Origin of the sequence: Acinetobacter genomosp. 15BJ, from assembly GCF_000400715.1 — a bacterium.
In the GTDB taxonomy this organism is placed as follows: Bacteria; Pseudomonadota; Gammaproteobacteria; order Pseudomonadales; family Moraxellaceae; genus Acinetobacter.
On record NZ_KE007349.1, the window covers coordinates 1 to 57671 of the forward strand.

Below are 57671 nucleotides of genomic sequence, written 5' to 3' on the forward strand. Positions count from 1 at the left end.
GAGTTTGATCATGGCTCAGATTGAACGCTGGCGGCAGGCTTAACACATGCAAGTCGAGCGGAGTTATGGTGCTTGCACTATGACTTAGCGGCGGACGGGTGAGTAATGCTTAGGAATCTGCCATTTAGTGGGGGGCAACATTCCGAAAGGAATGCTAATACCGCATACGTCCTACGGGAGAAAGCAGGGGATCTTCGGACCTTGCGCTAAATGATGAGCCTAAGTCGGATTAGCTAGTTGGTGGGGTAAAGGCCTACCAAGGCGACGATCTGTAGCGGGTCTGAGAGGATGATCCGCCACACTGGGACTGAGACACGGCCCAGACTCCTACGGGAGGCAGCAGTGGGGAATATTGGACAATGGGCGGAAGCCTGATCCAGCCATGCCGCGTGTGTGAAGAAGGCCTTTTGGTTGTAAAGCACTTTAAGCGAGGAGGAGGCTCTCTTAGTTAATACCTAAGATGAGTGGACGTTACTCGCAGAATAAGCACCGGCTAACTCTGTGCCAGCAGCCGCGGTAATACAGAGGGTGCGAGCGTTAATCGGATTTACTGGGCGTAAAGCGTGCGTAGGCGGCTGATTAAGTCGGATGTGAAATCCCTGAGCTTAACTTAGGAATTGCATTCGATACTGGTCAGCTAGAGTATGGGAGAGGATGGTAGAATTCCAGGTGTAGCGGTGAAATGCGTAGAGATCTGGAGGAATACCGATGGCGAAGGCAGCCATCTGGCCTAATACTGACGCTGAGGTACGAAAGCATGGGGAGCAAACAGGATTAGATACCCTGGTAGTCCATGCCGTAAACGATGTCTACTAGCCGTTGGGGCCTTTGAGGCTTTAGTGGCGCAGCTAACGCGATAAGTAGACCGCCTGGGGAGTACGGTCGCAAGACTAAAACTCAAATGAATTGACGGGGGCCCGCACAAGCGGTGGAGCATGTGGTTTAATTCGATGCAACGCGAAGAACCTTACCTGGTCTTGACATAGTAAGAACTTTCCAGAGATGGATTGGTGCCTTCGGGAACTTACATACAGGTGCTGCATGGCTGTCGTCAGCTCGTGTCGTGAGATGTTGGGTTAAGTCCCGCAACGAGCGCAACCCTTTTCCTTATTTGCCAGCGGGTTAAGCCGGGAACTTTAAGGATACTGCCAGTGACAAACTGGAGGAAGGCGGGGACGACGTCAAGTCATCATGGCCCTTACGACCAGGGCTACACACGTGCTACAATGGTCGGTACAAAGGGTTGCTACCTAGCGATAGGATGCTAATCTCAAAAAGCCGATCGTAGTCCGGATTGGAGTCTGCAACTCGACTCCATGAAGTCGGAATCGCTAGTAATCGCGGATCAGAATGCCGCGGTGAATACGTTCCCGGGCCTTGTACACACCGCCCGTCACACCATGGGAGTTTGTTGCACCAGAAGTAGGTAGTCTAACCGTAAGGAGGACGCTTACCACGGTGTGGCCGATGACTGGGGTGAAGTCGTAACAAGGTAGCCGTAGGGGAACCTGCGGCTGGATCACCTCCTTAACGAAAGATTGGTGACCGGTAAGAATCCACAACAAGTTGTTCTTCGAAGATGTATCTGAGGGTCTGTAGCTCAGTTGGTTAGAGCACACGCTTGATAAGCGTGGGGTCACAAGTTCAAGTCTTGTCAGACCCACCAAATCTGATTGCAGTAGCTTAGATTGAAAGATATGTCGTTCATTAAGTGATAAGCTGGGGACTTAGCTTAGTTGGTAGAGCGCCTGCTTTGCACGCAGGAGGTCAGGAGTTCGACTCTCCTAGTCTCCACCATACATTACGAAGTAATGTAGAAAACGAAAGTTAAATTCCAAAGATAGCTTATAGAAATTAATAAATAAGAAGATCGAATGATCTTGGTTTATTAACTTCTGTGATTTATCACAGTTTACTACTCACCGACGAGGTGGTAGTTAATCATTAACAGATTAGAAAATTGAGTCTGAAATAAATTGTTCAAACTCGATTAATTTGACACTAACGGTAATACGTAAGTATTTCAGTTAGATGAAGAATTAATCTGAGAACTAGCAAAAACACTGAATCAAGCGTTTTGGTATATGAATTAGATTGAAGCTGTATAGTGATTAAATTCACAGACAACAGATAGTAGCAATTAAGTTTGCAACGATAACACTCACTTGTATGTGTTAACGACTGTTTGGGGTTGTATAGTCAAGTAATTAAGTGCATGTGGTGGATGCCTTGGCAGTCAGAGGCGATGAAAGACGTAATAGCCTGCGATAAGCTCCGGGGAGGCGGCAAATATCCTTTGATCCGGAGATTTCTGAATGGGGGAACCCACCCGCTATAAGGCGGGTATCATAAGCTGAATACATAGGCTTATGAAGCGAACGAGGGGAAGTGAAACATCTCAGTACCCTTAGGAAAAGAAATCAATTGAGATTCCCTTAGTAGCGGCGAGCGAACGGGGAGCAGCCCATTAAGTTGTGTGTGTTCTAGTGGAACGCTCTGGGAAGTGCGAACGTAGAGGGTGATATTCCCGTACACGAAAGGGCACACACAATGATGACGAGTAGGGCGAGGCACGTGAAACCTTGTCTGAATATGGGGGGACCATCCTCCAAGGCTAAATACTCCTGACTGACCGATAGTGAACCAGTACCGTGAGGGAAAGGCGAAAAGAACCCCTGTGAGGGGAGTGAAATAGATCCTGAAACCGCATGCATACAAGCAGTGGGAGCCGACTTGTTCGGTGACTGCGTACCTTTTGTATAATGGGTCAGCGACTTATATTCAGTAGCAAGGTTAACCGAATAGGGGAGCCGTAGAGAAATCGAGTCTTAATAGGGCGTTTAGTTGCTGGGTATAGACCCGAAACCAGGCGATCTATCCATGAGCAGGTTGAAGGTTGGGTAACACTAACTGGAGGACCGAACCCACTGTCGTTGAAAAGCCAGGGGATGACTTGTGGATAGGGGTGAAAGGCTAATCAAGCCTGGTGATAGCTGGTTCTCCCCGAAAGCTATTTAGGTAGCGCCTCGGACGAATACCATTGGGGGTAGAGCACTGTTTCGGCTAGGGGGTCATCCCGACTTACCAAACCGATGCAAACTCCGAATACCAATGAGTACTATCCGGGAGACAGACTGCGGGTGCTAACGTCCGTAGTCAAGAGGAAAACAATCCAGACCGCCAGCTAAGGCCCCAAAATCATAGTTAAGTGGGAAACGATGTGGGAAGGCATAGACAGCTAGGAGGTTGGCTTAGAAGCAGCCACCCTTTAAAGAAAGCGTAATAGCTCACTAGTCGAGTCGGCCTGCGCGGAAGATGTAACGGGGCTAAAACTATGTGCCGAAGCTGCGGATTTGACTTTAAGTCAAGTGGTAGGGGAGCGTTCTGTAAGCCGATGAAGGTGTATTGAGAAGTATGCTGGAGGTATCAGAAGTGCGAATGCTGACGTGAGTAACGACAAAACGGGTGAAAAACCCGTTCGCTGAAAGACCAAGGGTTCCAGTCCAACGTTAATCGGGGCTGGGTGAGTCGACCCCTAAGGCGAGGCCGAGAGGCGTAGTCGATGGGAAATTGGTTAATATTCCAATACTTCTGTGTAATGCGATGAGAGGACGGAGAAGGTTAAGTCAGCCTGGCGTTGGTTGTCTAGGTGGAAGGTTGTAGGCATGTATCTTAGGCAAATCCGGGGTACTCTATGCTGAGAACTGATAGCAAGCTGTACTTGTACAGTGAAGTGGCTGATACCATGCTTCCAGGAAAAGTCTCTAAGCTTCAGTTACACAGGAATCGTACCCGAAACCGACACAGGTGGTCAGGTCGAGTAGACCAAAGCGCTTGAGAGAACTCTGCTGAAGGAACTAGGCAAAATGGTACCGTAACTTCGGGAGAAGGTACGCTGCTGACGGTGATGGGACTTGCTCCCTGAGCTATTGGCAGCAACAGAAACCAGGCCGCTGCAACTGTTTATTAAAAACATAGCACTCTGCAAACACGAAAGTGGACGTATAGGGTGTGATGCCTGCCCGGTGCTGGAAGGTTAATTGATGGGGTTAGCGTAAGCGAAGCTCTTGATCGAAGCCCCAGTAAACGGCGGCCGTAACTATAACGGTCCTAAGGTAGCGAAATTCCTTGTCGGGTAAGTTCCGACCTGCACGAATGGCATAATGATGGCGGCGCTGTCTCCAGCAGAGGCTCAGTGAAATCGAAATCGCTGTGAAGATGCAGTGTACCCGCGGCTAGACGGAAAGACCCCGTGAACCTTTACTGCAGCTTGACATTGAACTTTGACCTTACTTGTGTAGGATAGGTGGGAGGCTTTGAAGTTAGAACGCTAGTTCTAATGGAGCCGTCCTTGAAATACCACCCTGGTAATGTTGAGGTTCTAACTCTGCCCCGTAATCCGGGGCGAGGACCATGTCTGGTGGGTAGTTTGACTGGGGCGGTCTCCTCCTAAAGAGTAACGGAGGAGTACGAAGGTGCGCTCAGCGTGGTCGGAAATCACGCGTAGAGTATAAAGGCAAAAGCGCGCTTAACTGCGAGACCCACAAGTCGAGCAGGTACGAAAGTAGGTCTTAGTGATCCGGTGGTTCTGTATGGAAGGGCCATCGCTCAACGGATAAAAGGTACTCTGGGGATAACAGGCTGATACCGCCCAAGAGTTCATATCGACGGCGGTGTTTGGCACCTCGATGTCGGCTCATCTCATCCTGGGGCTGAAGCAGGTCCCAAGGGTATGGCTGTTCGCCATTTAAAGAGGTACGCGAGCTGGGTTTAGAACGTCGTGAGACAGTTCGGTCCCTATCTACCGTGGGCGCTGGAAATTTGAGAGGATCTGCTCCTAGTACGAGAGGACCAGAGTGGACGAACCTCTGGTGTACCGGTTGTGACGCCAGTCGCATCGCCGGGTAGCTATGTTCGGAAGGGATAACCGCTGAAAGCATCTAAGCGGGAAGCCTACCTCAAGATAAGATTTCCCTAGGAATTTATTCCTCTAAAGAGCCGTTCGAGACTAGGACGTTGATAGGTTGGGTGTGGAAGCACGGTGACGTGTGAAGCTGACCAATACTAATTGCTCGTGAGGCTTGACTATACAACACCCAAGCAGTTGTATATAAAGCTCAATTCGATTCAAAACCAAACAGTCAGAAGTGAAAACAACTGATTGAACTTGATTTAGTGAATAAACTAGTTACAATACAGACCAATTATCTAATCCGTTAATAACTCTTTGGACCGTAAGTAAGGCATACGACAATACATCGTGATTAAGACCCGAAAGCACCACAACAGTTTGCTGGCGACAATAGCAAGAGTGAACCACCTGATCCCTTCCCGAACTCAGAAGTGAAACCTCTTAGCGCTGATGGTAGTGTGGCACTTGCCATGTGAGAGTAAGTCATCGCCAGCTTTTAAATACTAAACACCCCCAACCTAACGGTTGGGGGTGTTTTTTATTGGACGGAAGAAAATTGGTAGAAGAAAATGAAATAGATTCTGCTTTTAGCATTATTCTAAGTTTTTATTTAATCCTGTTTTAATTTAGATCGATTCTAAAATTTATTCCATTCATTATTTATTTGTTAAAAGTTATAGAAAATATCTCGATTTAATAAAATAGTTTGATTAAGTTCACTTTAATCCTCCTTACTTGAAGATAAACTTTATTTACACAAAATCTATATTATGGTTACATTAGACATATTTTTATAATGAAAAATCTAATTCCATTTTGGGATTTGATCGGGGTTAAAAGGAATGAGTATGAATAAAAAACAACTTACTTTAAAGTTGTCTGCAATTGCTGTCTCTGTGTTATTAGCTAGTTGTGGTGGCGGAGGCGGTGGCTATTACGGTTCAAATGATAATAGTTCCTCTGGCGGCAATGGACAGACTCCTGTAACAGCAGTAAATATTACAAATATTACTTTATATGATACGAATAATACCGTAACAAACTCGATTACTGCGGCTGGTGCAACTGCTAAAGTAAAAGTGACGGATGCATCAGGGAAGGGGATCAGTGGAGCAATCGTTACTTTCACTGGTGAAGGTGTCTCTTTTGGTACAACAAATGGTGCAGTACTGACGAATGCTGATGGGGAAGCAAGTATTTCGATAAAGCCGCAAGATTTGAATGCAACAGGTGCATATCAGCTTTCTGCGACAACAAGCTTTAATGGTACAACAGCTGCGACGAAGCCATATAATTTTGTTTTACAAGCCGCAAATATTGTTTTAGTTGGGATGGCTGCTGCCGCAACTCAATTAGAATCGGGCGCATCTACGAATATTACCTTGAAGACACAAGACTCAAGTACGAAGGCTAATCAGAATAATGTTACTGTAAGCTTTAGTACAACATGTGGAACATTTGAACCAGCAAGTGTTGTTTCGTCAAATCAAGGGGATGTAACAACCTCTTATAAAGCAATTGGAGCTGATGGGAAACTATGTGAAGGTCAGCAGACTATTCGAGCATCAGGTTCAAATATTCCAGAATCAAAAGTTGATGTGAATATTGCTGCAATTGAAGCTAATTCTTTAAAATATACAACATCAAGTCCAGTGAGTTTAGGTATTAGAAGTAGTGGTACTGCTGCATCAGGCCAAATTGAATTTACTTTATATGCGAATGGAACTCCTGCTGCAAATAAAAATGTAAATATAGAGCTAGTTCGAGCTCCAGAAGATTTAAGCTTTATCTCTTTAGGTAATCAAAATCCGAAAACTGTCAAAAGTGACCCAAATGGTAAAGTTGTTGTTACATTATATCCAGGTGATAAACCAGGGCCTGTTGAGATCAAAGCAACTCTAGCCTCTAATATTGCTGTTTCAGCATTATCTAAAAATGTTTCTGTTTCAACAGGGCGTACAACTCAAGATGGCTTTAGTCTATCCGTGAGTAAAAATGCATTGCAAAATAAAGTCGATGGTGATAGCGCAACTATTAATGTCATGTTAAGAGACCGCACGGGCAATCCTGTACCTAATGGAACTGTGGTGAGTTTTATTAGCGAAGGTGGAGTCGTTACTCCGAATTGTTCGACAAACAATGGTCGTTGTTCGGTCACTTTATCGGTTCAAGACCCACGTCCTTTAGACAACCGTGTTACCGTTTTAGCTTATGTTGAAGGGGATAAGAGTTTTACTGATTTAGATGGCGATAACCTTTATACTAAAGGGGTTGATAAGCTTCTTAGCAATATTGGTAGCTTCTTCCGTGATGATAATGAAAATAATCAATATGATAATAACTATGGTATTGGAGAGTTTCTTTACAACCGAAAAATTGTAGGTAACAAGGCTGCATGTGCATCCTCCACGATCAGTCAGCCAAATATTGCTGATACTTGTGACGATAATTTAGATTCTATTTTACGCCAGCAATTAGTATTTGCATTTTCAGAGAATACGGCAACATTTACAAATATTGATGCGAGTAATGGCTTATTATCTTTTGGCTTATATGGGAATAGTATGCAAGGTGTTCCTATGCCAACAGGTTCTACTGTAAGCGTTACGCCTGAAGATAATACTAAAGATAATAATTTATCTTGCACCGCTGAATTAGTGCAAGGTAGCTCACCTGTGGCTAATGTATTTAATCTTCTGACACCAACGACTTTTAAAAATAGTACACAAGCCTTTTATGGTTATCGTTTAAAAGAGTGTGCTGTAGGTGATACCTTCAAAGTATCTGTGGCTGCTCCAGATGGTAAGGTTTCAACTATTTTTGTCGCTTATAAGTAGAAAAGTAATTTTGAAAAAAACAGCACTTCGGTGCTGTTTTTTTTATAAACTTGTACCTACACTCACTGTCGCTGTCGGACGAACTTGGAAAGAACTACAAGCTGAGATAGAGAGAATACAGAAAAGGATAATGGCGAGTTTTGACATGGTTCTTGATCTATTGAAAAAGAACCATCATCTTATAAATACAAAGCTTTAACTATTTGGATCAGGTAATGAAATGTAATGAATTTAATCGTCCAGTAAATCCATTTGTTTAGCAATCTGATATAAATTATTCGAACGGTTACCAGTACGGCAGAACATTAAAATTGGTTTTGGCAGTTCATTATAATGATTGGCGAATGTACGGACATCGAGTTCAGTGATTTGACCTGCTACGACAGGTTGATAGACATAGTCTAAACCCGCAGTACGCGCTGATTCTTCGATCTGTGCACTGGTTGGCTGCTCAGAACCGCCTTCCATATCTGGACGGTTATTAATAATCGATTTAAAGCCTTTCTCAACCACTTGCTCAACATGCTCAGGGCCAATTTGACCTGCAAAACCAACATTCTCTGTCATCTTGTCACTCCAAAAACAAACAAAACATTTTATGCTCTATCATAGCATTAAGCTCGATCTTGGGTTTAAATGTCTATAGTAAATAAGTGATGATAATTAAAAGATAAGGCAATGGAGCGCGCATGCATACCTATACCGTTGAGCCGTTGTATGTTGCAAGTGGTGATGAAACCATCGCTGCGGATTTCTATCTACCTAAAGCCAATACCAAAGCTGCGGTGATTATCATGGCGCATGGTTTTGCGGGTTTGCGTCAATTTAAACTGGTTCAATATGCGCAGCGTTTTGCTCAAGCAGGTTATGCGGTGATTTTATTCGATTATCGTAATTGGGGTGGCAGTACAGGGAAGCCACGAGAATTGGTTTCACTCAGCGCCCAACTTGATGACTGGAAGACCATTGTTCAATATGCTTCAAATTGCAAGCTGATTGATAGTCGACGGATTATCTTATGGGGAACTTCGCTCAGTGGTGGATATGCCTTAAGTCTGGCAACAGACCTGAAAAACATTCAGGCGGTCATGGTACAAGTCCCCTATGTTGATGGGGCTGAGACGGCTAAGCTTTACCCTTTGCAACGTTATCCCGAAGCATTAAAGCGCTCCAGTCAGGATTATATGGGATCTAAGATGGGGTTGGTGCCTAAAACCTTACCTGTCGTCGATCAATATCGATTGTGTTTCCTACCGACTTCAGATAGTTATTATGGCTATCATTCAATTGTAAATCCTGACTATTATTGGAGCGGAGAAGTCCCTGCAAGGGTGTTCTTTAATTTAATGCGTTATCGTCCGATTCAGTTTGTTCGTAAAATTAATATTCCTGTTTTATTTATTGCAGCAAAGCATGACACGTTGATTCCAATTGAATCGAGTCGGGAAGCTGCGACCAATATTGCGCCATTTGTGAGCTATCATGAGTGGGAAATGAAACATTTTGATGTTTATCATGGTTCTTGGTTTGAAAAAGCAGTTACAACCCAATTAGAATTTTTACATCAACATATTGGAGTGATGTAGATGATTATTGTCTGTGCATCATGTGGTGCAAAAAATCGTGTACCCGAAGAAAAGTTAGCGGTTCATCCAAACTGTGGGCAATGCCATAAAGCTTTATTGCCTTTAGAGCCGATTGAACTCAATGAACAAAATTTCAGTAACTTCATCAGTAATTCAGATCTGCCTGTATTGATTGACTTGTGGGCAGAGTGGTGTGGTCCCTGCAAGATGATGGCACCTCACTTTGCTCAGGTTGCCAAGCAAAATCCCTATGTGATTTTTGCCAAAATTGATACCGAAGCTAATCCACGTTTAAGCGCTGCCTTTAATGTGCGTAGTATTCCGACCTTAGTCTTAATGAATAAAACCACTGAATTGGCGAGAATTAGTGGAGCCTTACGCGCACCTGAATTACAGCAATGGTTAGATCAGCAATTACAGCAACATCAAGGACATTAACATGAGTGAACGCCCAAATCATCCTGAAGGGATTTTATCTCTACAAAATATTGCCATGCCTGCTGATACCAATTGGAGTGGTGATGTTTTTGGAGGTTGGATTGTTTCTCAGATGGATTTAGCTGGAGCGATTCATGTTGAACGTTTTAGTAAAGGTCGTTGTGCAACCATTGCGATTAATCAGATGACCTTCCTTGTACCTGTCAAAGTGGGCAATGTGATTAGTTGCTATACCAAAATTCTGAAAGTTGGCGGCAGCTCAGTGCAGGTTCAAATCGAGGTGTGGAATAGTCATGATGACTCCCGTGAACCAGTGCGTATTACCGAGGGTGTATTTACCTTTGTCGCGGTGGATGTAAATGGTAAGAAACGTTTGATCTCAGAAGAGATTAAACAGGCATTTGCAGCAACACTATAAGCTTCAACAAGTGAGTAGCTTGGCAATACTTTTCATTGGAATATAAGCATGGCAGAAGAATTAGTTTTACAGCAAGGTCATAAAGCTGAGCAATATCAAAGTATCATTCCACAGATTCAAGCGATTGTTGAAGATGAGTCAGATGTGATTGCCAATCTCGCTAATATCTGCGCAGCGTTAAAACAGCAATTTGGCTGGTTTTGGATTGGTTTTTATCTAGTTAAGGACAATGAATTGGTTTTAGGCCCATTTCAAGGCCCAATCGCCTGTACTCGTATTGCCAAAGGTCGTGGCGTGTGTGGAACGGCTTGGCAACAGCAGCAAGTGATCGTCGTACCTGATGTGGAACAGTTCCCAGGACATATTGCCTGTAGCTCTGCTTCAAAATCGGAGATCGTTCTGCCGATTATGAAGGGTGGGGAGTGTGTTGGTGTCTTGGACATTGATAGTGATGAACTGAATCAATTTGATCAGATTGATGCGGAATATTTGCAGCAGTTGATACTAATGATTGAAAGATTGATCTAAGTATTTTAAGTATAAAGCCCAAATCAGTTTGGGCTTTATTTTTTGTGCGCTGTTAGAACATGGTGTTGGAATTCTGACTCTTTTCAGGAATATTTTGTATGACATCCCAATGCTCTACAATTTTTCCATTTTCCACACGGAATATATCAATAATGGCTCGACCTCGATCGCTATCATTCTCCGTAGAATGCACATGCAGGACGACTAAATCCCCTTCAGCAATTGTTTTCTTGATGACATTCTTTGCCTGAGGATTATTACTAAATTTTTGAGTAAAGAAGTTTACAAAAGGTGCCTTACCATCAGGTACATTCGGATTATGTTGAATATATTGATCCCCAATATAACGATCGGCATATTGTTTCACTTGGTGTTTCAAGAAAACACCTTCATAAAAATCAGTGACAATTTTCTTGTTTTGTTCAGCTAAAGAATTGATCTGTTTTGAGAGCATTGGAGCTGAAGAATCAGCGGCGAGCACTTGACTAGAATATGTTGCTAGATTGAGTACTATAAAAAAATGAGAAAGGAGGAGTATTTTTTTCATTTTATCATCAGAACACAAAGAGTGATGTTTGCATCCTGATGATAATACTGTCACTAGAATAGCCTAGATCGGTTATTATTTTTTACGTTTTGGTAACCAAGCCCAAAGCATTTGGCATTGGATTGGTTCATTGCCTGAATCATCAATCACTGTCACTGGCACCAATAACTCGCCTTTATCATTATCCGCAATAAACTTTTGTTGATCTGCTGATAATGCTGCAGTTGCTGTTAAACCGCCTTGAGCAACTTTTAAATAGTCAACATGTAATGATTTGATCAACAAAATCCGATCATCTGGTACATGTAAACCTGTTAAAAAGCCTGTTGCTGTTTCAGACAATAAAGCCATCGCTGCTGCATGAACGCCTTTAATATGATTTTGCATATTACGTTGGTTTTCAATGCGAACAGTGACGTGGTCTTTATCCACTTCTAAATAGCGAATATTTGCTGTTCCAACCATTGGAACCACACGTCCAAAGGCTTTACTCCATAAGGTACTGCGAATGCCCTTTGGAAATTTAGACGTGGTTTTAACCAGCTTATAAAGACGGTTATCTTTTGCCATAGTGAACCTATTGCTTAATCTTTGAAATTATTAAATTGCAGTGGCAGACCAAATTGTTGTTCACGTAAAAAGTTCATCACTTGTTGCAAAGTATCGCGCTTTTTATCCGTGACACGGATTTTGTCTCCTTGGATAGAAGATTGCGCTTTGATGCCACTTTCTTTAATGGCTTTATTAATTTTTTTTGCGGTATCTGAGTCAAGTCCATCTTTCAGCTTGATCACTTGCACGACATTTTTACCAGAAGCAGTGGCTTTTTGCGGATCTAAAGCTTGTACATCAATTTTACGTTTGTAGAAGTGATTTTCAAGCATGGTATAAACTTGCTCACATTGGAAATCGCTTTCAGTTGAGATTTTGATCTCTTTATTTTTCTCATTTAACTCAATTGAAACGTCTTGTCCTCGAAAGTCAAAACGTGTTGCGATCTCTTTTTCTGTATTTTGTACAGCGTGATTAACTTCAAATAACTCTAATTCAGAAACAATATCAAAAGAAGGCATGGTTAGACCTTTACAAAGGGAAAGAATATTTGAGATGCTAAGGGGGTTTTCTTCATTTGCCAAGTGTTGTTTACATCAAAGGAGTGCACAATGATCCGTAAACAAGAAATTACAACATTTGAGTTCCCAGAAGGCGCTGTCATCTGGGATGTCCGAGATACCAAAGCGTATACAGAGGCTCATGTTAAAGGGGCGGTGAATCGTCCAATTACTGATATCACTGCGGATAGTTTGACTCAAGTTGCAGCGGATCAGCCGATTTATATTTTATGTGGTGGCGGAAGTAAAGCACCGCGTGCAGCAGAGCTGTTAGACGGTATGGATGGTTCTCGTGAATATGTTGTGTTAATGGGTGGCACACGCGCAGCGCGTGATGCAGGCTTGCCTTTAGAACAAGGCGCTTAAAGCACTCAAAAGATTGGCCAAAATACAGCTGTATTTTGGCCAATTCAAAATTTTAGATTTCAGTTATTTTAAAATTAAAAAATATTTAACCAGAATAATACGGTTTCTTTGCCTTAATCTTCTTTTGAAAACGCTGTGGATTGAGTTTATCCAATAATGATTGCGGAATTGGACAAAGTTCTCCAAGTACCAAAGCTGCTAATACTTCGCTACACAAGGGCGCAAACAAGAATCCCTTAGAACCTAGACCTGCAAAAGTATAGATTTGCTGGTGATTTTGCATTTTCCCGACCAGAGGGAAATAATCCAGACTTTGTGCGCGCACAGAGGCACGGCCTTGCCATGTTTCAGTGGATGGAAGCTGTTGTGCGTATTCAGGGAAGACACTGTGGATAAGTTCGTAGTTATGCACATGATCTTCTGCTAAAACTTCAATATCGTCTCGATTGGGATAAAAGGATGCGCCTAGAATCAATTGAGCGGCATCCAGTTGCATACAATAACCGCCATAACTGTAGGCTTGATCTAAAGCTAGAGGTTGCTCGCGATTCTCAACCCAGCTGACTTGTCCACGAATTGGTTTTAACACGGGGTAGTTTTCAAATAGCTTAGCACTTTGCTTGGCACAACACACAATCACATCATCGGCTGTTGCAATGAGCTGTTGATCTTGCCAAAGCTCAGTTTGGTTGTCTGCGTTATTTAAGCGAGAAATTTTTGCTTTTTCGATTTTGATATTCGGATGTAGCAAAATTTCATCACGCAGTAGCTGTGGAGATACTGCACCCGCCTGATGTAGCGTCAAGCTTGGATAATCAGTTTCAGGTGTTGCATCCTGCTGATCTTGAGTGGATAAGACGCCCGAAGGATACTGTTCCGCTAAGTTGAGTAATTCATCCGCATTTTTTAAAGCCATTTGTTGGACTTGAATGGGTCTAAATGCTTTGAATCTAGGATAAAAATTCAATGCATGTTGCCAGCTTAAGGTCATCAAATGTTCATGTGCCTGTTCAATTGGACACAGCTTGGGATTGAGTAAAGCAAGGGGATTGCCTGATGCACCTGAGAGAGGCTCATTTTGCTCGTAAACGGTGACTTGATGACCACGTTGAGCAAATGCCCATGCTGCGCTTAAACCCGCGATTCCCGCGCCAATAATCGCGATCTGGCGTGGTATTATTTTCAATGCAGCTTGCGAGGTTGCATGGTTTTGTTCTGAATCAGCTTGGTCAGATGTTTCGGATGACGTATCTAACCAAATGGCTTTCAACATTTCACGTTTATGACCGAAACCACGTGGGCGGCTAATTTGCACGCCATGTTGTTTCAGTCCACGTTTCAGTACACCAGCAACACTAAAGGACGCAAATGTCGTTCCAAACTCAGATAAACGCACAATGTGATTGAGTACATTTTCCTGCCACATATCGGGATTGCATGAAGGCGCAAAACCATCGAGAAACCATGCATTCACGGCTTGAGTCTTCGGGATACTTGGAAAAATATCCTGAGCATCGCCCAACCATAAATCAATACTAAAACGTTCTTCAGGAAAACTTAAGCGGTGGCAGCCTGCGATAGGCAGGGGATATTGTTGAATCAGCTGTTCTGCAAGTGGCTTAAGTTCAGGCCAGACATTCAGTGCGCGGATTAGATCCGCTTTATTCAATGGGAATTTTTCAACACTGATGGCATGTAAGTGACTGTGATTATCTGGACGAACCTGCTGCCAAAGTTGCCACAGGGTCAGAATGTTTAAGCCTGTACCAAAACCTGTTTCACCGACACAAAAGTATTGATAGTCATTGAGTTGTGACAGACGTTCGGTTAAGTCATTACCATTTAAAAAAACATGGCGTGTTTCAAGTAAACCGTTATCTTTGGAAAAGTAGACATCGCCAAACTGTTTAGAAATGGGAACTTCGATACCATCGACCAGTTCCCAGTCTAATTCGGCTGTTTGTAATTTTGTAGATTGAGACATAAATAAAATGTTGGGATTTACCACTGACGACGACGTTTAGTGTGAACATAACTGGCAATTAAGAAGCCGAGAATGACCCCCACAGCAATGGTCATTGCGCCGTATAAAAACATTTGAGCACTGCGTTCACTTTGTAAAACTTGAACTTGTACAGTCAGGTTGTCATTTTTTAACTGTAATTCTTGGTTCTGCGAAAGTGCTTCTAAATTGGCATGTTCAAGTTGTTTCAAGCGGCTGGCTTGATCTTGAATCATGGCTTTGACTTTTGCATCTTGCTGCTGTTTGGCTTTGGCAATTTGCTCGGCGGTCAGCGGTTTGGCTGCTGCGGTAGCCGCATTGGTTGACGTAGCGGCTGTTGCATTGGGTTGCGCTGGGGTTGTGTTGGCTGCTGGAGCCGCAGGTGTTGCTGGTTCAACTGCCCATGCAGTAGAACTAAATAAACATAAAGCCAATACGCTTTTTACGACAACTTGCATGATTTACCCTTTTGGAAAAGCTTTGTTGAAAGGTTTTACGTCAATATTTGAGTAAATCCCTTCTTTTAAAAATGGCTCTTCCTGAATCCAAGCATCTAAGGATTCACGACTATCAAACTCGACAATCATGGTACTGCCCAAAAAAACAGCTTGTGGATCATTTGGATCTTTCGGATGTGCACCTGCCGCAATTAAACGTCCTTCATCATCTAACTTTTGTAGACGTTCAATATGTTGTGGGCGGGTGGCTAAACGTTTTTCCAAAGTACCTTCGCGATCAGTACAAGTCAGCACAAAATATGGCATGGCAGTAGCTCGATGATTTAAAATCTATTCAGTGGTTTTAAAATGCTTTCTTAAGAAAAACAGTATAGCAGCTAGGTAACTCAGAGAAACGATAATATCGCCGAAAGCGGTGAATTCGCCCCAATATTTTCCTTGCATATAGACAAAACCAAAGAAGAAATGCAAAGCTGCAAGCAAAAAGAATTGTCCGCACCATGCCCAGTTCAACTTTAACCAACCTTTAGGGCTGAGTTCTAATAACGAGCCTAAAAGTTTTTGGATAATTGGCATGCGTTCTTTATTAAATAATGGCGTCACCAGGAAGCCTAATCCAATGCCGATATTGATAATGATGGCTTTCATTTTAATATAGGTTACATCACTAAAGATCAGGGTAATTCCACCAAAAATGACGGACATTCCGACAATGAACCACTGCATTTTTTCCAGTTTGAATTTTTGGAAAAAGAACAAGCAGCCATAAACCACCAAGGTCGAGATTAGTAATGCACAAGTTGCAACAAGAATATGATTTTGATCGAGATTTCCTGAGCTACCCACCAACTGTAGCAAAGGGTGATGACTATCTTTAGGATCGGTGGTTTTATAAAAGTAAAAGAAGATAATAATCGGTAGATAGTCGAGCAACGCTTTCATGTTACAGTACGATGATGAAATAGGTCAGATAGCATAATACAAACCATGTTCGGTGTCGATTTACACACACATACGCTCATTTCCGATGGTACCTTCTCTCCTGAGCAATTGGTACAGGCTGCTGTCGATTTAAAAATCCACACGCTTGCAGTGACAGACCATGACACCATGGATGGCTTGGTGCGTGCCCAAGATTACGCCCAAGCACATGATATTCAAATCATTTCGGGTGTGGAAATTTCCAGCCAATGGTCTCGACCAAATACCAAGAAGAGTTATGGTGTACATATCGTTGCCCTGAATATGCAAGATGAAGCACCGATCAAGGCGATGCTGGAACAACAGAAAAAAGTCCGTGCTGAACGGGCAAAGGTGATTTGTCAGCTCTTAGAAAAATGTATCGATTTTGATATTTATCCTGATGTGATTGCCCAAGTAGATGGGGAAGCAGATCGTGTGACCCGAACCCATATTGCCAAAGCCTTAGTCGAAAAGAATATTGTCAGTCGCCCACAGCAGGCCTTTGATCGTTTTCTGAAAGAAGGCAAAAAAGCCTTTGTGAAATTTGAAGGCATGGGCCTTAAAGAAACCATTGATGTGATTCATGCCAGTCAGGGTTTCGCCGTACTTGCACATCCGACAAGATATGATCTGTCAGCCACCAATATCCGTTATTTGATTGAGCTATTTGCTGAATCAGGTGGTGATGCTGTGGAACTGCCACCGAGTATCGAACCTGCTTCGACACGTCAAATGGTGGATCGTATGATTCAACAGTATGATTTAGCTGTTTCGATCGGTAGTGATTTTCATGGCGAGAATATGCCGTGGATTAAATTGGGACAGACACCACGCCTTAAAGAGGGGCAGAAAGGGATTTGGGAAAGCTTTAAATCATCGGTGGTATGAAAAAATTAGAACTTTGCCCCCATCCTTATTTTTTTCATGCTGCTTGTATGGGGCGTGCAATGAATGGATGTTTCATGGTTTTGCAGGGGGCGTAATCAATATTACAAGGTGAAAATTAGTCTGATGTACTAAAGTTTTCATCATTCACGCTGCTGAAAGTAATCGGTTAAATAATCTAAAAAGCGTTGTACTTTAGGCGCGATCAGCTCTCGATGCGGAAATACTGCGTAAATTGCCGTTGCTTCAACAGGATAGTCGGGCAAAATCTGCACCAGTTTGCCTGTGGCAAGATCATCAGCTACATGCCAGATTGAATGATTGGAAATACCAAGACCAGCTAAGGCCGCTTGCCGAACGCCTTCACCTGAGTTGGTTGCAAAATATCCCTCGACATGAATCTGTTCAACTTCTCCGTCTTCGTTGATTAAGTGCCAGTGATTGGTGAGACCCTGACCATGCTGTTGTAAAATACAACGATGTAACTTCAGATCGGATAACGTTTTTGGTACACCATATTTTTGTAAATAGGCTGGAGAAGCACAGAGCAAACGTCGATTAGTATTGAGTCGCTTGGCAACCAAACTTGAGCTTTTTAACTGACCAATCCGAATCGCCAGGTCCATACCTTGTTGAATAAGATCGATGTTTTGGTCATTCAGATCTAAATGAATTTTCAGTTCAGAATGCAATAGCGCAAACTCGGTAATAACAGGCATCAAAATTTTTGTGCCAAAGGTTGCGGAGGTGGTAATCCGAAGTGTACCTGTGAGCGGCTGATCTTTAAGCTTTAATGATTCTTGCAAGTGAATAAAATCAGCAATCCAATGCCGACCATGTTCAAGTAAAGCACGACCTTCCTCTGTTAATGTCAGTTTTCGCGTGGTGCGATGAAATAAACGCAGTTGTAGCTGTTGTTCTAAGCGCTGCAATTTCTGACTGGCCACCGACACCGAGATATTGGCATCCTGTGCCGCTTTGCTAATTGAGCCTAAGTCTGCAACACGAATAAAAAATTGAAAATCTTCTGTATTCATTATCAATAAAATCAGAAAAGTATTTCTTGATTATCGTGGTTTTTTAAATAAATCCCTAGCGCTATTTTTGTACTTAAGCAATTATAGGTTTAAGAGACAGATGATGAAATATCATTTTTTAGGAAACTCAGGTTTAAAGGTTTCAGAACTGGGATTTGGTGCAGGGACCTTAGGTGGGCAGGGACAAATCTTTGCTGCTTGGGGGCAAGCCAGTCAAGCTGAAGCCAATCAGATGATTCGCGCTGGTTTAGATGCAGGCATTAATTACTTTGATACAGCAGATGTGTATTCAGATGGAGAATCTGAACGAATGCTTGGTAAGGCACTTGCATCAGAACGGCAGCATACTATTATTTCAACCAAAATCGGTATTCGTAGTTCAGAGCATCTAAATGATGCAGGATTTAGTCGGCATTATCTATTGTCTGCAGTTGAACAGTCCTTAACTCGCTTGGGAACTGATTATATTGATGTATTACAGCTGCATCAGTTTGATAGTTTTACTGCATTGCCTCAGTTAATGAAAACACTTGATGAACTGGTCCGCAGTGGCAAGGTACGTTACATTGGTGCTTCAAATTTTTCAGGTTGGCAACTGATGAAGGCACAGGCGATTGCTGAGCAATATGGCTATGAAAAGTTTGTGGTTAATCAGGTCTATTACTCATTGATCGGCCGTGATTATGAATGGGAGCTGATGCCCTTAAATGATGACCAGCAAATTGGTGCGGTGGTATGGAGTCCTTTAGGTTGGGGCAGATTGACGGGTAAATTTGATCGGGAGAATCCGATTCCAGCACAAAGCCGCTTACATGATACAGCGCAATTTGCGCCACCAGTCAACGAAGTACATCTCTATAATGTGATTGATGTGTTAAAACAGATCGCTGTCGAAACTGGCTATACGATTCCGCAAATTGCCTTAAATTGGTTATTACAGCGCCCAACGGTATCCAGTGTATTGATTGGTGCGCGTAATCAAACTCAACTACAAGATAACCTTGTTGCCAAAGATATTCAGCTGTCGATTGAACAGATCGAACGTTTAAATCAGGTGAGTGCGGTCTATCCGCCATATCCTTATTATCCCTATTGGAATGGACAGTTTACTGAACGCTTTAAGTCTATTGTTCAGTCACAATTTATTTAAGTGATTTTAAGCCGCATAAAAATGCCCTCATTGGAGGGCATTGTAATTAGAGTAGGTTATGGTCATGGGCCTGAATTGGCGGTGGGGTTGGTCGACCTAAAGTTCCAAGTAATTCAATTTCAATTGAACGTACCATCGCATCAAGCGGTAAGTCATTGCTTTGTGTGCCGAAAGGTTCTTCAATTTCAGTGCTTAAAGCATCCAGACCTAAAAAGGTATAGGCCAAAATACCGACCAATAGCGGTGTCACCAAGCCCAATAACGAGCCAAGACTGAATGGCAACATAAAGCAGAAGAAATACACAGTACGATTCAGCAAAACTGAATAGGCGAATGGAATCGGGGTATTCGCGATCCGGTCACAACCAGTTTGCATTTCACTTAACGCAGCAACATGGCGGTTCATCTGGGTATAAATAATATCCGAGATCTCACCTTCTTTCATGGCCTGTAACAGTTCCCATTGAATTAGGCTCAACGTGTACTGCGGTGCATTATGCTGCTGATAAAGTTGGGTCAGTGCTTGTTGGCTAAGACCACTGGTTTCGGTCAATTCGGTTGGATTGGCTGTTTGATGACGCAGACGATCACGCAGCACATTGGCAAACACAATTACGTTTTGAACGATCCGTTCACGGCGAGCCTGGGTCAGGACACGGCAATCACGGTCAAAATGACGCGCCGTGGCAATCAGCACGCCCCAGAGTTTACGTGCTTCCCACCAACGGTCATAACATGCGGTATTCTTAAATCCCAAGAAAATGGACAGTACCACACCAATCAAAGTGAAGCCGACTAATGGGATTTCTGGGAAACGATACAGATTGACATATTCGACGCCGCCAATGATGGCAGAGATAAGCATGACGAAACCGAGAGAGGGTAAAATTTTGGGTAAAATTGTCCCTCGCCATGAGAATAAAACTTTAAAAATACTCGGCTGGTCACGGACAATCATGTTATTTGAATCATTAATTTTATGTCTTGATATTCCTGTTTGATTTAAGCTTTGTCAAGGCTAGATTGCTTGGTTTTAATAGGGTTGAGTAGTTGTTGTTCAGAAAATGAAAAATAGCCTTCAGCTGAAATAATAAAATGATCGATCAGGTGGATTTCCAGTAGTTTGCAGGCCTGTTTGAGTTGTTGGGTCAGATAAATATCTTCAGTAGATGGTTGGGCAGTTCCATAGGGATGATTGTGTGCCACTACAATTTGGCAGGCCTGTTGTTGCAGGGCATAGCGTAGGGTTTGATTCAATGAAACCGTGCAGGAATGATGTGAGCCGAAGAATAGCTTTTTAAAATGCAATTTTCTGAGCTCGGCATCCAAACACAGTACCGCAAAAACTTCCTGTTTTTCACCTTGCAGTTCATAACGTAAATAGTCGAGTACTAAGGTTGAAGTATCCAGACAAAGCCGTTGTTGCTGGAAATGATTATTCAGATAACGCCGCCCAAGTTCCTTCACGGCCATCAGCTGCGCATATTTGGTGGAGGCTATGCCATTAAATTGTGATAAATCTTCAAAATTGGCATCAAATATCAAATTAAGTCCGCCAAAATGTTGAATCAAAATACGCGCCAATTCCACTGCAGAGTGCTGTTTTGAGCCTGAACGCAGAAAAATCGCCAACAGTTCAGCATCGGATAAGCTTTGCGGTCCTTGGGACAAAAGTCGTTCTCTTGGGCGCTCTTGCTCGGGCCAAGTTTTAATAGATTGATTCAATTGTCGATTTCCCTTTGATTTTATTGTGATTATTTTTTTAACGGGCAAAAATAATTGCGCGTCTTTTCCTTTTATATTGCGTCATGTCAACACGATTTTCGATCATCGTCAGTGCTGAAATGTTGATGCTGCTACTTGGGTATCCACTTATTTAATGCTATTGTGAGCGCCACTGCAACAGTAAGGTATCCTGTTTGTGAGCTTCGATCTAAGTGTTATTCCCCATAAAAACATTATATTAGCGGTTACAGGTGGTATTGCTGCCTATAAAAGTGCCATCTTGGTGCGCCGTTTAAAAGATTTCGGTTTTGATGTCCGTGTGGTCATGACCCATGGCGCACAAGCATTTATTACCCCACTCACTTTTCAAGCACTTTCAGGTAATCCTGTGCATACCGAATTGCTTGATCCTGAAGCCGAAGCGGGCATGGGACATATCGAATTGGCACGTTGGGCTGATTTGGTTCTGGTTGCACCTGCCAGCTGTGACAGCATTGCAAAATTTGCCAATGGCTTGGCGGACGATCTACTTAGTACACTATATCTGGCAACTAAAGCGCCAGTTTGGGTTGCACCTGCCATGAATCAGCAAATGTGGGCAGCGAAAGCCACACAGCGCAATCTGCAAACTTTGGTTGAAGATGGCGTTCATGTGATCATGCCAGATGCGGGTGAGCAAGCTTGTGGTGATGTGGGTTTAGGCCGTATGCCTGAGCCAGAAGATCTAGCGCGCCAAGTTGCAGCCTATTTCCATAAGGCACAACGTGCCTTGGCCGAAAAATTCGGTTTGTTAGCTGGAAAGCGCGTCACCATTACCGCTGGTCCGACCCGTGAAGCGATTGACCCTGTCCGTTATATTTCAAACCACAGCACTGGCAAAATGGGCTTTGCCTTGGCAGCAGCTTGTTATGCAGCAGGGGCAAAAGTCACCTTGGTGGCAGGACCTGTCAGTTTGGATACGCCGAATGGTGTGCAACGTATTAATGTGGGTTCTGCGATGCAGATGCTTGATGTCAGCATGAACCAACTGAAAGACGGCTGTGACATCTTTATCGCAACTGCAGCGGTGGCGGATTATCGCGTGGCGCAAGTGGCTGAGCATAAGATTAAGAAAGCAGGTGATGAACTTGCGGTTGCTTTGGTGAAAAATCCGGATATTGTGGCGACCATTGCACAGCAGGAACAACGCCCATTTATGGTTGGCTTTGCTGCTGAAACACAAAATGTTGAAGAATACGCTGCTGGTAAGTTGGTGGCGAAAAAACTAGACATGATTGCCTGCAATGATGTGTCACGTCCAGATATCGGTTTTGCCTCAGATGAAAATGCCATGACCGTGTTTTTTGCCCAGTCTTATCACATGAAAAAGCGTGAATTGGAAAAGGCATCAAAACAAGAGATTTCGCAGCAGTTGGTTGAGTCGATTGCCGATGCTTTACGCCGTCGCCTATAAAACCTAAACACGATCTTTTTTTATCAAAATGCAACGATTCCGTTGCATTTTTTATGTATGCTAAATCAGCAATTGCCATTGTTGCTTTGAAGCTAAAGCACAGTGTTTTGCGTCGAGAAATTAAGCATAGCCACAGTTTTTGATAGGATATCCTAATGATTAAAAAAACTTTAGCCACCGTTGTGATGTTATCCGCTTTTGCATTTAGCCATACGGCAATGGCTGCGGGTTTAGAAGATGATATGAAAACGCTGGGCAAAAATTATAAAGCGTTTAACCAAGCTGCAACACCTCAGGCCGCAACAGCTGCTTTGGATAATATGCGTGCTGCTGCGACCCATTCAAAACAGTATAAATTGGCGCCGAATACCACTGAAAAAGTACCAGCATCTACCGCTTTATTTGACCAAATTATTGTAGAAATTGATAAAGCCAAATTGCTGGTTCAAGCGGGTAAGCTGGATGACGCGAAAAAGCAAGGCAAAAAGATTGCTGAATTACGTGACCAAGGACATAAGTACTATACCCATTAAGCGATAAAGGTCGTTCATCGAAATGATAGAGCTGTACTCACAGGAGTACAGCTTTTTTTATCTGGATTTGAGACAGTAACAAGACAAAGCTGAGACTGAGCATGATTCAGATTTTCACGGAATGGCAAAGTTGCTACAGTGAAAACATGAATGATGAGAGGTGATGATATGTCCTCACAACAACGAAATTATGAGCGCATTGCTCAAGCGATTCAGTATATTCAACAGAACTTTCAGCAACAGCCGCAACTGGATGAGGTCGCTGCACATATTCATTTAAGCCCAGCACATTTTCAGCGCTTATTTACCGAGTGGGTCGGCACCAGTCCCAAAAAATTTTTGCAGTATATTAGTGTTGAGCATGCCAAGAAGATTTTAAAACAAGAGCAGGGCAGTATTTTTGATGCAACCTTTGCCACAGGACTGTCCAGTACCAGTCGATTGCATGATCTGTTTATTCAGATTGAAGGTATGACCCCAGCTGAATATAAACATGGTGGACAGAGCCTAACGATTCACTATCAATTTGCAGAGACCTTGTTTGGCGAAGTGCTGATTGCATCCACCCATAAAGGCATTTGTGCACTGAGTTTTGTGGACAATCGGGTTGATGCTTTGCAGCAGTTAACAGCGCAATTTCCTCAGGCCGTGTTTATTGAACAGATCGATGCATTTCAACAAAGTGCTTTAGCCTTGTTTCACAAAGATCAACCACAATTGGCAGAGATAAAATTGCATTTAAAAGGCACCGAGTTTCAGCTTAAAGTGTGGCAAAGTCTGCTCAAAATTCCAATGGGGCAGCTCTCAACTTATGGCGAGTTAGCCAAGGCGATTGAACATCCCAAAGCTGCACGAGCTGTTGGTACTGCTATTGGTAGTAATCCTGTGGCATTCCTGATTCCCTGTCATCGGGTAATTCAATCCACAGGTGCTTTTGGTGGCTATGAGTGGGGAACGCTGCGCAAAACAGCATTGATCGGTTGGGAAGGTGCACAAACCCATGCAGCCGTCTGAATTGACACAAATCCAAACCGTGATTGATAAGATTCAAGCTGCGGATTGGGAGGCCATTACTGAGCAAATGCACCAACAGGGCTTTGCCCTGATTGAGCAGGTTCTATCGACCGAGTTATGTGAAATGCTGAAACAGGTATATCCGCAAACCGAACTGTATCGAAAAACCGTAGAGATGCAGCGTTATCGTTTTGGTCTTGGTGAATATAAATATTTTACTTATCCTTTACCAAATCTGATTGGACGAATACGGCATGAGATCTATCCTTATTTGGCACCGATCGCCAATACATGGTTTCGGGTGTTGAAGTTAGAGCACTCATTTCCATCTTCACATGCAGAGTTTTTACAGCAGTGCCATCAACAGGGGCAAATGCTGGCAACACCACTGATTTTGAAATATGGACAAGGCGGTTTTAATACGCTTCATCAGGACTTATATGGTGAGGTGTATTTCCCGATACAGTTGGTGATTGTATTGAGTCAGCCGAATGTGGATTTTAGTGGCGGAGAATTGGTTCTTACCCAACAAACCCCTAGAGCTCAATCTAAGGCCATGGTGGTGCAGCCGCAGCAGGGTGATATGTTGATTTTCACCACCCAATTTAAACCTGAAAAAGGCAGTCAAGGCTATTATCGAGTGCAGATGAAACATGGTGTCAGCCCAATTCATCAAGGCGAACGTTATAGCTTAGGTATTATTTTCCATGATGCGGTGAGTTAATCTGATGTGGCGACATTTAGAATTAACACAGACCGAGTTACACCAGAAACTGAAACAGCACCAGATTGTATTTGCAGGCAATGCACAGCTTAAGATTTATGGCAGATTGACCTGTGCCTCAGGGAAGCGCATGCTGAAAAAGAATCGGGTATTTTTTGTCGATGAGCATGAAGCAATTGCACTAGGCTTCAGACCGTGTGGACATTGTATGCAGCAAGCCTATAAGAAGTGGAAAGATGCAACTATTTGATATTGAAGCTGATCCAAAGCAGAATTATTTACCTTATGATGGCACGGTACAGTACTACGGCAAAGTGGTGCAGACCATGGCGGCAGATCATTATTTTGATCAACTGATGCAGACCATTGCATGGGAAAATGATCAGGCGCTGATCTTTGGAAAGTTATTGACCACTAAACGCAAAGTGGCGTGGTATGGAGACCGACGCTTTGAATATACCTATTCCAATATGAATAAATATGCCTTGCCATGGACCAAGGAATTACTGGAGTTAAAACAGCTGGCCGAACAGTTAACTGGTGAGACATTCAACTCTTGTTTGCTCAATCTTTACCATAGTGGAGAAGAAGGTATGGCTTGGCATAGCGATGGTGAAACGGATTTAAAAAAAGATGGTGCGATTGCCTCATTTAGCTTTGGCGCAGAGCGTAAATTCGCTTTTAAACATAAGCGGAGCAAAGAAAAAGTCGAACTGTATTTAGAACATGGCAGCTTATTGGTGATGAAAGACACCACGCAGACCTATTGGCTGCATCGTTTACCCCCGACTACGAAAGTCAGTACGGCACGGGTGAATCTGACCTTTAGAACCATTGTGGAATAAGGCTACTCAATATTAAACATAGTGATAGAGCTCAACATCTGAAAAAGTTGTATTAAATGCTTCAATCAGGCGATTAATCTGTTCAGTTTGGTCGGGAACCAACATCCAATAAGGATTTTCATTCGAGATCAATAACAAGGCCAAACCATGTTGTTCTGCAACGGCATAGATATTGTCAAATAAAATCGCATAGATATGTTCAGCAAAATCAATTTCATTCTGCTGTTCTGGGGCGCTTTCTGCATATTCAGCAAATAATTGCTCAACTTCAGCTTCAATACGATTATTCAGTTGTTCAATATCGACTTGGGCTTGTTGTAGTTGATAGCACTTGTCGGTGTCATTGTCATAGTATTCTTTTAACTCAACGTATTGAATGTTGGAATGTAAAGTATTGACCCAATTGATAAATTGATGAAAATCGTGTGCATGGGCAGGATAAGGCACCTGTGTTAATTCAGGAAAGACCTGCTGGCATAGCGGATAAAGTGTTGTGGTCATGGTTTATTCTCGTTTTCTTCGGATCTTTTTTATTATGATAAAAAAGCCACAGCAATTGCTGTGGCTTTTTTGCTTCGCGATTAAAGCTTATGCTTGACCTTGCGCATCTGCATCCGCTTGTAGGCGTTGCATGTTTGCTTCAAATTCAGCATCAAAGTTGATTGGTGTAAGCAGCAATTGCGGGAAGCTACCTTTAGTTACCAAATCATTCACTGCTTCACGTAAGAACGGGAACAAGATATTTGGGCAGTAAGCACCTAAGATGTATGGAAGGCGATCTTCTTCTACACCATCAACCAAGAAAATCCCTGATTGGGTTACATCAACGATGAACGCAGTTTCATTTTCGTTGTTTGCTTGAACCACAACTTTTAAAGACACTTCATAGTGTGTCGCATCAATTTTTTCTGCAGCAGAAGATAAATTGATGTTCAACTCTGGTTGCCATTGCTTAGTAAAGACTTGCGCACCTGGAACTTCAAAAGAGATGTCTTTTGTATAAATACGTTCTAATGCGAGTTGTGGTTGAACTTGTTCTTCGCTCATTGTTTTTCCTTAAATCTTGGATTTAGATGTTGTTAAGCTAATAATTGGTCGAGTTTACCTTCACGCTCTAAAGCATAAAGTTGATCAAAACCGCCAATAAATTGGTCTTTGATAAAAATTTGAGGCACTGTACGGTGATTGGTACGTTGCATTAACTCAAGACGAACTTCTGGTGCTTCATTGGAAAGATTAATTTCTTTAAAAGCAACGCCTTTACGCTCAAGTAATTGTTTTGCGCGTACGCAATATGGGCAAGAAAGCGTTGAATAAATGGTGACGTTTTGCGTAGTCATTTTATCTCTCCTTAAGCTTTGGTTTTGCTTTTCACTAAAGGTAAGCCTTGAGCTTTCCAATTGCTAATACCGCCGTCTAAACGGTAGCTGTCGGCATGACCAACTTTTTGCAATGCTGAGCCTGCAACTTGACCTAAGTTACAAATGAAGACCAGTGGACGATCACTTGCTTTTAATTCATCGATATGACTTGTGATTTGGCTATATGGAATGTTACGGCTACCGCTGATGTGACCATCACGGAAATCTTTTCCATCACGTAAGTCGATCAAGATGGCATTTTTTGCCTTGACCAAAATACCTAGAGATTGTGGTGAAATTTTACGACCATTGCGTTGCCCTTCTAAAATAAAGAACAACACGATTAACACGCCGAGCGCACCAAATAAGAAGGGGTGATTCCCCATAAACTCTAACCAGCGTTCCACAAGTCACCTAAAGTTAAAATCAAAATTGACCCTGAGTATAACTTATCTCAATGGTGATCAAAATCTTTAGTTCAAGGGCAAGCAGCGAAGAAAATTAACTTTTTTGCTGCGCTTCCTGAATTTCATCCAGTAAACGTAAATAACTGTCTAAACGACGCGGCAAAATTTCGCCAGCATCAACCGCTTGTTTCAGCGCACAATTTTTCTCATGGGTATGGGTGCAGTTACGGAACTGGCACAGCCCTAAATGCGCTTCAATCTCAGGAAAACCGGTACGAACCTTTTCTAAATTGAGATGCCACAGCCCAAATTCACGGATTCCTGGGGAATCAATCAACGCACCGTTTGTTCCAAATTTAATCAAACGAGTGGACGTGGTGGTGTGCTGACCCAGTGCCGAGTTCTCAGAAATGATATTGGTTTTCTGTGCTGCATCGGGAACGATAGTATTAATCAGTGAGCTTTTTCCGACACCTGACTGTCCCACGAAAGCCACCGTTTCATTATCCAAACGTGCAGATAGGGTCGATAAGTCACCCTGCGAATGACAAATCAAGGTTTCATAGCCTAAAGATTCATATTCGCTGAGTAAGGTCAGAATCGGGTCATTTTCAGTGAGTAAATCCGATTTATTCAGCACCAGTAATGCTGGAATATTGGCATCGGCACAGGCCACCAGATAGCGGTCAATCAATGTTGGTGCTGGTTCTGGTAAAGGTGCAAATACAATCACAATCAAACTGATATTGGCTGCGACGGGTTTGACTTTGTGGTAACGGTCGGGGCGAGTCAACAACGATTGTCTTGGATAAATCGCGGTGATAATACCTAAACCTGTAATCGGATCAGCTTGCCATTTAACCCGATCGCCAGTCACCAAAAGTTCTAGGTTGGTGCGGGTATGACAACGCCAAACACTGTCGAGTTCGATCGGTTTCCAGAACGGTTCTGGTTCACCTTCAGCCACGTGTGGTTTTTCTGGGTGCTGTTCAGGCACAGATAAAGCTTGTACTTCGAGTTGACGACCATAATGCTGAACAACCAGTCCATCCAGATCTTGCGATGTATCAATGTCGTCTTGACGTGATTTATGCTGTTTCTCAATACGACGTTGCTGTTGTTCGGTTAAACGACGCTTACGAATTAAAGCCATTCATATCCCAAAAAATCCACACTTTGAAGACCGCAAAAATAGCACGAAGCCACTATAGAATTACAGCCAAGATGTAATTAATTTGCTACTATTGATGTTTTTAAGCACTTTAGAATTGCCATCCATGAGCAGCACCCCTGATACACGATTAATTTGGATCGATCTGGAAATGACAGGTCTTGATACCGATAACGACAAGATTATTGAAATTGCAACAATTATTACAGATGACCATTTGAATATCTTGGCTGAAGGACCTGTTTTAGCGGTACATCAATCTGATTTGATTCTAAATGCGATGGATGAGTGGAATACCAAGCAACATGGCCAGTCTGGTCTGATTGAGCGAGTACGCCGCAGTAAGTTAAAGGCTCAAGATGCCGAACAGCAAACGCTTGAGTTCTTAAAGAAATGGGTGAGTCCAAAATCATCACCAATGTGTGGCAACTCGATTTGCCAAGATCGCCGTTTCTTGCATCGTTTGATGCCTGAATTGGAACAGTTTTTCCATTACCGTAATTTAGATGTGTCTTCGGTGAAAGAGCTAGCGAAACGCTGGAGACCTGAAATTATGAGTGGTTTAAAGAAAAATGCTTCGCATTTGGCGATGGATGATATCCGTGATTCGATTGCAGAATTGAAATACTACCGCGAATACTTTTTTATCATGAATAACGATAAGTAATCGATTATTGAGTAATACATAAAAGGAGCTTAGGCTCCTTTTTTAATATGTGAAAAAATTTGGGCTTGCTCAAAAAATCGCTTAAACTCGGTGTTTAATTGCAAACTATAAAAAAGAGAGCGTACATGCAAAGTACTAACCCCATTTTAACGCGGGTGGAAACCTATCAAGATTTGGCTGAGCCAATGACCATTCAAGGTGCGATTCAAAAATCAGTCCTGTTAACGGTGATTGCTGCTGTTTTAGGCATGGGCTTATTTTTCTACTGTGCGATGACAGCCAATCTGTCGATTGCCTATGCTGCTACGATTATTGGCGTAGTTGGTGGTCTAATCCTTGCGTTGATTACCACATTTAAAAGCAATACCGCACCTGCTTTAGCCATTCCTTATGCCCTATTTCAAGGGGCATTTTTAGGTGGGGTGTCATTTATTTTCCAGTTGAAATATCCAGGTGTCCCTTTACAAGCATTGCTTGCGACTTTTGTGACCACATTGGTTTTATTTGCGTTGTATAAATTCCAAGTGATTCGTGCCACTGAAAAGTTTAAAGCAGTTGTGATCTCTGCCTCGATTGCCATTGCCTTGGTATTTGTGGTGCAAATCATTTTACGTTTAGCATTTGGTTCGAGCATTCCTTATATCTTTGAAAGCAACTGGTTAGGTATTGGCTTTGCAGCCTTTGTTGCTGTGATTGCTTCATTGAATCTGATCTTGGACTTTGACTTGATTGAAAATGCGGCTGCACAACGCGCACCAAAAGCATTTGAATGGATCTGTGCCATCGCCTTATTGGCGACTTTGGTGTGGATGTATTATTCATTCTTGCGTTTATTGAGTCTGTTACGTGGTGATGATTAAGTTCTGATTCAAGTAAAAATATAAATCGTCTTCAAGTGAAGGCGATTTTTTTATGCAAGATTGTAAAAAAGATGGATTATGCAATTCCGCAAGCGACGGAATATTGGCATGATGTGGTGAAAATTTTTCGAGTGAGAATAAGATGTCACAAGGACTTTTAGCTGGTAAACGTTTTTTAATTGCCGGTATTGCAAGTAAATTATCGATTGCTTTCGGTATTGCTTCTGCATTACACCGTGAAGGTGCAGAGCTTGCGTTTACTTATCCAAATGAAAAGCTGAAAAAGCGTGTCGATGATTTTGCAGCACAGTTTGGTTCAACACTGGTTTTTCCTTGTGATGTTGCTGTTGACGCAGAAATTGACAATGCTTTTGTTGAATTGGCAAAACACTGGGATGGTTTAGACGGTGTGGTGCATTCAATTGGTTTTGCACCTGCGCATACCTTAGATGGTGACTTTACTGATGTGACTGACCGTGACGGTTTTAAAATCGCACATGACATTAGTGCCTATAGCTTTATCGCGATGGCTCGTGCAGCGAAGCCATTATTGCAAGCGCGTCAAGGCTGTTTATTGACTTTGACTTATCAAGGTTCTGAGCGTGTGATGCCGAACTATAACGTGATGGGTATGGCCAAAGCATCACTTGAAGCAGGCGTTCGTTATTTAGCATCAAGTTTGGGTGTAGACGGTATTCGTGTGAATGCAATTTCTGCGGGCCCAATCCGTACTTTAGCAGCTTCAGGCATCAAGTCTTTCCGTAAAATGTTAGATGCCAATGAAAAAATTGCGCCGCTAAAACGTAATGTGACGATTGAAGAAGTGGGTAATGCTGCATTATTCCTTTGCTCGCCATGGGCTTCGGGTATTACTGGTGAAATCATGTATGTTGATGGTGGTTTTAATACTGTGGGTATGAGCCAAAGCATGATGGATGATGAATAATTAGATTGATCTAAATTATTTGATAAAGCCGCTTTTAGAGCGGCTTTGTTTTTAGAAAAAACTTAATTATGTAGAGGAAGTTTGTTTGACAGCATCCCATTGTTAAGTTTTATCTGCAATTTCGACAAAGTAGTCATAATATTTTCTCGCCACTTCTTCGGGACCAAGTGCTACGTCAATAAGCATTTGAAGAGTCCATACTGGACCTGGTATCACCTGATCTAAGTCAAGGTCTTCAGGGTAAGCTTCTGGGGTGATTGCCATTTCTAAGTTTTCAAACCACCAAATTTCAATTTTACGTAGTAGTCCAATCATCTCATCAAATGCCTCCGTTACATCAAAGTCAACACCTGATGAGGCGAAGGTAAGCATTTCGTGAGTTAAGGTATTACGGCATCTTTTAATATGCTCGAATCTCTCTAAGTCATTATCGTTAATCACATCCATATCTTGCAACCATTTCAATGATGCATAGAGAGGACTTCTATTGAGTGAAAGTACCTTTTCTTTATATTCTGGATCAACAATCATTCCATTTTCATTGAACCCATTTGTAAAGAAGCTCTCAATCTTTTCGATAATACTGCTTTTGAGTATTTCGAAAGCCATTGAAAATATTGATGCAGTAATAATATTCGTTTTAAGTGTTGTGGGATGAAGTGCTCGTTCCCAAGATGCCTTAACTTTTTCATCCATATTCGATCTCTATAAAGAAATTTATTACTGTTCTAGATATGACATATTTCTATCAGTATTAGAAATATATTAAAAAAATCAACTGACGAATATAACTAACCATTTGTCATCCCATCCTTTATATGCTAATTAAGGCTGTTTTTTTTGAATCGAAAATTCTAAAGATAATGTCGATAAACATATTATTTTTAAGCTTTCGGGGTAGATTAAAGCGTGAAGAAAATAGCGGTAGTTTTAGGATTAGTCATTCTACTTTCACTCCAAGGTTGTGCCGCAGTCATGGCAAGTAACCAACCACATAAAAAGAATCTGGCAGTTTTAGAGGTTGGAAAACATCGAAATAATGTGATTTCTGAACTCGGTGCACCAATTACATCTGAAACTCAAAATGGCGAACGTAAAGAGATTTATACCTTCCAGCAGGGCTATTCAAAAGGGGCAAGAATTAGCCGTACCTTATGGCATACGACTGCGGATATCGCAACCATTGGTCTGTGGGAGATTATCGGTTCTCCCACAGAAATCTATTTTAATGGTCAGCAACTTTCTTATGAAGTTGTGTTTGATGATCAAGACAAGATTAAACGTATTCACCAGATCCTAAATAATCCAGATCTGGTGAAAGAATAACAGCGCAAAACAATAGCGCTAAGGCTATTGTTTTGGCAGTTCTTTTACAGGACTTCCACCCATGGCTTGCATTAATGTCACATAGGCATTGTATTGATTTTGCTTGGTTTCCACCAAGCTGAGTCGTGCATTACGTGTGGTTTCCTGCGCATCCAATAAGTTCTTTAACGCAATTGCACCATTGCGATAACGCACTTCGGTTAAACGTTCTGTCTTATCTGCTAGCTCAACATTACGTTGCTGTAACTGCACTTGCTGATTCAGTTGAGTGCGATTTGATAATGCATTTTCCACATCGGCAAAAGCTTGATACAGCGTTTGACGGTATTGGGTAATGGCTTTTTCATATTCAAGATCACTGATCGCAATATCTTTCTTCATATCATTATATTGAAGGAAAGGCAGGCTAAGGCTCGCACCCAAAGTTAAAGCAGGATTCTTTAATAGTTGCGTTAAAGAAGTGCTAGATGAGCCGACATTCCCAGTCAAATTAATGGATGGATAGTAGCTGGCTTTAGTCGCATCTTTATTGGCTAAGGTCTTACGCAAGCGTAATTCAGAGGCTTGTAGGTCTGGGCGACGCGATAAAATATCAGCAGGGAGTCCGACCGCGATATTCGGTAGAGCATTGCGAGGTAACTGCGCAGGCTCTTGAATATTCAGTTGTTGTACTGGTTCATGCAGCAGCACTGCAAGTGCAGTACGTGCTTCAACACGCTGCTGCTCAATCTGACTGAGGCTGGCTTTTTGGCTTTGTACCGATTGTTCAGCTTGGGTTAAATCCAAACCAGATACTGCACCTGCTTTATATTGCGACTGTACCAAAGAATAGGTTTTTTGAGTCGAGGCTAAATTCTGCTGAATGGTTTGATAGCGTTCATTCAGATAACCCAACTGCCAATACAGTTTGGCTGTTGTTCCAACTAAGCTTTGAGCCGTGGCTTGTAAATCTTGTTCAGTGGCCAAAGCTTCCCATCGGCTTGCTTCAGTTTGACTGGCAAGCTTGCCAAATAAATCGAGTTCATAGCTGACGCCAACGCTAGTCGATAAACCACGATCAGAACCATCGCCAGAACGCAGATCAATATTATGACCTGCGGAAACACTAGAACTGGTTCGAATCCCTTGTTTATTTTCAGCCAGACCTGCTTGTAGTCGAGCTTGTTGTAGGGTGATGCCTGCAACACTTAAGTCACTATTTTTAGCCAACACTTGATCGACCAATTGATTCAACTGGGTATCGTTAAATAGCGTCCACCATTGATCAGTTAGATTCACATTTTTACTTTTCTGTGCATCGTATTGGAACTGTTGTGGCACTTGGACTGTTGGGGCGTTATAGGGTGTTTTGACGACGGCAGAACAGCCAGCTAATGATGTGCTGAGACAAAGTGCAAGTGCGATTTTATGTTGTTTGAATAACATTGATCGTCATTCCCTTAATAATTTGAAAGAGCATGATTATCGAGACAGTGTCTTATCGAGTTCTCATCCATTTTCAGTTTAAGCCTTCGGCTCGACCTACTTTTCTTTCGGGAAAAGTAGGCAAAACCATCGTCATCCGCAAAACCTGTTCTATTTTTTCATTTATCTAACTTCTCGCAGAAACAATATCTTGTTGATACCACGCAGGTTGCGGATGACATTCCCGAGTATCTTACTTCTGAGATCAATTTTTGCTGGTTATTCTCTCGCTAAAGCAGCAACTGGATCGAGTTGTGCTGCATTTCGTGCTGGCAAGAAGCCAAATACAATACCAATCATGCTTGAGCAGACAAAGGCTGCAACAATTGAGGTGGTTGAATAACTCATCTCAATCACGCCTTTGGCAAAGTGTCCGATGATCTGTCCAATGCCTAAAGATAGCAGTACACCCAAAATACCGCCCAATAAACAGACCAGAATCGCCTCAATTAGGAATTGCTGCAAAATATCGCTTTGTCGAGCACCGACCGCCATACGTACCCCGATTTCTTGGGTACGTTCAGTCACAGAAACCAGCATAATATTCATCACGCCAATACCACCCACCACCAAGGAGATGACAGCAATCGCTGAAATCAGCAAGGTCATGGTTGCAGTGGTTTGCTGGATGGTTTCACGAATACTGTCAGAGTTTTGGGTAAATACATCTTGTGCGCCGTGACGCTGTTCCAGCAAGGTCAAAATCGCATTTTCAGCGGCGCTGCTTGGGTATTCATCTTTGATACGGACGATGATGCTACGTACATTGGATTGCCCCAGCATACGGCTCATGACCGTGGAGTAGGGCAGATAGACGTTGAGACTGTCTGAACTCATAAAGCCTTGTTGGGCATCAATCACACCAATAATCCGACTCGGTACGCTACCTAAAAGAATGACTTGGCCTACGGGATTGGTGCCATCTGCAAAGAAAGTCTTTTCGGTATTGGTATCAATCACCACATCCTGAGCACGTTCAGTCACACTTTCTTTGTCAAAAGGCTGCCCCGATTTAAAGGTCAGACCACGGACATAGAAGAAATCAGAGCTGACCCCATTTACGGTTGCTGCTGCTTCTGTGTCCTTATAACGCAGGGTCAAACTGGTATTGGCAGAAGGACTAACCCCATCGACATAGGGTTGTTCGGCCAGTGCTTCGGCATCGGCAGGTACCAGTGTTTTGACTTGCGAGGTCCGTGAGTTATCACCAAAGCCACGACCTTGATACACGGTAATGGTATTGGTACCCAGGCTACTGATATTTTCTAAAATTTGCTTCTGCGAACCATTCCCCAGTGCTACCACCGAAACCACGGAGGCGATCCCGATAATAATCCCGAGCATGGTCAAAAAAGTCCGCATACGGTGCGCATTCATGGCGAGTAATGCCATGCGGAATGCTTCACCAAGACGGTCGAAGAACGAACGCCAAGCGGAGGTTTTCTTCTGCGGGTTACGCTGTAGCGTTTGATGTTCGAGTTCGGAATCATCATGTTCAGGCGTATTAGCACGGTCTGAAATAATATTACCGTCACTGATCTCGATAATACGGGTCGCATTCTTGGCAACATTCAGGTCATGCGTGACCAAAATGATGGTATGGCCTTTGGCATTCAGCTCACGCAAAATGCGCATTACTTCGATACCGCTATTCTTATCCAATGCACCTGTTGGTTCATCGGCAAGAATCACATCGCCACCATTCATCAACGCGCGTGCAATCGACACACGTTGTTGTTGACCACCTGAAAGTTGGCTTGGTCGATGGTGTAAACGCTCTTCTAGCCCAAGTTCCGATAACAGTTCGGCAGAGCGTTCTTGGCGAAGATGGCTGTCTACGCCAGCATAAATTGCAGGAACTTCAACGTTACCAGAAGCACTGAGATCACCCAGTAAGTGATAACGCTGGAAAATAAAACCAAAATATTCACGACGTAATTGTGCCAGTTCATCTGGTTCTAGTTGGCGTGTTTCTCGACCATTGACCTTGTAACTTCCTGCGCTGGGCTTATCAAGACAACCCAAGATGTTCATCAGCGTGGATTTACCCGAACCTGATTGCCCAACAATCGCAACCAACTCACCTGCATAAATTTTTAAATCAATGCCTTTGAGGATTTGTACAGTTCCTTCACCCGCAGGAAATTCACGGGTGAGGTGACTGACCTCAAGCAGTGGTTGTGATGAATGTGTTTGATTTTGAGTCATATTACATTCTCATTGCACGTTGGTTGCTACGTTTTGCTGCTTCATTTGAACTGTCTGAGGCATCTGCAATCACCACTTGATCACCTTGTTTCAAGCCTTTTAACACTTGTGCGGTGACACGGTTATTCAGGCCAATTAATACAGGTTGTGGTTGAGCCGTACCATCAGCTTGTAGGACACGAACCATACCCGTTGAAGCTTTACCTTGTGCAACCAGCGCTTTTTCTTCTTCACTGAGCTCTAGGCGTTTTGGACGTTGTGCCTTGTCAGCATCAGATTTTTTCGCTTGATCAGCCGATGGCGCAGCATTGGCTTGGTTACCTTTACCACGGTTGCCACGTTGGGTTTGAATAGCAGCAGCAGGCACAGTCAGCGCATTCTTCGCTTCTGCCAACACAATATAAACTTGTGCCGTCATATCAATACGGAGTTTGCCATCTTCATTTGGTACATCAAACAGTGCATTGTAGTACACCGCAGCATTTGACGTTGAGGAACTGCTACTACTTGTCGTTTCGGTATTAATTGAGTTTGGTGCAGGTTCAACTTGGCGTAATTTGGCGTAATGTTTTTTATCGCTATTACCTAAAGTCGTGAAATAAACGGTTTGTCCTTTTTCAACCTTCATAACATCGGCTTCAGAAATCTGTGCCTTGATGGTCATGGTGTCGAGTTTTGCTAATTTCACGATGGTCGGTGCAGTTTGATTGGCGTTAACAGTCTGACCTTCTTCAGTCACAATCGCCACAATAGTGCCATCCATTGGTGCAACAATGCGGGTATAACCCAAATTTTCTGTAGCGGTTGCAAGGGTTAGGCGAGATTGTTCAATCTGTGCATTGATCGATGTAATTTGAGCTTGTGCTGTTTTAAAGTTAGCCAATGCTGTTTCCAGTTCAGCACGCGAGGTTGCATCTTGGCTAAACATTGCTTGTTGACGTTTGTATTCAGCTTCTACCTTGGCAAGATTGGCCTGTTGAACGGCCAACTGAGCTTGTTGGTTTTTAATATTGGCATCGGCTGTTTTGCGTTCATTTTCTTGGCGTATTGAATCAATTTGGGCAATCAGTTGACCTTGTTTCACTTGGTCGCCCAGTTGCACATACATCTTTTTGACCTGACCTGAAACCTGCGCACCGACACTAACCATTTTAGTCGCCTCGAGTACACCTGTTGCCAATACTGAATCTTCAATATCACCACGTGAAACTTCGGCACTAATATACTGTGGTGTTTGCGCTTTAGGTTTAAAGAACATCCATCCAAGTGCTGCAATAATCAGCACCCCAATAACGATCATGATAATTTTACGAGGCTGGATTTTTTTAGCGTTTGTTTTTGGCATGGCAGCAGGTCAAAAGTGAAAAACTGGACTTAGTATAAAAGTGAAATAAGGATAAAGCGTGAATATTTTTAATCTAGAATGAGAATTATTTGCTATTTTATCGATAAGTTATTCTATAAAAATCTGATAAATACTACGAATGCCCTGTTCAGCAGTTATCGCGAGGGCAATACCACCATGTACAGGAAGTGCATATTCACGCGGATTAATTCGAATTAGATGAGGCGAAAATCGTTCACTAAAATAACGTACTGTTGGAATAGCTGTACCAGCACCCAGTTCAATAATTAAAGGACGATGGTGCTTATTGAGAAAAGTATCGAGGTGTTTCGCTTGTTGGGTATGACGTTGGCTAATCCATGACATATCATCAAACATTAAAATATTTGGTCGAGCCAAGCCCTTACAAATTGGACAATGAGGGAGTTCTCCTAACCATTGGCAGTCTTGATGATTAATCTCTGGTAGCAACTCATCTGCTGACCAAATGTCGTGCTGACATGCCTCTAGGCATTGCAGATGGTGAATTGAACCATGACATTCATAAATTTGATCAGGGTGAAAGCCTGCTGTTTGAAATTGCCCATCGACATTCGAGGTAAACACAAAAGTGGGCAGTGCGAATATTTCAGCCAGTTGCTGCAATTGTTGAAAGCCTGAATGTGGTGTGGTCTGACGATATAATGCCAAGCGATGTCCGTAAAATCCCCAAGCCAAACGTGGATGGCGTTTAAACGCGGCTGGATTGGCTATTTCAGTAAAATCGATGCGTTGTTTGCCAAGTTCAGGATAGGCTTGCCACATGCCTTGATTGCCGCGAAAGTCAGGCAGACCTGAATCGACACCCATGCCTGCACCTGCGCTGATGATCAGGCTGTCCGCATATTGGAATAGACTTTTGATCTGCTTGATTTGGTCGGGGCTTAAATGGAATGACATGCGTTGATCCATTATTCTTATTATGTGATGGAGAAGAGTGCTGCTCTAAGCAGGTTGAGCAAATAGGGTGGTACCACAAAGTTCAGCTAAGGCTTGTAGCATCAGATGTTCTGGATTTTCTTTGGACATACCTTTGATCGCTGCATCAATACGCAACAATAAATCAGACCAAGTTAGGAATTGTCTCGGATTTAAACGACGTAGTGCTTGTTGATATTGTGATACTTTGGTTTTCCAGATCCCGAGTTGAATCGCATTATGTGGCTGTTCAAACAATTGCATCAATAAGCGCATTTCTTTGCTTAGGGTCCATAAAATCAAACTATCAGGCTCACCTGCAGCGATCAGATATTGATAAATCTTGACCGACTGCGCCAAGTTTCCAGCAAGCAAGGCATCACTTAAATCATAAGTCGTATAACGCGATTGATCCTGTAAACAGGAATACAGTTGTTCAATCTGAATCTGTTGAATATCGGGGAAAGTATCCGCAACACGCATTAAACTGTTTTTAGCAGCCAACAAGTTATGTTCATGATGCTGCATTAGCCATTGCCAAGCATCATGATTCAGTTGAATACCCAGTTTTTCGGCTTCTATGCTTAAAATTCGTTGTCGGTCTTGTGGGTAAGTCGCCGTCAGCGCAACCACAACACCATTGGCTTCGACCACTTGGAAAAAAGCCGATTTTAAACTGCTGCTGTCTTGCTTCGGTAAAACAATCAGTAAGAGGTTATGTTCATTATGTTGAATATAGTTCTTAAGCAGTTTTAAGCCGTTGGCATCGGGCTTGATATTGCCATGCACTTCAATCGCGAGTTGTTGTGAAAATAGCGATAAACTGTTGAGTGCATTAAAGACATTTTTCCAGTCATTGACACTATTAATGTCATAACGCTGGCGTTCAACTTCTTGTTGTTGCCAGCTTTTACGGAAAGTGTCGAGCAGATTTTGTTCAAGCAAAGGCTCTTGTCCATGCATGATCCATGCACCGCGAGCCTCATCAACACGTTTTAACGCTTGAACATAATCTAGTTTCATAATGACAAATTAGGGTTGAGCTTTAGGTAAACGATTGGCTGCAATTTGACGCGTAATTTGCTGTGCGACATCATCAATCACAATACGATTTAGATAAGCTTCTTGTTGGTTATCCGTGTTGACCGTTGCCACGTCGTATTGATAGGTACGAGAAGCGGTTAAGGTACGTGGTTCGGTAATTTTCTTGCCTTGACGGTCTTCAATTTGGAAGGTTACGGTTAAACGTAGCAACACTTCTGTCAATTTACCATTTAGTAATTGGCGGCGAGGGGTGTAATCCAATATACGAAGCACATAGGCATCATTGGCATTACTCAGTTGAACACCGGTAGCGCTGAGATAAATACTGAGCTTATTTTCAAGTTCGCTGGTACTCGCAGGCATGGCGAGCGTGAGTTTGTTATAAACCAGTGGCACTGCTGTTGGATTACTTCCCTTTAGATGAAAGCCACAGCCGACTAAGCCTGCACTTAGGCCTAAAGTGAGTACGATAGCAGCTGCACGTTGCGCTAAGTGCATATTTATTCCTCGAATGAAATCTCTTCTAATCCCTTTTTCTTATTGAAGGGGGAAACCTCTCTTTTGTTGAAGAGAGGTTAGAAAGGATTATTAAACTACTAAGTTAACAAGTTTATTTGGTACCACAATTTCTTTCTTGGTCGGACCCGTCAAGAATTGTTGCACTTCTGGTAAGGCTTTTGCCAATGCCAATAACTCATCTTTTGAGATATCGACTGCGACGTCTAACTTACCACGAAGTTTACCATTCACTTGTACAACAATCGTTTGCGTATTACGGGTTAACGCTGACTCATCCACTTGCGGGAATTCGACCGTCGTTAATTCCAAACCAAACTGAGTTAACAAAGTTTGACTCAAATGCGGTGCAAATGGGGCAAGTAAAGTCAACAATGTGGTAATTGCTTCACGTGCCACAGCAGCATCATTGTCATCTTTTGCTTCGAACTTGTTGCTGGCATTGAGTAATTCCATCAATGCCGCAATTGCCGTGTTGAATGCATGACGACGTTCGATGTCATCACCCACTTTTTGGATGGTTTCATGGGTTTTACGACGTAAATCTTGCGCATCTTTTGATAAGTTTGCAGTATCGATCGTCGTTGCTTGATTGCCTTTTTCCAAGAAGCCAGCAGCCAAACGCCATACACGTTTTAAGAAGCGGTTAGCACCTTCAACACCTGCATCTGACCATTCTAATGATTGATCTGGTGGTGCAGCGAACATCATGAAGACACGAGCAGTATCTGCGCCGTATTGATCAATAATCGCCTGTGGGTCAATGCCGTTGTTTTTTGACTTCGACATTTTTTCTTGTCCGCCAATCACAACTTCCTGACCATCACCTGAATATTTCGCAGACAGGATACGACCTTTTTCGTCACGCTCTAATTCGATGTCAGCAGGGTTGAACCAAGTTTTCTTGCCGTTTTCTGCTTCACGATAGAAGGTATCTGCCAACACCATGCCCTGGGTGAGCAAGTTAGTAAAGGGTTCATTACCTTGTACCACGCCTTCATCACGCATCAACTTATGGAAGAAACGTGCATAAAGTAAATGCAAGATTGCATGTTCAACACCACCGATATATTGGTTCACTGGAAGCCAGCTTTGTGCTGCTTCAGGTTTCACCATACCGCCAGTAAAGTCTGGAGATGCATAACGTGCATAGTACCAAGATGATTCTACAAAGGTATCCAAGGTGTCTGTCTCACGACGAGCATCGCCGCCACAGCTTGGGCATTTGGTTTCGTAGAATTCAGGCATCTTATTCAATGGGTTACCAGAACCATCTGGAACCACATCGGTCGGTAATACCACAGGTAATTGATCTTCTGGAACAGTAACTTGACCACAGCTATTACAGTTGATCATTGGAATTGGGCAACCCCAGTAACGTTGACGAGAAACACCCCAGTCACGTAAGCGGAATTGAACCTTAGAATTAGCTAAAGCTTGTGGTTCTAATTTTGCAAGGAAGGCATCATAAGCAGCTTGGAAGGCTAAACCATCAAATTCACCTGAATTAACCAGTTTGCCATCTTTAGAACCGTACCATTCTTGCCATTCAGTTGCAGAATACGCTGCATCGTCAGCACCTTGGGCATCGATCACTTGTTTGATTGGCAAGTTGAACTTATTGGCAAATTCAAAATCACGTTCGTCATGCGCAGGAACCGCCATGACTGCGCCTGAACCGTATGACATTAATACATAGTTGGCAATCCAAACAGGGAGGTCTTCACCTGTCACTGGATGCTTAACAAATAAGCCAGTTGCCATGCCTTTCTTTTCAGCAGTGGCTAAATCAGCTTCTGCAACTGAACCCATACGACATTCTTCAATAAATGCAGCAAGTTCAGGGTTGCCTGCTTCTGATTGGAGGGCAGCTGCTTTCAGCGCCATTGGGTGTTCTGCTGCAACAGCAACATAAGTCACACCCATCAAGGTATCAGCACGCGTGGTATAAACGGTTAGGCCATCTGCATAGATTGCTGGATTCGCAGAAGGGAAAGTAATGTCCATCCCGGTAGAACGGCCGATCCAGTTACGCTGCATGGTCAAGACCTGTTGCGGCCAACCGTCTTTTAAAGTATCTAGGTCGTCTAATAATTCTTGTGCATAGTCGGTGATGCGGAAGTAATACATTGGAATATCGCGTTTTTCAACCAATGCACCTGAACGCCAGCCACGACCATTTTCAACTTGTTCATTCGCAAGCACAGTCTGGTCAACGGGGTCCCAGTTCACGGTTGAAAGCTTACGATAGATCAAGCCTTTCTTATAAAGTTGTACGAATAACCATTGTTCCCAGTGGTAGTACTCTGGTGTACAGGTCGCAAATTCACGATCCCAGTCGACAGACAGACCCAATTTTTTTAATTGGTCACGCATGTACGCAATGTTTTCAAACGTCCATTTTGCTGGTGCAACTTGGTGTGCAATCGCTGCATTTTCAGCCGGCAAACCAAAAGCGTCCCAACCCATCGGTTGTAATACTGTTTCGCCTTTTAAGCGATGGAAACGGCTGATCACGTCACCAATCGTATAGTTACGCACATGCCCCATGTGCAGTTTGCCACTTGGGTACGGGAACATCGACAGGATATAGCGATGTTTGCCCTCTACAGTGTCTGCAACTTTAAAAACTTTGCGATTGTCCCAGTCTTGTTGAACTTGAGGCTCAATGGCACTTGCTTGATATTCGGAGTCAATGTGAGAAGTCGTCATAGGGATATGCGATACAACAAAAAAGTAAAGTTAAGATTGCTGCACAGCATAGCGCAAAATTGTAGGAAATGTCAGTTTTTAGATCGGGATTTTATCTGCAAGGCCGCCGTGTTGAAGATGACCTTGCAGATTCTGAGCGCTATTTAACGCTCTGAAGATGCTGCGGCAGCTGGAGCGCTTTGAGGCTTAACCGAGTTAGTCGGAGAGGATGGCGCTGTCTGCTGTGCTTGCTGCGTTACATTCGGTGTGACTTCAGGATTCACTGGATGGCTTTGCTGATTCGTTGGATTTGTCATTTGGTGGCTATTGCCATACGTTGAAACTTTGTCCAAACGCTTTGCACCTTTGGGTGGTGGCGTGGTGGTGTAATGAGTAGAACCATTGGCATCGACCCATTTATAATATTGTTGCGCATAGTTTTGGCTAGAGCAGAGCAGTAGTGTTGTTGTCGCAATCGTATATAAGCTTGTTTTTAAATAAGATATCTTCATATTTGATCTCCCCAAGAGAATGCTGAATATATTCGATCAAAGTGCCTAAATAAGCAGTTTACAATGCCTATTTTAAAGCAAAAAGAAAATAGTTTTTTGATAAATGGGCGTTTAACAAGACCAAATTATTCTGTGAAATGTGTTTAAAAAAACGGCAGCTAAAAAATATTCGTTAAAATCCTTTTCTTTGTTCTTGACATTGCTTATGAAAGAAACAAGAATGCTTTCTCAAGTTTTATATGTGTTTATTTGATCACCCTTCGAATAAATGTCATGGCTTGCAATGGACATTCTTTCTAGCCGAGAGAATGATTTTTTGAAATATGCTTATCCCAGCACATTTTGATTCGAGATGTCATCAAGTTTATACGGCTGATGAGTCTCAGAAAATTTTTCCTATTGCAGCAAAAACGAGTAGAATACGCACACTTATAAGAAGTGCAAAAGTTAATGAATGAACACAATTTATGTCTCCCATAAATTGTGCAAAATACTAGGGTGAATCACGTTGGAACTTTTATCTGGTGGTGAAATGCTCGTTCGTGCGCTTGCGGACGAAGGCGTAGAGCATGTTTTTGGGTATCCAGGCGGCGCTGTATTACATATTTATGATGCGCTATTTCAACAAGACAAAATTAACCATTACCTCGTGCGTCATGAGCAAGCTGCTGGTCACATGGCAGATGCATACTCACGCGTAACAGGTAAAACTGGTGTGGTACTGGTCACTTCTGGACCAGGCGCGACTAATACAGTCACTCCAATCGCAACAGCCTACATGGACTCAATCCCAATGGTGATTTTGTCTGGTCAGGTTGCAAGCCATCTCATTGGAGAGGATGCGTTCCAAGAAACAGATATGGTTGGTATTTCTCGTCCAATCGTAAAACACAGTTTCCAAGTGCGTCACGCGAGTGAAATTCCTGCAATTATTAAGAAAGCATTCTATATCGCTTCGTCTGGCCGTCCGGGTCCAGTTGTTGTTGATATTCCGAAAGATGCGACCAACCCTGCAGAAAAATTTGCCTACGAATATCCAGAAAAAGTGAAGATGCGTTCATATCAACCGCCTTCACGTGGTCACTCAGGTCAAATTCGCAAAGCGATTGATGAGTTGATTACGGCTAAACGTCCAATGATTTATACGGGCGGTGGTGTTGTTCAAGGGAATGCATCTGGCTTATTGACAGAACTTGCGCATTTATTAGGCTATCCAGTAACCAATACCTTGATGGGCTTAGGTGCTTTCCCTGGTAACGATCCACAATTCGTGGGCATGTTAGGGATGCATGGTACTTATGAAGCCAACATGGCAATGCACAATGCAGATGTAATTTTGGCCATTGGTGCGCGTTTCGATGACCGTGTAACCAATAACCCTGCAAAATTCTGTCTCAATGCCAAAGTAATTCATATTGATGTTGATCCAGCAACCATTTCGAAGACGATTATGGCGCACATCCCGATCGTGGGTGCGGTAGAGCCAGTACTTCAAGAAATGTTGGCACAACTGAAACAAATGAATGTATCTAAGCCAAACCCTGAAGCAATTGCGGCATGGTGGTCTCAGATTAATGAGTGGCGTAAAGTACACGGCTTACGTTATGACGCTGGTCAAAATGGTGTAATGAAGCCACAGCAAGTGGTTGAGGCATTAGATCGTGTGACCAATGGTGAAGCGATCATTACTTCTGACGTTGGTCAGCATCAAATGTTTGGTGCGAACTACTACAAATACAAACGTCCACGTCAGTGGATCAACTCTGGTGGCTTAGGCACCATGGGTGTTGGTTTACCGTATGCAATGGCTGCGAAGCTTGCATTCCCAGATCAGCAAGTGGTTTGTATTACTGGTGAAGCATCGATTCAGATGTGTATCCAAGAATTATCGACATGTAAGCAATATGGCTTGAATGTGAAGATCCTTTGCTTAAACAACCAAGCTTTAGGCATGGTAAAGCAATGGCAAGACATGAACTACGAAGGACGTCATTCAAGTTCTTATGTAGATTCATTACCAGACTTTGCCAAGTTAATGGAAGCTTATGGTCATGTTGGTATTCAGATTGATCATGCGGATGAGCTGGAATCTAAGTTAGCTGAAGCGATGGCAATTAATGATAAATGTGTATTCATTAATGTCATGGTAGACCGTACAGAACATGTATATCCAATGCTGATTGCTGGGCAATCAATGCAAGATATGTGGTTAGGCAAAGGGGAGCGTACATAATGAGACATATTATTTCTGTACTCGTTGAAAATGAAGCTGGTGCGCTTTCTCGTTTGGTGGGGTTGTTTTCTCAACGTAATTACAACATTGAGACACTGAATGTTGCGCCAACCGAAGATGAAACCTTATCTCGTTTAACCTTAACGACTTATGGCGATGATCACAAAATTGAACAAATCACCAAGCAACTGAATAAATTGGTTGAAGTTGTAAAAGTGGTTGATTTGTCAGAAGGTTCACACATCGAACGTGAATTGATGTTGATCAAAGTCAAAGCCTTGGGTGCAGCACGTGCGGAAATTAAACGTACAGCTGACATCTTCCGTGCGCAAATCGTTGATGTAACACCAACGACCTATACCATTCAGATCGCAGGTACAACGGACAAGATTGATGGTTTTATTGATGCACTTGCAGAAAACACCATTCTTGAAGTTGTACGCTCTGGCGTCTCAGGCATCGCGCGTGGCGAAAAAGTTTTAACAATTTAAAAATCTCCTCCAACCCTTCTTTGAAAAGAGGGGGATCACCTTAAAAGGTAATCATGGGGGAGCCTACAAAAGATCTGTCCTTGCAGAACAAGGGAAATGACAAAAATTTTAGCGGAGAAAACAGATGCAAATTTTTTACGATAAAGACTGTGACTTATCAATCATCCAAGGCAAAAAAGTTGCAATCATTGGTTATGGTTCACAAGGCCATGCGCATGCACTTAACTTGAAAGATTCTGGCGTAGACGTAACTGTTGGTTTACGTGCTGGTTCTACTTCTTGGAAAAAAGCTGAAAATTCAGGTCTTAAAGTTTCTGAAGTTCCAGCTGCTGTTGCTCAAGCTGACTTAGTCATGATTTTGACTCCAGACGAGTTCCAATCTCAACTTTATCGTGACGTGATTGAACCAAACATCAAAGAAGGTGCAACTTTAGCATTTGCTCATGGTTTCTCTATTCTTTATAACCAAGTTGTTCCACGTAAAGACTTAGACGTAATCATGGTTGCTCCGAAAGCACCTGGTCACACTGTACGTTCTGAATATCAACGTGGTTCAGGTGTTCCTGACTTAATCGCGATCCATCAAGATGCTTCTGGTAATGCACGTAACGTTGCACTTTCTTATGCTTCAGGCGTAGGTGGTGGTCGTACAGGTATCATCGAAACTTCTTTCCGTGAAGAAACTGAAACTGACTTATTCGGTGAGCAAGCAGTTCTTTGTGGTGGTGCGGTTGAATTGGTTAAAATGGGCTTCGAAACTTTGGTTGAAGCTGGTTATGCACCAGAAATGGCTTACTTCGAATGCTTACATGAACTTAAGTTAATCGTTGACTTGATGTTCGAAGGCGGTATCGCAGACATGAACTACTCAGTTTCTAACAATGCTGAGTACGGTGAATATGTGACTGGTACTGAAGTAATCAACGAACAGTCTCGTGAAGCAATGCGTAATGCATTGAAACGTATCCAGTCTGGTGAATACGCGAAGATGTTCATCCAAGAAGGTGCGTTGAACTATCCATCAATGACTGCTCGTCGTCGTCAAAACGCAGCGCATGGCATTGAAGTAACTGGTAATAAGTTACGTGCGATGATGCCTTGGATTCAAGCAAACAAAATTGTAGATAAAGAGAAGAACTAAGTTCTAGTTTAATCTTTAAAAGCCCTTGTTTGTACAAGGGCTTTTTTGTTCGATAATCCTGATGTTACGTGCGTTAGCGAAGCATAGCTTCACTCTTACACAGGGGCCTTACGAAGCGATGCTTCTCATACTTTTCTATTTCCCTGCTCCTTGCGTAGGAGACCCTACTCAGGATTCAAGCGAACAAGATTGTAGACAAAGAAAAGAACTAATTTTTTCTAAGTCAAATAAAGACCCTTGTTTAAAATAAACAAGGGTTTTTTTTATGGGTTGTGATAACAGAGTTATAACAATGTAGCTTGAAAAATAAGCTTATATTGTTTATGTTTTGATCATGTTGCTGCTCATTTGCAGCTTTGATTCAGACTAAAAAGTGTTGCATGCTTTGGGGTATCTGCACGATTAAAAACAAACAAATTGAAATAACTTAAAAATTAAAATGATTTAGCAAAATAAAATGAGTCTTTTGGTAAAAAAAATGTAATAAAAAAACAAGACTTTTCATTGGTTTGAAATGAAAATGTGCTTTTATTCTATTGATTTATAAAGTGAAAAAGACTTGACCTTATGCTAGATGATGTTATTGTTAAGGAAAGTTTATGAATACAAGATTCATGGCTTCTTTGGGTGTGAAACGTCGTTCGGATTTCGGGCATTTTGCTCATCATATAAAAAAAAGTACTGAATAATCATGGAAGTCCTTTATGGTTCACGTTGATTACGATAGCACATTGGTCATCGTTTCCATTTTGGTTGCAGTCGCGACATGTTACGCTGCAGTTTCGATGGAAGAACTCGTTTTTAAAGGTGCTTATAAAAAGTTTGAAAAAAGCATTTTGGTTGCGAGTGGGCTAATCTTGGGGTTAGCGATATGGTCAATGCACTTTGTGGGAATGCTGGCTAGCCATTTGCCGGAAGGCTATCACTTTGATGTTAATTTAACTGTACTTTCTTATCTGATTGGCGCAGTTGCTTCTATTTTTGCTGTTTGGCTGACCTCAAGACCAACTTTGCCGATCCCACGCCTAATCCTTGGTGCTGTATTTATGGGACTCGGTATATCGGGGATGCACTATACCGGTATGGCTGCATTGAGCATTGAAAATCATGCAATGCATTATGACCCTTTACTGGTGCTGTGTTCTGTACTTATCGCAATCAGTGGTTCTGGTTTAAGTTTCTTTTTCATTTTTAAATATAAAACCGCAGTGACATACCGCACTTTACTCAAAGCAGTGGTTGCTGTGTTAATGGCGCTCAGTATTGTTGGCATGCACTATACGGGTATGGCCGCAACCTATTTTGATGAAAGCCTAGCGCAAATCCTGACCTCAGAACAGACAGAGCAAAGCGTCTTATTATTCACGATTATCTTTATTACCAGTCTGGTGTTGGTTGCAGGCTTTGCGGTTGCCATACTCGAAGCACGGTTAGAAGAACGCAATGAGCAACTTACACTCATCAACAAAGAGCTTGCGGCACAATCTTTACATGATGCGCTCACAAAGCTACCGAATCGTTTATACCTGACTGAACATGCTGAAGTGGTATTTAATCATCATCGTTTAAATGCTCAGAAAGCAGCATTTTTATATATTGACTTAGACCGTTTTAAATCAGTGAATGATGCTTTTGGTCATCATATTGGTGATCAACTCCTGATCCAGATGGCAAACCGTTTATACACTAAGCTCGGTGAGAATCATAAGCTGTTTCGTATTGGTGGTGATGAGTTTGTTTTAATTTCGGAAGATACAGATTTCAATGAAGCAATGCAGCTTTCAGAAGATATCTTGCATTGCATCCAAGAAACCTATTTGATTGCGGCAAAGGATATTAATATTTCTGCCAGCGTCGGGATTGCCATGTATCCTGAACATGGCACGAATGTTCAAGATTTGCTGATCAATGCCGATGTTGCCATGCTGATCTCAAAAGATCAGGGCCGTAATACCTATACCATGTTCCATTCGATGTCCGATCAGCAAGATGTACGCAGTCAGTCTAAATTGATCAATGATCTGTACAAAGCCGTCGATGAACAACAGTTTGTACTGTTCTACCAACCTAAATTTACATGCAATTATGAAGTCTGTGGTGTTGAAGCCTTGATTCGATGGAAGCATCCAACACTAGGACTGCTGACCCCGCAAATGTTTATTGAAGGGGCAGAGAAAACGGGCTTGATCATTCCAATGGGGTATTGGGCACTGGAACAAGCCTGTCAGCAAATCCAGAAATGGGAACGAAGTAATAGTCCGTTTTATCCAATTGCTGTTAATCTCTCTGCATTACAATTCGAAAATAAAAAACTCTTTAGTGTCCTCGAACAATTATTAGAACAATACCAAATCCAACCGCATCATCTCATTCTTGAAATTACTGAATCCACGGCTATGCATCATATTGATTCCAGTATTCGTACCTTGGAGCGTTTGCGTAAGCTTGGTATCCGCATTGCGATTGATGATTTTGGCACAGGATATTCGAGTTTCTTATATTTAAAAGATTTACCTGTCGATGAACTTAAAATTGATCGCGGCTTCTTAATTGATCTCAAACCAAATTCAAAAGAAGAAGCCATTCTAGAAAGTATTATCCATTTGGCTGCAAAATTGGGTTTAATTGTCACTGCTGAAGGGGTAGAGACCCAACAACAAGCAGATATTTTGACCAGTCTAGGCTGCAACCAGTTACAGGGCTATTTATTGGACACGCCTGTCAATGTTGAAGGTTTGGTATTGCATCGCTATCAGCATTTTGCATGATCAAGCGAGATAGCTATTAAAAAAGCTGCCGATAATGGCAGCTTTTTTTGTTCTTAGAGTGAAGTCGCTTAGTCAGAACGTGGTGCTAACCATTGCGTGACCACAGGCCAGACCAACTGTGGTGCTTGACTGCCTGAGACGAGGCCCATATGACCACCAGGAACAATTTCAAATTGCTTGTCACTGCTGCTGATTAAATCCATTAAGGGGCGTACTGCTTCTGCGGTGACGATAATATCGCTGCTGCCGCCAATCGCCAGTACTGAACAATCAATGTCTTTTAGATTCGCGCTTTGCTCACCAAATTGAACAGAACCGGTCGATAACTCATTATCAATCCAGAAACGTAAAATAATATCGCGCATCACACCACCAGGGTAAGCCAGCATATTGTCCACAAAGGAGCTTGAGGTGGCATGGTTAATCACAAATTGACGATCATCGAGATTCTTTAATAACTCCCAATAGTTTTTAAAGTTTCCAATCGGATCAGTGAGTTTAAACCCCAGTGTATTTTGCCAGCCATGAATATGAAATACACGGCTTGGTACTTGGTGAATACGGAATTTGGTATTACTGCGAATCCACTGTGCAGGAACAGTGAGACGCTGATAAAACTTGCCCATGTAACCTGATTTATGTGTGTTAATCGGTGAGGCCAAAATCATCAGGTTCTGAATATTTTTATCTTGTGATAAGGCGGTATAGCAAAGCGATAACGCGCCACCTAGACTCCATCCAAATAGTGACAGCTGTTGTTGACCACTATGCTCACGAATCTGTTCGATAAAGTCAGGCATAAAGGTTTTAACATATGTCCCCAGATTATATTTGGCTTGGCGTAGACTCGGCGTACCCCAGTCAATCAAGTACACATCAAAACCTTGCGCTAGAAAATAACGGACTAAGCTACGGTTAGGGAATAAATCGTAGATCAGCATATTGGCTGCTAGCGGTGGCACAATCACCAACGGAATACGATGCTTTGTGGTGTTGTCGGTCGCTGCTGTGTAGTGGCGCAGGCTAATGATTTCACGTTGGTACACAATATCAAAAGGGGTTTTGCCTGAGAGCGCGAGTTGCTGTCCACGTAAAATACGATCTCGTGCATTCGAGAAGATTTTGCGTGCGTGATGGCTCGCAGGGCTGTTCAGCATTTTTTGCGCAGTTCGTGTATTGAGAAAACTGCGTTTAACTTTTGGCGATTGAGTCATGTGAACCTAAAGCTCGAAGGTTGCTATTCAATAGGCGCATATTAGAAGAAAAAATAAATTTGCTCAGTGACTCATTTGCTTAACTTGTCTTTCAAAATGATCAATTCAGCTAAAAACCTAAGCCCAAATCTTAATCTGATTCGAGGAAATCTGGTAAAGCTGAGTTTACATGGTGGCGTATGAATCATTCTAAAAAGTGCTTTGCTCTGTTTAAGGCGAGTTACAGCGCGAGTAGGGTAAGCGTGTCGAGGCAAACCATTAATGCCGTAGCAAAGGGGCACTATGACTCCAGCGCCTATCTTTGGCATTTAAAACGGTCTGTGCATTTGCTCTCAGCATTAAGCAAGTGTTTATTTTGAGTAAGACTCAGCTTAATTCACTTTCGCTCAAGTTGTAATGTGTAGATGTAAAATCGGATAGGGGTTGCCTTGACCATCGAGTTCGGAACGATTCACAGTGTGGAATCCCATTTTCTTGTAAAAGTTAACTGCTTGAAAGTTTTGTTCATTCACATCGACTTTATAGATCTGAAGCTGTTGAACTGCAAAATTTACCAAGGCTTGACCAATCCCTGATCTTCGATACTCAGGCAGAATAAATAACATTTCAATGTTGTCATCGCTGGTACCCAGAAATCCGACAATCTGTTGATCAATCACGTATTTATTCAGCTGAACATGATGAAAATATTCATTCAAAATTAACGGTTTTAATTCAGCAATCATGGTTTCAGGTAAAAAATCATGGGTCGCTCGGACTGATTTTTCCCATATATTTAATAAAGTGAGATGGTCATCCTGAGACGCTTTGATAATCATGTCGTGACTACATTTAAAATATTTAGAGCTGTCAATTTTCTACTATTTGATTCGGAATTTCTATGTTTTAGTTCCGATAGGTAAATGATACTGACGCTGGGTGATTTAGATTATTCTAACTCGAGTTGGTGATCATCTTTGGTGACTTTAATTTTCAGTTTTTTATATTTACGCTTATTGGGATCAAGGGCTGAGTTTATGACCTCATTGGCAAAACGCTGATCTTGCATCAGTGTGCCATAGGTCTTATAACCTAAAACAATTCGGGTCGGCCGATAGCCATTTCTCGTTACATAATAATTAATGATGAGATCTAATTCTGTTAAAAGACATGTATCGTTCATTGTGAGATATCGCTTTTAGTGGCTTAAGCAGCATAGTCTATACAGGAAAACTTATCTAGCTGATGTTCATTGATTTTTGCTGAAAGTTAGAGCTGTCATAAAAGTGTCATCTAAAAACATTATCGTGATTTATATAATAAAAAATGAATAACAATAAAATTGATCAGCGATCAGCACTCATCGAAACAAGTTTAAATCATCATGGTAAATGAAGGGGAAGGGGTCTAGAAAAACGAGGAGTTGTTTATATGCAGAATAAAGTGCCCACAATACGAGACCAAAAACCACTGAATCATCGTTTGAATGTGTTACTTTCGGCTTATCAGGCCTTCTTAGTTGCTAAAGGTTTGGTGAACAGTGAATTTAGTCGTCTCATCTTTGTTGATAATTATACCCAAACCTTAAAATTCAAACTTTATGATGATGAACTAAAGAAGCAACTGATTGATGAGTTAGAACGATTTAGCTCGTTTTAGGATGTGTTTTCATACGTTATCAATCTAAAGCTTTCTTCGCCAAACAATAATCATTGAAAATTTATAAAATCTTATCCATATGACTTTAATCATATATTTTTAGGTATCTTCATTTGGTTCTAATATATGGATTTACATATATATGGAAAATCATATATATTGGTTTCATTCAATTTATTAGATCAGCACGTCATGTCAGACATCATCATTTATCACAACCCCGCGTGTGGTACGTCCCGCAATACTTTGGCTTTAATTCGAAATACAGGGGTGGAACCCACCATTATTGAATACCTTACGACGCCACCAAGCCATGATGAGTTGGTTGGATTGATTCGGGATGCACAATTAACCGTCAGAGAGGCAATTCGCCAGAATGTTGAGCCTTATCGTGAGTTGGCACTTGATCGGGAAGATTGGAGTAATGCTCAACTGATCGAGTTTATGCTTGAACATCCCATTCTGATTAATCGTCCTTTTGTGGTTAGCACGTTGGGCACACGTCTTTGTCGACCATCGGAACTTGTACTCGACATTTTACCATTCTCTCAAAAAGGCGCATTTCGCAAAGAAGATAGCGAACAGGTGATTGATGAACATGGTCAGCGAATTCAGTAAATAGGTGCCGCGAGATTACAGATTGAAAGGGGAGCGAGAAATGCAAGCTGTTGATTTTTTTAAATGCTTATCAGATGAAACAAGGTTAAATATCGTGATGTTGGTAGCTCAGCATCAGGAGTTGTGCGTCTGTGATCTGACTGAAAAACTACAATTAAGCCAACCGAAAATTTCGCGTCATCTGGCGTTATTACGTGCCTCGGGTTTGTTGCAAGATCGCCGTCAGGGGCAATGGGTGTATTACCGCATCAATCCACAACTGCCAGCCTGGGGGCATGAGATTTTATCGGTTTTGGATATGCAAGCTGTGACCCTATTTCCAGACCTACACAGCTTAGCACCCAAAAATTGTTGTGATTAAAATGCCATGAAAACACTTTCCTTTTTAGATCGTAACTTAACGCTCTGGATTTTTATCGCCATGGCTGTGGGCATTGCCATTGGTATTTTTATGCCACAAGCCTCAGTCAACTTAAACCAAATGAGTGTCGATTCAGTCAATCTCCCGATCGCAATCGGTTTGATTTTGATGATGTATCCACCCTTAGCCAAAGTGGATTATGCGGCCTTGCCACAAGTGTTTAAAGATAAGAAAACCTTAACTTTATCCTTGGTGCAGAACTGGATTATTGCACCTGTTCTGATGTTTGCATTAGCCATTATTTTTTTGCATAACTATCCAGAATATATGACAGGACTGATTCTGATTGGTTTGGCCCGTTGTATCGCGATGGTGCTGGTCTGGAATGGTTTGGCTTGTGGTGATAATCAATATGTCGCGGCCTTGGTTGCCTTCAATAGTATCTTCCAGATTCTATTCTTTAGTACTTATGCTTGGTTATTCCTCACGTTTTTACCGCCGTACTTTGGTATTGCAGGGCAAGTGATCCATATTGATTTTTGGACCATTACCCATGCTGTATTGGTGTATCTGGGTATTCCATTTTTGCTGGGGTTTCTGACTCGTTTGATCTTGGTACGCGCCAAAGGCTTAGACTGGTATCAGCATATGTTTTTGCCCAAGATCAGCCCGCTCAGCTTGTTGGCTTTACTGTTTACCATTGTGGCGATGTTTAGCCTGAAAGGTGGTGAGGTTGTGAGCTTGCCTTTAGATGTACTTCGTATCGCGATTCCATTGACCATTTACTTTGTACTGATGTTCTTTATCAGTTTCTTTATGAGTAAGTGGATAGGCAATGGCTATGCCAAAACTACAGCCATTTCATTTACCGCAGCAGGTAATAATTTTGAGTTGGCATTGGCAGTTGCGATTGCCACCTTTGGTTTGGCTTCACCAGTCGCATTTACCACGGTGATTGGGCCATTGGTTGAAGTCCCTGTCTTGATTGCGCTGGTCAGTGTGTCTTTGTGGCTAAAAAAGAAATATTTCTCTAATAGATTAGATTAACGCATCATTTAGAAAGTTATATCTAAAGTATAAATTAATAGGGGTGAAAATAAAAAGCCCCAGTTGTCTAATTCGGGGTATTGACAACTGAGGGTAAACTGGGGTGCTATAATATAGCTAATTTTATTTGATGATGAGTTTATTAACTCATTATCAATATTTTGTCTTGAATAAAAAGCCTCAGTTGTTTAATTCGGGGTATCAACAACTGAGGATGGAATTGAGTTTTTATAATGTATCTTCCTTTTTTAAATAATGGAATAGTTTAGGTGAAAAATGCATATTATGTATAATTTTTTGGTTAATGATGTTAAATATTAATTTTATCGATATTTAAAACATCTTATTCTTTATATATTTTCTTGGATTGCTGTATATAAAAACTTTTAATAGCAACTCGCTGCTCCCGAATATAATCACTTGGTTTTTTCCCCGTCCAACCAAAAAACGCTCTAGAAAATGCACTGATATGGCTATAGCCGAGTAAATCTGAGATCTCTTGAATGTTGCGGTTTGAGTCTATGAGCTTTTTGGCAAGTTCAAATTTCCTTGACTGGAGTAGGGCCGAAAAGGTTGTATTGGCAAGAGATAGCTCTCTTTTTAAGGTTCTTTCTGAGAGTTTTAATTTATGTGAAACCTCAGTTAGGCTCGGAAATCCAATTCCTGGAGTGAACTTAAGTTGTTGGTTGACTTTTAAAATAATTTTATTGTCTTGATCTTGATAGAAAAGAAACTCCTTATTCACCATTTCCATAGCAAGTGTATATGCGCTAGTCGAACTAAAGGTAAGGGGTAAATCTAAGCATTTAAGGTCGAAGCTGATCTGATTATGGTCTTGGTTGAAATGTATGATAGGTAGGCGTTTTTCATAAAGTGCATGATAGTCTTCTTTATCCCATGCAGCATGAATGTTGATCCCTGTTATATTGAAATTGGTGATCATCTGTAAGTTAGTAATAATATCAATCAGTGCACTTTCAATAAAAAAACGATTTATGATATTTTTATCGCTTTCATTTAAGTGGGCAGGAAGTTGATAAAGTGGGTTAAGCCGAAGAATAATTTTATTATTTTTATTGAGAATGGATAAATCCATTTTATGGATGCGCATACTATAATATTTTTGTAAATCAACAAGGACCTTCCCAATTGTACTGTTACTAATTAAAAGAAAGCCAAGCGAGCCGTGAACAGTGAGTTTACAATTTAAGCCAAACTGATAACCGACACCCTTGTTTGGTAACAATGCTAAAAGACGAATCACAATATCTGTCCATTGGTTAAAGCTTATCCGTTCATTGCTATTATTATCGGTAAGTAAAGATAATGGAATTTGGCACGCTCGAATGACTTCTCCTTTTGGGACACCGAAAGTCGTAGCGGTATCCACAAGTAATTTTAGATAATCATTGTGGATATTAAGCATTTGTTTTTTCATACATTTTAAATTTAACAATAAGATATTGAACAGCAAATACTTATACCGCAGCTTAAATATACAGTTGTGGTTTATCTTAAAAAAGTCCTATTTTGTTAAATATTTAACGTATATCTGTGATTTATTATTCCTGTATGGAATATTTCATATAATTTTATAAAAATGTGAAGTAATTGTTAAAAATACATATCAAACGTTAAGTGATTACTACTTTGTATTATTTAAATTTGTACAGATTAGAATTCTCTAAGAAGTACCAATTATGAACAAAATCTATCGCTTGGTCTGGAATAAAAGTCTAAACCTATGGACTGTCGTTTCAGAAAATGCACGCGGCGTAACAAAAAAACGAAATGTCACTGCAAATAGCTCAATCAAAACTGAGGCCTCATTATCTAGCGAACAATATCAACACGTTCTGCTTAAACCGAACTTAATTGCCATTGCATTAAGTTCCATTTTCTTTGGCTCAACTGCACTTGCTGCCGTGAATACGGGAGGTGGAAGTTCAAATAATGGTTCCAGTATGGCAATTTCACCGACTGCTGCACAGTGTGGTACAGGAGGTGAGGCTACGGTGAGCGGTGGCAATGGAACTGCTGTAGGCTGCGGTAATAATATTTCTGGGGCAAATGCAACTTATCAGCAAGGAATGGTAAACCGTCGGGGTGCGGGAAATGTTGCTTATGGGACTGGTGTAGCAACAGGAAATGCGGGAGGAGTATTTAGTTCCTCAACAGCTGTAGGTCGCCAAAATACCATTCGGGGGGTTGGAGGAGCTACAGTCGTTGGGGCTGCTAATAATTCAAGTACATCCTCAAACTTTCATAATGTTTTGATCGGACAGGGCAATAGTACTACAGGTACGGGTGGTTACAATGTTTTGATGGGAGTTGGCAACCAAGTAGTCGATGCTGCCAATGCAACGCCTGATGGTACTGGTGTCGGGACCAATAGTATTTCGATTGGTGTTGCTAACCGTGTAACGGGGCAAACAGCAATTGCATTTGGGCGCCAAAGCTATGCTGATGCAGATTATTCGATTGCACAGGGGAATACTGCGACTGTCAACAGTGGTGCAACTGGAGGGATTGCACTCGGTTATTCTGCAACAACCAGTGGGCAACGCGGTATTGCCATTGGGAGTAGCGACTCCACAACAAGAGATTATGACTTGGCTTCATCACCGCATGCTGCTGGTGTTGACTCGATTGCAATGGGAACTCGATCAAAAGCGACAGGTAATGAAACCATTGCTGTTGGTCGACAAAGTACCGCAACAAATACCCGAGATATAGCAGTTGGGCAAGGGGCAACCGCACAAGGGGTTACAGAAAATGGTGTAATTTTTACAGCAACTGCTGTAGGGCATAATGCAAGAGCGACAAATAAAAATACGATCGCATTAGGAGAGCAGGCAGTAGCATCAGGATCGACGGCATCTGCAGTAGGTGCTGCAGCAAGAGCAGAAAATACTGCATCTACAGCGATGGGAGCATTTTCTAAAGCAACAGCAAACTTTGCGACAGCAACAGGTAATTTTGCAGAAGCTTCGGGTGTGGGAGCAACAGTAACAGGTTCAAATGCAAAAGCTAGTGGTGAGACGGCAAGCGCTTTTGGTGCATTAGCAAATGCCTCAGGTGCTGAAGCGACAGCCATAGGTGCTGGTGCTCAGGCAAGTAGTGATTTTACTGTGGCACTAGGGGCAGAATCT

General features: G+C 42.2%; 56 protein-coding genes, 2 tRNA genes and 3 rRNA genes (1 of these 61 running past the window's edge). 32 read left to right on the plus strand and 29 right to left on the minus strand.

The annotated features are described in order from the left end of the window. From F896_RS03935 to F896_RS03910, 6 genes are all read left to right on the plus strand, one after another. Positions 1–1530, plus strand: a 16S ribosomal RNA gene (locus tag F896_RS03935); the annotation flags it as partial. A 59-nt stretch (positions 1531–1589) separates the two neighbouring features. Continuing rightward, a tRNA-Ile gene (locus tag F896_RS03930) sits at positions 1590–1666 on the plus strand. 55 nt (positions 1667–1721) lie between these two features. Next, a tRNA-Ala gene (locus tag F896_RS03925) sits at positions 1722–1797 on the plus strand. 400 nt (positions 1798–2197) lie between these two features. Further along, a 23S ribosomal RNA gene (locus F896_RS03920) occupies positions 2198–5089 on the plus strand. Positions 5090–5292: 203 nt separating this feature from the next. Further along, positions 5293–5407, plus strand: a 5S ribosomal RNA gene (rrf, locus tag F896_RS03915). Between the two features lie 353 nt (positions 5408–5760). After that, positions 5761–7749, plus strand: coding sequence for an Ig-like domain-containing protein (locus tag F896_RS03910; protein WP_016164712.1), 1989 nt, complete (start codon positions 5761–5763; stop codon positions 7747–7749). A 231-nt stretch (positions 7750–7980) separates the two neighbouring features. Here F896_RS03910 and F896_RS03905 read toward each other — a convergent pair whose 3' ends face one another. Then, positions 7981–8316: a protein tyrosine phosphatase family protein gene (locus F896_RS03905; protein WP_016164713.1), complete on the minus strand. Its 336-nt coding sequence runs from the start codon at positions 8314–8316 to the stop codon at positions 7981–7983. A 122-nt stretch (positions 8317–8438) separates the two neighbouring features. On the opposite strand from F896_RS03905, the gene F896_RS03900 reads away from it, so the two are divergent. The 4 genes from F896_RS03900 to F896_RS03885 are packed head-to-tail and all read left to right on the plus strand — an operon-like array spanning position 8439 to position 10719. After that, the gene (locus F896_RS03900) at positions 8439–9335 is read left to right on the plus strand and encodes an alpha/beta hydrolase (protein ID WP_016164714.1); all 897 of its coding nucleotides are present in this window, start codon (positions 8439–8441) and stop codon (positions 9333–9335) included. Next, the gene (gene trxC, locus F896_RS03895) at positions 9336–9773 is read left to right on the plus strand and encodes a thioredoxin TrxC (RefSeq protein WP_016164715.1); all 438 of its coding nucleotides are present in this window, start codon (positions 9336–9338) and stop codon (positions 9771–9773) included. 1 nt (position 9774) lies between these two features. After that, positions 9775–10191, plus strand: coding sequence for an acyl-CoA thioesterase (locus tag F896_RS03890; RefSeq protein ID WP_004804279.1), 417 nt, complete (start codon positions 9775–9777; stop codon positions 10189–10191). Between the two features lie 48 nt (positions 10192–10239). Then, positions 10240–10719 (plus strand): GAF domain-containing protein, encoded by a 480-nt coding sequence (locus F896_RS03885; RefSeq protein WP_016164716.1) that lies wholly within the window; start codon positions 10240–10242, stop codon positions 10717–10719. A 52-nt stretch (positions 10720–10771) separates the two neighbouring features. Here F896_RS03885 and F896_RS03880 read toward each other — a convergent pair whose 3' ends face one another. The 3 genes from F896_RS03880 to F896_RS03870 all read right to left on the minus strand — a co-directional run bounded on the left by F896_RS03880 (position 10772) and on the right by F896_RS03870 (position 12339). Continuing rightward, positions 10772–11266 carry a nuclear transport factor 2 family protein gene (locus F896_RS03880; protein ID WP_032882488.1) on the minus strand — a complete coding sequence of 165 codons (495 nt, stop codon included), beginning with the start codon at positions 11264–11266 and terminating at the stop codon, positions 10772–10774. Between the two features lie 75 nt (positions 11267–11341). Beyond that, positions 11342–11836 (minus strand): DUF4442 domain-containing protein, encoded by a 495-nt coding sequence (locus F896_RS03875; protein ID WP_016164718.1) that lies wholly within the window; start codon positions 11834–11836, stop codon positions 11342–11344. Positions 11837–11850: 14 nt separating this feature from the next. Then, positions 11851–12339 (minus strand): YajQ family cyclic di-GMP-binding protein, encoded by a 489-nt coding sequence (locus F896_RS03870; RefSeq protein ID WP_004655922.1) that lies wholly within the window; start codon positions 12337–12339, stop codon positions 11851–11853. Between the two features lie 90 nt (positions 12340–12429). On the opposite strand from F896_RS03870, the gene F896_RS03865 reads away from it, so the two are divergent. Beyond that, complete coding sequence (locus tag F896_RS03865) at positions 12430–12744, plus strand: rhodanese-like domain-containing protein (RefSeq protein ID WP_004804287.1); 315 nt, start codon at positions 12430–12432, stop codon at positions 12742–12744. Positions 12745–12829: 85 nt separating this feature from the next. Here F896_RS03865 and mnmC read toward each other — a convergent pair whose 3' ends face one another. From mnmC to F896_RS03845, 4 genes are read right to left on the minus strand one after another with little or no spacing between them, the layout of a single operon-like run. Beyond that, positions 12830–14728, minus strand: coding sequence for a bifunctional tRNA (5-methylaminomethyl-2-thiouridine)(34)-methyltransferase MnmC2/FAD-dependent 5-carboxymethylaminomethyl-2-thiouridine(34) oxidoreductase MnmC1 (mnmC, locus tag F896_RS03860; protein WP_016164719.1), 1899 nt, complete (start codon positions 14726–14728; stop codon positions 12830–12832). A gap of 17 nt (positions 14729–14745) precedes the next feature. Beyond that, positions 14746–15204, minus strand: coding sequence for an SH3 domain-containing protein (locus F896_RS03855; RefSeq protein WP_016164720.1), 459 nt, complete (start codon positions 15202–15204; stop codon positions 14746–14748). A gap of 3 nt (positions 15205–15207) precedes the next feature. After that, positions 15208–15510, minus strand: coding sequence for a YciI family protein (locus F896_RS03850; protein WP_016164721.1), 303 nt, complete (start codon positions 15508–15510; stop codon positions 15208–15210). A 24-nt stretch (positions 15511–15534) separates the two neighbouring features. Beyond that, complete coding sequence (locus F896_RS03845; RefSeq protein WP_016164722.1) at positions 15535–16146, minus strand: septation protein IspZ; 612 nt, start codon at positions 16144–16146, stop codon at positions 15535–15537. Positions 16147–16191: 45 nt separating this feature from the next. Between F896_RS03845 and F896_RS03840 the strand changes: the two genes are divergently transcribed. Beyond that, complete coding sequence (locus F896_RS03840; RefSeq protein ID WP_016164723.1) at positions 16192–17055, plus strand: PHP domain-containing protein; 864 nt, start codon at positions 16192–16194, stop codon at positions 17053–17055. A gap of 140 nt (positions 17056–17195) precedes the next feature. Here F896_RS03840 and F896_RS03835 read toward each other — a convergent pair whose 3' ends face one another. Then, the gene (locus F896_RS03835; RefSeq protein ID WP_016164724.1) at positions 17196–18089 is read right to left on the minus strand and encodes a LysR family transcriptional regulator; all 894 of its coding nucleotides are present in this window, start codon (positions 18087–18089) and stop codon (positions 17196–17198) included. 103 nt (positions 18090–18192) lie between these two features. Here F896_RS03835 and F896_RS03830 point away from each other — a divergent pair, with 103 nt between their 5' ends. Next, entirely contained in the window at positions 18193–19239 is a 1047-nt protein-coding gene (locus tag F896_RS03830) for an aldo/keto reductase (protein ID WP_016164725.1), read from the plus strand. A 46-nt stretch (positions 19240–19285) separates the two neighbouring features. Here the strand turns inward: F896_RS03830 and F896_RS03825 are convergent, their stop codons facing one another. Next, positions 19286–20197 carry a bestrophin family protein gene (locus tag F896_RS03825; protein WP_016164726.1) on the minus strand — a complete coding sequence of 304 codons (912 nt, stop codon included), beginning with the start codon at positions 20195–20197 and terminating at the stop codon, positions 19286–19288. A 44-nt stretch (positions 20198–20241) separates the two neighbouring features. Further along, positions 20242–20964 carry a RadC family protein gene (radC, locus tag F896_RS03820; RefSeq protein WP_016164727.1) on the minus strand — a complete coding sequence of 241 codons (723 nt, stop codon included), beginning with the start codon at positions 20962–20964 and terminating at the stop codon, positions 20242–20244. Positions 20965–21160: 196 nt separating this feature from the next. On the opposite strand from radC, the gene coaBC reads away from it, so the two are divergent. The 6 genes from coaBC to F896_RS03790 all read left to right on the plus strand — a co-directional run bounded on the left by coaBC (position 21161) and on the right by F896_RS03790 (position 25533). Continuing rightward, complete coding sequence (gene coaBC, locus F896_RS03815) at positions 21161–22417, plus strand: bifunctional phosphopantothenoylcysteine decarboxylase/phosphopantothenate--cysteine ligase CoaBC (RefSeq protein WP_016164728.1); 1257 nt, start codon at positions 21161–21163, stop codon at positions 22415–22417. A gap of 155 nt (positions 22418–22572) precedes the next feature. Continuing rightward, entirely contained in the window at positions 22573–22950 is a 378-nt protein-coding gene (locus F896_RS03810) for a cytochrome b562 (protein ID WP_004804300.1), read from the plus strand. Positions 22951–23118: 168 nt separating this feature from the next. Beyond that, positions 23119–23964 carry a methylated-DNA--[protein]-cysteine S-methyltransferase gene (locus F896_RS03805; protein ID WP_016164729.1) on the plus strand — a complete coding sequence of 282 codons (846 nt, stop codon included), beginning with the start codon at positions 23119–23121 and terminating at the stop codon, positions 23962–23964. Continuing rightward, positions 23951–24688 (plus strand): 2OG-Fe(II) oxygenase, encoded by a 738-nt coding sequence (locus tag F896_RS03800; RefSeq protein WP_016164730.1) that lies wholly within the window; start codon positions 23951–23953, stop codon positions 24686–24688. The genes F896_RS03805 and F896_RS03800 overlap by 14 nt, the downstream gene beginning before the upstream one ends. A 4-nt stretch (positions 24689–24692) precedes the next feature. Next, positions 24693–24938, plus strand: a complete 246-nt coding sequence (locus tag F896_RS03795) for an Ada metal-binding domain-containing protein (RefSeq protein ID WP_016164731.1) — start codon at positions 24693–24695, stop codon at positions 24936–24938. Further along, a complete protein-coding gene (locus F896_RS03790; RefSeq protein WP_016164732.1) occupies positions 24925–25533 on the plus strand; it encodes an alpha-ketoglutarate-dependent dioxygenase AlkB family protein in 609 nt (202 codons plus the stop codon). Before F896_RS03795 ends, F896_RS03790 begins: the two co-directional genes overlap by 14 nt. A 12-nt stretch (positions 25534–25545) precedes the next feature. Here F896_RS03790 and F896_RS03785 read toward each other — a convergent pair whose 3' ends face one another. From F896_RS03785 to rsgA, 5 genes are all read right to left on the minus strand, one after another. After that, positions 25546–26034: a hypothetical protein gene (locus F896_RS03785; protein ID WP_016164733.1), complete on the minus strand. Its 489-nt coding sequence runs from the start codon at positions 26032–26034 to the stop codon at positions 25546–25548. Between the two features lie 87 nt (positions 26035–26121). Further along, positions 26122–26580 carry a protein-export chaperone SecB gene (gene secB, locus F896_RS03780; RefSeq protein ID WP_004804306.1) on the minus strand — a complete coding sequence of 153 codons (459 nt, stop codon included), beginning with the start codon at positions 26578–26580 and terminating at the stop codon, positions 26122–26124. Between the two features lie 32 nt (positions 26581–26612). Further along, a complete protein-coding gene (gene grxC / locus F896_RS03775; protein WP_016164734.1) occupies positions 26613–26873 on the minus strand; it encodes a glutaredoxin 3 in 261 nt (86 codons plus the stop codon). A gap of 11 nt (positions 26874–26884) precedes the next feature. After that, the gene (locus F896_RS03770) at positions 26885–27301 is read right to left on the minus strand and encodes a rhodanese-like domain-containing protein (protein ID WP_004804308.1); all 417 of its coding nucleotides are present in this window, start codon (positions 27299–27301) and stop codon (positions 26885–26887) included. A 94-nt stretch (positions 27302–27395) separates the two neighbouring features. Then, on the minus strand, positions 27396–28454 hold the full coding sequence (gene rsgA, locus F896_RS03765; RefSeq protein ID WP_016164735.1) for a ribosome small subunit-dependent GTPase A: 1059 nt from the start codon (positions 28452–28454) through the stop codon (positions 27396–27398). Between the two features lie 124 nt (positions 28455–28578). Here rsgA and orn point away from each other — a divergent pair, with 124 nt between their 5' ends. From orn to F896_RS03750, 3 genes are all read left to right on the plus strand, one after another. Continuing rightward, positions 28579–29139 (plus strand): oligoribonuclease, encoded by a 561-nt coding sequence (gene orn / locus F896_RS03760; RefSeq protein ID WP_005184949.1) that lies wholly within the window; start codon positions 28579–28581, stop codon positions 29137–29139. Positions 29140–29264: 125 nt separating this feature from the next. Further along, complete coding sequence (locus F896_RS03755; RefSeq protein WP_016164737.1) at positions 29265–29999, plus strand: Bax inhibitor-1/YccA family protein; 735 nt, start codon at positions 29265–29267, stop codon at positions 29997–29999. 142 nt (positions 30000–30141) lie between these two features. Further along, positions 30142–30945, plus strand: coding sequence for an enoyl-ACP reductase FabI (locus tag F896_RS03750; protein ID WP_004655876.1), 804 nt, complete (start codon positions 30142–30144; stop codon positions 30943–30945). A gap of 102 nt (positions 30946–31047) precedes the next feature. Here F896_RS03750 and F896_RS03745 read toward each other — a convergent pair whose 3' ends face one another. Further along, positions 31048–31641 (minus strand): hypothetical protein, encoded by a 594-nt coding sequence (locus F896_RS03745; protein WP_016164738.1) that lies wholly within the window; start codon positions 31639–31641, stop codon positions 31048–31050. Between the two features lie 213 nt (positions 31642–31854). Here F896_RS03745 and F896_RS03740 point away from each other — a divergent pair, with 213 nt between their 5' ends. Then, the gene (locus tag F896_RS03740) at positions 31855–32271 is read left to right on the plus strand and encodes a hypothetical protein (protein WP_032882491.1); all 417 of its coding nucleotides are present in this window, start codon (positions 31855–31857) and stop codon (positions 32269–32271) included. A 24-nt stretch (positions 32272–32295) separates the two neighbouring features. Here F896_RS03740 and F896_RS03735 read toward each other — a convergent pair whose 3' ends face one another. The 8 genes from F896_RS03735 to F896_RS03700 all read right to left on the minus strand — a co-directional run bounded on the left by F896_RS03735 (position 32296) and on the right by F896_RS03700 (position 43008). Beyond that, positions 32296–33696, minus strand: coding sequence for an efflux transporter outer membrane subunit (locus F896_RS03735; protein WP_016164740.1), 1401 nt, complete (start codon positions 33694–33696; stop codon positions 32296–32298). Between the two features lie 258 nt (positions 33697–33954). Then, complete coding sequence (locus F896_RS03730; RefSeq protein ID WP_016164741.1) at positions 33955–35943, minus strand: MacB family efflux pump subunit; 1989 nt, start codon at positions 35941–35943, stop codon at positions 33955–33957. A gap of 1 nt (position 35944) precedes the next feature. Beyond that, the gene (locus F896_RS03725; RefSeq protein ID WP_016164742.1) at positions 35945–37288 is read right to left on the minus strand and encodes a MacA family efflux pump subunit; all 1344 of its coding nucleotides are present in this window, start codon (positions 37286–37288) and stop codon (positions 35945–35947) included. Positions 37289–37396: 108 nt separating this feature from the next. Further along, positions 37397–38227: an SIR2 family NAD-dependent protein deacylase gene (locus F896_RS03720; RefSeq protein ID WP_016164743.1), complete on the minus strand. Its 831-nt coding sequence runs from the start codon at positions 38225–38227 to the stop codon at positions 37397–37399. A gap of 45 nt (positions 38228–38272) precedes the next feature. After that, positions 38273–39268 (minus strand): DNA polymerase III subunit delta, encoded by a 996-nt coding sequence (gene holA / locus F896_RS03715; RefSeq protein WP_016164744.1) that lies wholly within the window; start codon positions 39266–39268, stop codon positions 38273–38275. 9 nt (positions 39269–39277) lie between these two features. Beyond that, positions 39278–39787, minus strand: a complete 510-nt coding sequence (gene lptE / locus F896_RS03710) for an LPS-assembly lipoprotein LptE (protein ID WP_016164745.1) — start codon at positions 39785–39787, stop codon at positions 39278–39280. 90 nt (positions 39788–39877) lie between these two features. After that, positions 39878–42517, minus strand: a complete 2640-nt coding sequence (leuS, locus tag F896_RS03705; protein WP_016164746.1) for a leucine--tRNA ligase — start codon at positions 42515–42517, stop codon at positions 39878–39880. A gap of 143 nt (positions 42518–42660) precedes the next feature. Further along, a complete protein-coding gene (locus F896_RS03700) occupies positions 42661–43008 on the minus strand; it encodes a DUF4124 domain-containing protein (RefSeq protein ID WP_016164747.1) in 348 nt (115 codons plus the stop codon). A 508-nt stretch (positions 43009–43516) separates the two neighbouring features. Here F896_RS03700 and F896_RS03695 point away from each other — a divergent pair. The 4 genes from F896_RS03695 to F896_RS03680 all read left to right on the plus strand — a co-directional run bounded on the left by F896_RS03695 (position 43517) and on the right by F896_RS03680 (position 49641). Next, entirely contained in the window at positions 43517–45241 is a 1725-nt protein-coding gene (locus tag F896_RS03695) for an acetolactate synthase 3 large subunit (protein WP_016164748.1), read from the plus strand. Then, positions 45241–45732: an acetolactate synthase small subunit gene (gene ilvN, locus F896_RS03690; protein WP_004804329.1), complete on the plus strand. Its 492-nt coding sequence runs from the start codon at positions 45241–45243 to the stop codon at positions 45730–45732. Before F896_RS03695 ends, ilvN begins: the two co-directional genes overlap by 1 nt. A gap of 124 nt (positions 45733–45856) precedes the next feature. Beyond that, positions 45857–46873 carry a ketol-acid reductoisomerase gene (gene ilvC / locus F896_RS03685; RefSeq protein WP_004655853.1) on the plus strand — a complete coding sequence of 339 codons (1017 nt, stop codon included), beginning with the start codon at positions 45857–45859 and terminating at the stop codon, positions 46871–46873. A 704-nt stretch (positions 46874–47577) separates the two neighbouring features. Beyond that, positions 47578–49641 carry a putative bifunctional diguanylate cyclase/phosphodiesterase gene (locus F896_RS03680; RefSeq protein WP_016164749.1) on the plus strand — a complete coding sequence of 688 codons (2064 nt, stop codon included), beginning with the start codon at positions 47578–47580 and terminating at the stop codon, positions 49639–49641. Positions 49642–49709: 68 nt separating this feature from the next. On the opposite strand, the gene F896_RS03675 is transcribed toward F896_RS03680, so the two are convergent. The 3 genes from F896_RS03675 to F896_RS21155 form a co-directional block, all read right to left on the minus strand. Then, positions 49710–50855: an alpha/beta fold hydrolase gene (locus tag F896_RS03675; RefSeq protein WP_016164750.1), complete on the minus strand. Its 1146-nt coding sequence runs from the start codon at positions 50853–50855 to the stop codon at positions 49710–49712. 386 nt (positions 50856–51241) lie between these two features. Next, positions 51242–51673, minus strand: coding sequence for a GNAT family N-acetyltransferase (locus F896_RS03670; protein ID WP_016164751.1), 432 nt, complete (start codon positions 51671–51673; stop codon positions 51242–51244). 110 nt (positions 51674–51783) lie between these two features. Continuing rightward, positions 51784–52017: a hypothetical protein gene (locus tag F896_RS21155; RefSeq protein ID WP_016164752.1), complete on the minus strand. Its 234-nt coding sequence runs from the start codon at positions 52015–52017 to the stop codon at positions 51784–51786. A gap of 248 nt (positions 52018–52265) precedes the next feature. Here F896_RS21155 and F896_RS03660 point away from each other — a divergent pair, with 248 nt between their 5' ends. From F896_RS03660 to arsB, 4 genes are all read left to right on the plus strand, one after another. Beyond that, positions 52266–52493 carry a hypothetical protein gene (locus tag F896_RS03660; protein ID WP_004804339.1) on the plus strand — a complete coding sequence of 76 codons (228 nt, stop codon included), beginning with the start codon at positions 52266–52268 and terminating at the stop codon, positions 52491–52493. A gap of 192 nt (positions 52494–52685) precedes the next feature. Further along, positions 52686–53111, plus strand: coding sequence for an arsenate reductase (glutaredoxin) (gene arsC / locus F896_RS03655; RefSeq protein ID WP_032882494.1), 426 nt, complete (start codon positions 52686–52688; stop codon positions 53109–53111). Between the two features lie 40 nt (positions 53112–53151). Continuing rightward, a complete protein-coding gene (locus F896_RS03650; RefSeq protein WP_016164754.1) occupies positions 53152–53472 on the plus strand; it encodes a metalloregulator ArsR/SmtB family transcription factor in 321 nt (106 codons plus the stop codon). Between the two features lie 6 nt (positions 53473–53478). Then, positions 53479–54519: an ACR3 family arsenite efflux transporter gene (gene arsB, locus F896_RS03645; RefSeq protein ID WP_016164755.1), complete on the plus strand. Its 1041-nt coding sequence runs from the start codon at positions 53479–53481 to the stop codon at positions 54517–54519. Between the two features lie 343 nt (positions 54520–54862). On the opposite strand, the gene F896_RS03640 is transcribed toward arsB, so the two are convergent. Then, positions 54863–55957 (minus strand): helix-turn-helix domain-containing protein, encoded by a 1095-nt coding sequence (locus F896_RS03640; protein ID WP_016164756.1) that lies wholly within the window; start codon positions 55955–55957, stop codon positions 54863–54865. A 262-nt stretch (positions 55958–56219) separates the two neighbouring features. Here F896_RS03640 and F896_RS20885 point away from each other — a divergent pair. After that, on the plus strand, positions 56220–57671 hold part of the coding region annotated (locus F896_RS20885) for an ESPR-type extended signal peptide-containing protein (RefSeq protein WP_016164757.1) (this coding region is incomplete at its 3' end). The annotated region continues 1325 nt past the right edge of the window; 1452 of 2777 annotated nt are visible.

Bases quoted from the DNA above. Each gene is read 5' to 3' on its own strand.
- F896_RS03755 (WP_016164737.1), top strand. From the start codon at position 29,265: ATGCAAAGTACTAACCCCATTTTAACGCGGGTGGAAACCTATCAAGAT.
- F896_RS03905 (WP_016164713.1), bottom strand. From the start codon at position 8,316: ATGACAGAGAATGTTGGTTTTGCAGGTCAAATTGGCCCTGAGCATGTT.
- F896_RS03870 (WP_004655922.1), bottom strand. From the start codon at position 12,339: ATGCCTTCTTTTGATATTGTTTCTGAATTAGAGTTATTTGAAGTTAAT.
- ilvC (WP_004655853.1), top strand. From the start codon at position 45,857: ATGCAAATTTTTTACGATAAAGACTGTGACTTATCAATCATCCAAGGC.
- F896_RS03855 (WP_016164720.1), bottom strand. From the start codon at position 15,204: ATGCAAGTTGTCGTAAAAAGCGTATTGGCTTTATGTTTATTTAGTTCT.
- holA (WP_016164744.1), bottom strand. From the start codon at position 39,268: ATGAAACTAGATTATGTTCAAGCGTTAAAACGTGTTGATGAGGCTCGC.
- F896_RS03745 (WP_016164738.1), bottom strand. From the start codon at position 31,641: ATGGATGAAAAAGTTAAGGCATCTTGGGAACGAGCACTTCATCCCACA.
- F896_RS03850 (WP_016164721.1), bottom strand. From the start codon at position 15,510: ATGCCATATTTTGTGCTGACTTGTACTGATCGCGAAGGTACTTTGGAA.
- F896_RS03700 (WP_016164747.1), bottom strand. From the start codon at position 43,008: ATGAAGATATCTTATTTAAAAACAAGCTTATATACGATTGCGACAACA.
- F896_RS21155 (WP_016164752.1), bottom strand. From the start codon at position 52,017: ATGAACGATACATGTCTTTTAACAGAATTAGATCTCATCATTAATTAT.
- F896_RS03660 (WP_004804339.1), top strand. From the start codon at position 52,266: ATGCAGAATAAAGTGCCCACAATACGAGACCAAAAACCACTGAATCAT.
- leuS (WP_016164746.1), bottom strand. From the start codon at position 42,517: ATGACGACTTCTCACATTGACTCCGAATATCAAGCAAGTGCCATTGAG.
- F896_RS03875 (WP_016164718.1), bottom strand. From the start codon at position 11,836: ATGGCAAAAGATAACCGTCTTTATAAGCTGGTTAAAACCACGTCTAAA.
- F896_RS03735 (WP_016164740.1), bottom strand. From the start codon at position 33,696: ATGTTATTCAAACAACATAAAATCGCACTTGCACTTTGTCTCAGCACA.
- trxC (WP_016164715.1), top strand. From the start codon at position 9,336: ATGATTATTGTCTGTGCATCATGTGGTGCAAAAAATCGTGTACCCGAA.
- F896_RS03865 (WP_004804287.1), top strand. From the start codon at position 12,430: ATGATCCGTAAACAAGAAATTACAACATTTGAGTTCCCAGAAGGCGCT.
- F896_RS03800 (WP_016164730.1), top strand. From the start codon at position 23,951: ATGCAGCCGTCTGAATTGACACAAATCCAAACCGTGATTGATAAGATT.
- F896_RS03825 (WP_016164726.1), bottom strand. From the start codon at position 20,197: ATGATTGTCCGTGACCAGCCGAGTATTTTTAAAGTTTTATTCTCATGG.
- grxC (WP_016164734.1), bottom strand. From the start codon at position 26,873: ATGACTACGCAAAACGTCACCATTTATTCAACGCTTTCTTGCCCATAT.
- F896_RS03845 (WP_016164722.1), bottom strand. From the start codon at position 16,146: ATGAAAGCGTTGCTCGACTATCTACCGATTATTATCTTCTTTTACTTT.
- secB (WP_004804306.1), bottom strand. From the start codon at position 26,580: ATGAGCGAAGAACAAGTTCAACCACAACTCGCATTAGAACGTATTTAT.
- F896_RS03835 (WP_016164724.1), bottom strand. From the start codon at position 18,089: ATGAATACAGAAGATTTTCAATTTTTTATTCGTGTTGCAGACTTAGGC.
- orn (WP_005184949.1), top strand. From the start codon at position 28,579: ATGAGCAGCACCCCTGATACACGATTAATTTGGATCGATCTGGAAATG.
- F896_RS03830 (WP_016164725.1), top strand. From the start codon at position 18,193: ATGAAATATCATTTTTTAGGAAACTCAGGTTTAAAGGTTTCAGAACTG.
- rsgA (WP_016164735.1), bottom strand. From the start codon at position 28,454: ATGGCTTTAATTCGTAAGCGTCGTTTAACCGAACAACAGCAACGTCGT.
- F896_RS03670 (WP_016164751.1), bottom strand. From the start codon at position 51,673: ATGATTATCAAAGCGTCTCAGGATGACCATCTCACTTTATTAAATATA.
- F896_RS03725 (WP_016164742.1), bottom strand. From the start codon at position 37,288: ATGCCAAAAACAAACGCTAAAAAAATCCAGCCTCGTAAAATTATCATG.
- F896_RS03720 (WP_016164743.1), bottom strand. From the start codon at position 38,227: ATGTCATTCCATTTAAGCCCCGACCAAATCAAGCAGATCAAAAGTCTA.
- arsB (WP_016164755.1), top strand. From the start codon at position 53,479: ATGAAAACACTTTCCTTTTTAGATCGTAACTTAACGCTCTGGATTTTT.
- F896_RS03900 (WP_016164714.1), top strand. From the start codon at position 8,439: ATGCATACCTATACCGTTGAGCCGTTGTATGTTGCAAGTGGTGATGAA.
- F896_RS03840 (WP_016164723.1), top strand. From the start codon at position 16,192: ATGTTCGGTGTCGATTTACACACACATACGCTCATTTCCGATGGTACC.
- F896_RS03750 (WP_004655876.1), top strand. From the start codon at position 30,142: ATGTCACAAGGACTTTTAGCTGGTAAACGTTTTTTAATTGCCGGTATT.
- F896_RS03790 (WP_016164732.1), top strand. From the start codon at position 24,925: ATGCAACTATTTGATATTGAAGCTGATCCAAAGCAGAATTATTTACCT.
- F896_RS03680 (WP_016164749.1), top strand. From the start codon at position 47,578: ATGGTTCACGTTGATTACGATAGCACATTGGTCATCGTTTCCATTTTG.
- F896_RS03910 (WP_016164712.1), top strand. From the start codon at position 5,761: ATGAATAAAAAACAACTTACTTTAAAGTTGTCTGCAATTGCTGTCTCT.
- F896_RS03805 (WP_016164729.1), top strand. From the start codon at position 23,119: ATGTCCTCACAACAACGAAATTATGAGCGCATTGCTCAAGCGATTCAG.
- F896_RS03795 (WP_016164731.1), top strand. From the start codon at position 24,693: ATGTGGCGACATTTAGAATTAACACAGACCGAGTTACACCAGAAACTG.
- arsC (WP_032882494.1), top strand. From the start codon at position 52,686: ATGTCAGACATCATCATTTATCACAACCCCGCGTGTGGTACGTCCCGC.
- lptE (WP_016164745.1), bottom strand. From the start codon at position 39,787: ATGCACTTAGCGCAACGTGCAGCTGCTATCGTACTCACTTTAGGCCTA.
- F896_RS03650 (WP_016164754.1), top strand. From the start codon at position 53,152: ATGCAAGCTGTTGATTTTTTTAAATGCTTATCAGATGAAACAAGGTTA.
- F896_RS03675 (WP_016164750.1), bottom strand. From the start codon at position 50,855: ATGACTCAATCGCCAAAAGTTAAACGCAGTTTTCTCAATACACGAACT.
- F896_RS03890 (WP_004804279.1), top strand. From the start codon at position 9,775: ATGAGTGAACGCCCAAATCATCCTGAAGGGATTTTATCTCTACAAAAT.
- F896_RS03810 (WP_004804300.1), top strand. From the start codon at position 22,573: ATGATTAAAAAAACTTTAGCCACCGTTGTGATGTTATCCGCTTTTGCA.
- F896_RS03885 (WP_016164716.1), top strand. From the start codon at position 10,240: ATGGCAGAAGAATTAGTTTTACAGCAAGGTCATAAAGCTGAGCAATAT.
- F896_RS03640 (WP_016164756.1), bottom strand. From the start codon at position 55,957: ATGAAAAAACAAATGCTTAATATCCACAATGATTATCTAAAATTACTT.
- F896_RS03785 (WP_016164733.1), bottom strand. From the start codon at position 26,034: ATGACCACAACACTTTATCCGCTATGCCAGCAGGTCTTTCCTGAATTA.
- F896_RS03730 (WP_016164741.1), bottom strand. From the start codon at position 35,943: ATGACTCAAAATCAAACACATTCATCACAACCACTGCTTGAGGTCAGT.
- ilvN (WP_004804329.1), top strand. From the start codon at position 45,241: ATGAGACATATTATTTCTGTACTCGTTGAAAATGAAGCTGGTGCGCTT.
- mnmC (WP_016164719.1), bottom strand. From the start codon at position 14,728: ATGTCTCAATCTACAAAATTACAAACAGCCGAATTAGACTGGGAACTG.
- F896_RS03880 (WP_032882488.1), bottom strand. From the start codon at position 11,266: ATGAAAAAAATACTCCTCCTTTCTCATTTTTTTATAGTACTCAATCTA.